This window comes from Corynebacterium sp. MSK195, assembly GCF_030228885.1.
Classification (GTDB): Bacteria; Actinomycetota; Actinomycetes; order Mycobacteriales; family Mycobacteriaceae; genus Corynebacterium.
In genome coordinates this window covers 114,490-155,902 of the sequence record NZ_JASPGT010000006.1, presented here as the reverse complement: position 1 = coordinate 155,902, position 41,413 = coordinate 114,490, and the positions used below count along the sequence as shown (strand labels likewise).

Here is a 41,413-nt window from a genome sequence, read left to right as displayed (position 1 = left end):
CGCGATGGTCGCCTTCATGCACACCGGCACAAGACTTACCGCGGGCTACAGATACACCACGTTAGGGGACGCAACCAGAGAAAATACGCTGCCGATATTCTTTTCGCTCCAATTATCTGCCTCCATGGAAGAATTCCAGTGCACTGGAACGGGGTCAGGAATATCGGACCAGTGGGAAGCGACGATGATGGCACCGGCCGCGATACACAACAGCGAGGCGAGCATTGTTATCCACGGAAAAGTCGGCGTGGGGGTGCCTTCGAATTCGGGTGTGCCATTGGCGTTGGTGGACACACGAGCAGCGATGGTGGTTTCAACCTCGTCGAACCAATCGCCGGCCTTTTTCGCGGCGATGATGCGGCGGCGTTGAGAGATGTAGGCCCACAAGCCGCCGAGCGTAACCAAGAGGGACGGTACGGCGGCGAGGAGAGGCAATTTCCAGGCAAAGAGGGACAGAATTGTTGCCGCGATGCCGCAGCCCCAAGTACGGACCTTGTATCCAGCAAGGGCGGAGGTAACTGCACTATCGGAAAGGTAGGCCTTTGGCACGCGCACACCGAGCGGTGTGCCGGGCGAGGCAAGGGAGGGCGTTTGGGCCATAATCCAAGTAATTGCGAGAGTTGTGACGGCCATTAAGAGGGCGAAAATCATGACGATACTTCCAAGTGTTTAAGGGTGGAGCTGAGGCGGGCGTGGAGCTCATCTGGGCTAAAGCCTTGGGCACGAGCGAGCGCGACTACGCGGCCTAATTGCTCAGCTAGTTGTCTTTCTTGAGCCTCGGTGTGAGCGCCGGGTCTGACGATGGAGCCGGAGCGGCCGGCGGTTTCTACGAGGCCGTCAGAAACCAAGAGGTCGTACGCCTTCTTCACGGTGGCCGGGTTGATGCCTATGTCTTTGGCGACGCGGCGGACGGGGTCTAGCTTGTCACCATCAGAGAGCTGGCCGCGAGCTATGGCAAGTACTAATTCATCGTGAATTTGTTGGAAGACAGGGACATCCGAATCGGGGTTGAGGCTAATAAACATCTGTCACCTCCAATCTTGTTTCTGTATTACTTATAGTAACACACACTGTATTATGTGAAGTAATACAGAATAATGCCAAAAAGAAATCCCCAGGTATGTGCATGTAATGCAGTGACGTACCTGGGGAAGTGCAGGGTGACTAGATGAAGAGGACCACAGCTATGGCCGCAATGCCGTAGCCACCGCGCAGGAAGTAACCGAAGACTTCGGGGGAGAATGAAGCGCCGAAGCCACCGGTGTCGATGATGTTCATGGTGGTCACTCGCGCGGGGCGGGAGCGCTTGAAGGAGGAATAGGTAAGTCCTAAACAGCACGCGGCGAGTACGAGTACAGGCAGCTTCCACACGGCGGCGATGAAGGCGGTACCGAGAACGGCGGCACTGGCTGTCGCGGCCAAGGGAAGTCCCCAGTCGGGCCAAGCACCGTCGATGATGCGGCCAAAGGATGCGGCGCGGCCGGTGGCGGCGCCGACGATGGTCCATGTGGCAGTGAATCCTATGAGCGCCAGGCTGCCGAGTTGTGGGACAAGGCCTAGAGTGAGGCCGATGACAGCTACCGCGCCGAGCGGGATGTACCAGCGGCGGTATAGACGCCGGAAAAAGAGGCGGCTGGGCGACGCCGTGCCGCGCGAGCTGGGGCGCAGGCGGGCCGACTGGGAGGCGATGGCATCGGCAGAAACCTCAGAATCCAAAAGCCCAAAAGAAGACGATCCGACGGCACGGGTGCGGCCCGCACGAAGAAGCGAGGCGAGATTAAAGGAACGCCAGCCGATCGCAATGCGCAGCAAGGGCAGGGCCATCGCCGCATAGAACGGAAGGTGCAGCGACGTGCACAGGGCTAGGCCGAGGAGACTTACGCCGGCGAGCTGGGCAATGGACAGCTTATCGACGCCTCGCATACGCCCCCGCGGCCTATCCACATAGACCCACCGACCCAGGGAAAGGCTGCGCAGCGGATAGAGCGCCTCGAGGAGAACGATGAGGGCGAGGGAGCCGAACGCAGCGCCGATGGTCGCAGTGGCGGGCAGGGACGCGGCGGTGCGCTGCGCGAGCGAGGGCAAAACCTCGGCGGCATTCTGCCAAGCGTAGACACTGACGCTCGCGATGAGCGCCGCGATGAAGGCGTAATAGATAGCTGAAGAGGCGTGGGATAAAAGCTTCATGAAATCTCCACCACTTCATCACAGGCATCGAAGATGGCCGGGGAGTGGGAGGCCAGCACTACGCAACGGCCCTCGTCGGCGAGGTGGCGCAGCTCCTCGGCCAAGAAGGCGGTCCAGGTGTGGTCAAGGTGGCGCTCGGGTTCGTCGATAAGCAGGGCCTTGGCCGGCTGATAGAGCTGGGCGGCGAGGTAGACGCGTTGGCGCTGACCAGAAGAAAGATCGCTGACTGCGGAGTTCCGGATGTTGTCGTCGATGGCCCAGAGCTCATGGACCTCGGCAAAGTCTACGCCGGAGCGGCGCGAAAGCAGGGTGAAGTGCTCGCCGACGGTGAGGTCGGGCAAGAAGACCGGGTCCGCGACTGCGATCACGGAGCCGGCCGCTTCTGCGCTGCCGGGTGCGGCACCGTCGAGGGAAACGGTCCCTTTTAGTGGGGTAATTTCGCCGCTTAAGGTCTGCAGCAGCGTAGATTTACCCGCACCATTGGGGCCCTTCAAGCCGTATACGCGCCCAGCGTCGAAGGTGCGACTCAGCTGCCCTAAAGCGGTGGAATGTCCATAAGTTGCATCTATTTTCAGCATCGTATCCAGGTTAGCAGGAGGGGGCCGGACCTAGGGGCGAGCTAGAAGCGGCGGAAGAACTTGCCGGGTGCGAGTTCCTCGAATCCGGGCAGGGCCGTGGCGGAAGAGATGCCGGGGGCAGTCTGCTCGGCCGCGAGGTCGATGGCGTTGGTGATAAGCAACTCGCGGGCGGTGGGGTCATCGCTGGAGACGATGAGCTCGGGAATGTCCTCGGGGTCGAAGGGGGTGAGCCAGGTGGCGTCGTCAAGCGGGTGCGCCGAGGGATCGCCCATGAAAGCTGGGCCCTTATCGGCGGCGGGGTAGTAGCGCAGGAGTGCGGCGCCGCGGGGAGCAACGGTGGGGTCCTCGTTGGCGGACATGGGCAGGGCGATGACCCCGCCGTCCACAATGGGGGACCAGTCCGCAATAGAAGAAGGGAAGAGGCCCGCAAGATAATCGCGGTCCTCTTCCTTGGCCAAGCGCACGCCGAGGGAAGAATTAGTCATTCTTCCAAGGCTAGCGGGGCAGGCTACTTGATTTCCAGCAGTACGCTGCCCTTGGTGGTAGAAGCGCCTGCTTCTACGGCCAAGCCGGTAACGGTGCCGGCCTTATGTGCCTTGACGGGGTTTTCCATTTTCATGGCCTCGAGCACGAGGAGGACCTCGCCCTCGGCAACCTCTTGGCCTTCTTCGACGTTGACCTTGATGACCGTGCCCTGCATTGGGGAGGTAACGGCGTCGCCGGATACGGCGGCCTTGGCGCCAGAGCCCTTACGCTTCTTCTTTTTGCGTGGGGTGCCGTTGGCGCCGAAGGAGGCAGGGAGGGCAACCTCGATGCGGCGGCCGTTGATTTCCACGGTGTGCACCTGGGAAGGCTCCGCCTCGGCGGCCTCTGCATCGGTGGACTCATCGTGGGCGGGCAGCTGGTTATCCCATTCCTCTTCGATCCACTTGGTGTAGACGCCGAAGTTGCCGTCTTCTGCAGCGAAGGCGGGGTCAGCAACGACAGCCTGGTCAAACGGGATAACGGTGGGCAGGCCCTCCACCGTGTACTCGGACAGGGCGCGGGCGGAGCGACGCAGCGCGGTCTCGCGGTCTGGGCCCCAGACGATGAGCTTGGCCAGCATGGAATCGAATTGGCCGCCAATGACGGAGCCCTGGACGACGCCGGAATCAACGCGCACGCCCGGACCCGCTGGCTCGGAGTACTTCACGATGGTGCCAGGGGCCGGCATGAAGTTTGCCGCGGCATCCTCGCCGTTGATGCGGAACTCGAAGGCATGGCCACGCGGGGTGGGGTCTTCCTTCAACGAGAGCTCGTGGCCCTCAGCAATACGGAACTGCTCGCGTACGAGATCGAGGCCGGTAGTTTCCTCGGAAACTGGGTGCTCCACCTGCAAGCGGGTATTGACCTCTAGGAAGGAAATGAGGCCATCGGCGCCCACCAGGTATTCCACGGTGCCTGCGCCGTAGTAGCCGGCCTCGCGGCAGATGCGCTTGGCGGATTCGTGGATGGAGGCGCGCTGCTCATCGGTGAGGAAAGGAGCTGGGGCTTCTTCGACCAGCTTTTGGAAGCGGCGCTGCAGGGAGCAATCGCGCGTGCCGACGACGACTACGTTGCCATGCTTATCCGCCAGCACCTGGGCTTCGACGTGGCGCGCCCGATCCAGGTAGCGCTCTACGAAGCACTCGCCGCGGCCGAAGGCGGAGGTTGCCTCACGGGTGGCAGATTCAAAGAGCTCCGGGATTTCCTCTGCGGAGTAGGCGACCTTCATGCCGCGGCCGCCGCCGCCAAAGGCAGCCTTAATGGCTACGGGCAGGCCGTATTCCATGGCGAAGGACTGCACTTCATCTGCGCCGGCTACCGGATCCTTGGTACCTGGGGCCATGGGGGCCTCGGCGCGCTCGGCGATGTGCCGCGCGGTGACCTTATCTCCCAAATCACGGATGGACTCGGGTGAGGGACCAATCCAGGTCAGGCCGGCGTCGATGACGGCCTGGGCAAAGTCGGCGTTTTCAGACAAGAAGCCATAGCCGGGGTGGATGGCATCGGCGCCGGACTTTTCTGCGGCGTCCAGAATCTTGTCAAAGACGAGGTAGGACTCGGCAGAAGTGGTGCCGCCGAGGGCAAAGGCTTCGTCGGCAAGCGAGGCAAAAGGTGCCTGGGCGTCTGGCTCGGCGTAGACGGCGACGGAGGCAATGCCAGCGTCGCGGGCCGCGCGGATCACGCGAACGGCGATCTCACCGCGGTTCGCCACGAGAACCTTAGAGATCTTTTTGGTTTCTACTGCCACGGCAGCAACCTCCTGAACACATTAGGTTGAATACGCAATCTATTCTTGCACACAAAAGCATGAGTTAATTTTCACGCACGCGAGTGGGGATATTTTTGAACAAAAATAAACCCACATCCATGCCGGATATGGGTTTATGTGGCGAAACCGAAAAAGTTAACGCTCAATCGGCATTTTCACCATATTGCCCCACTCAGACCACGAACCATCGTAGACCTGCGTCTTTGTGAATCCCAAAAGATGCGTCAACACAAACCAGGTGTGCGCGGCCTGCGCGCCCACGTGGGAGTAGAGGATCGTTGCAGATTCAGGCTCCAGCATGCCGTAGTTGACCTTGAGCTCCTCGGCCGAACGGAAGCAGGAGTTGGGATAGTTGGAACGGTCCCACTCGAGGTTAATGGCGCCCGGGATGTGGCCGTGGCGCATGGTGGTGCCGTAGGCGGAATCGCCATTGGGATCGTGCTCGGTAGCCTCGCCCGCAAACTCCTCTGGGGAGCGGGTATCCACGAGCGCTCCTTCGGACTCGCGCACTTGGTCTACGAAGGCACGCAGGACGGAATCATCGCGGCTTACCTCGGGGTATTCGGATACGGGGAAGTCCGGCACCATGAAGGAAGTATCGCGTTCTTCGGCCATCCAGGCATTGCGGCCACCATCGAGCAGGCGAACATCTTTGTGGCCAAAGAGGGTAAATACCCACAGGGCGTAGGCAGCCCACCAGTTGGACTTATCGCCATAAAGGACAATCGTATCGTCGGCATTAATGCCCTTGTCCCGCATCAAGGCAGTGAACTCTTTGCCATCGATGAAATCGCGAGTAAGTGGGCTCAATAGTTCCGTGCGGAAGTTGATGCGGGTGGCGGTGGGGATATGGCCAATGTCATAGAGGAGCGAGTCTTCATCGACCTCGATGACACGCAAGCCCTTGATACCTAGGCGTGCGGACAGCCACGGTGCAGACACGAGGCGCTCGGGGTGTGCGTATTCCTGAAATGGGGGATAGGGATCAACGTCAGCCACTGTCCGCCTGCCTTTCCTATAAGGGTTAGTATTTCGCTCCCACCACTTTAACCCGAATTTTCCCGTGGTGATCACTCGGGGATCATGCCTGTGGTGTGCGATACAGGGCTCGGCCGGGGAAATAGGGTCGCTGGCCGGCGGGGTTAGACAGAGGGGGCAGTTGGCCGCGCGGTGGAGAAAAAGCTGGGATAAACTCCGGATATGGTGCGACAACGTGCTATGAACACCACCTAAGAAGGGAACTGCTAGTGCACAAGGCAATCGTTGTATTTGAGGTAGAGGGCGGCTCCGATAAAGGCGCAGACGGTCACCGTAAGGACACCATGCCGATCGTCAACGCGATCAAGGAACAGGGCTGGGATGCGGAGGTTATCTACTTCCACCCAGACAACGCGGAAGAGATCTACGCCCAGGTTTCTGAAAACTTTGATGCTTATATCTCTCGCGTGAACCCAGGCAATATCCCCGGTGGCGAGAAGGGCTATTTCGAATTGCTCACCAGGTTGGCAGATGCCGGCCTGGTAGGTATGTCCACCCCGGCGGACATGATGGCCTACGGCGCCAAAGATGCACTGGTCAAGCTCAATGACACCCCGCTGGTACCGGAAGATACCGCCGCGTACTACGAGGTAGAAGAGCTGCATAACACTTTCCCCACCTCGCTGTCTTATGGTGAGCGGGTGCTCAAGCAAAACCGCGGTTCCACCGGTGAGGGCATCTGGCGCGTGCGTCTCGCGGATCAGGAGCTTGCCCAGTCCGTAGAACCGGGCACCGCGCTCCCGCTCGACACCGCCCTGAAGTGCACCGAAGCAGTAGACAATCAGACCCACGACTACAAGCTGGGCGCCTTCATGGACTTCTGTGACCAGTACATTGAGGGCGATAACGGCATGCTGGTGGACATGCGCTTTATGCCGCGCATTGTAGAGGGCGAAATCCGCATCCTGCTCGTGGGCAATGAGCCGGTATTTATCGTGCACAAGAAGCCAGCGGAAGGCGGCGATAACTTCTCCGCAACGCTCTTCTCCGGTGCCAAGTACACCTACGATAAGCCGGAATCGTGGCCGGAACTGCTGGAGATGTTTGAGAAGGCGCGCCCCGTTATCGCAGAGAAGCTCGGCGATACCAAGGATGTTCCGCTGATTTGGACTGCGGACTTCATGCTTGACGACGCCCCCGATGGCACCGACACCTACGTCCTCGGCGAGATCAACTGCTCCTGCGTTGGCTTCACTTCCGAGCTGGACATGGGCATCCAAGAAAAGGTTGCCGCCGAGGCGATTCGTCGCGTTCAGGACGCGAACGCCTAGCGCACGCTGTATCCTGCCAAGTGGCCCCACGGGTGACCGTGGGGCATTTTCCTACCATCCCCTAAAGCATTTTCTAAGGACCAGATTATGGCTGATAATGATTTCAACTCCGACGGGTTTCCGAAGGATTTTTCTCCGCGCGATTTTTCTGAGACCCCGCGTCACCACGCCGAGGACGCTGCGAAAAGCACCGAAGGCACCGGTGCCTCCGAGGTGAATGAGACCAAGGAATTCGGACCTACCGATGCCAAAGAGACGAAGTCTTTCGGCCACACCGATAAGCCTGGTGAGCCTGGAAAATCGAGTGACCTTTCTTCCCCGCAGCCGAGCGCGGAGGACAGCTCCTCTGACTTCTGGGCCTCCTCGAAGTCCTCCACCCCAAGCGAGGGTGCTGCCTCCCGCGCACATAATCCATTTACGGATTCGGCGTCGTCGGACGCTGCTGCGAACGGCAACCAATTCGGGTCTGCCCAGTCCGCTAGCGATCAGCCGGTTTTCGGCGGTTACACCCAACAGCAGGGCACGAGCCAGGGATTCGGACAGTTCCCCCAGGCTAGCGATGCTCCTGCCGATTCCGGCCAGACTCTCGGTGATAAGAAGAGCCAGATGAGTGACGCCCTCAAAGGCTTGGGCAAGAAAGACGGCCTATTGGGCGGTCTCTTTGAGTTCGAGTTCAAGCACTTCCTGACACTCACCCACGTGAAGGAAATCTACAAGGTTGCCATGATTCTTGGTGGCATCATGTGGATCCTTCACCTCCTCGGTGCCTTCTTGTTCGCCACCGGCATGGGCATTTATGGCATTCAGGAAGATTCCGCGTCCGCTATCTTCGGAAGCATCTTTGCGTTCATCTTCCTGGCGGTACTTTGCACTGTCATCTACTACGCAATCATGGTTGCCATCAGGCTATTCCTGGAAGCGATGGTGGCTAACGTGCGCATTGCACAAAACACCGGCGACATCCTGGACAAGATGGACTAGCACTGTAATGAGCCGCTTACTCAATTAAGCGAGCAACGACATGCGCCCCAGCGGGATTCCGCTGGGGCGCATTGTATTGTCGGCATAGGCGATTAAGTTCCGGCCTAAAAGTTAGTCGTAGGTGCCAAGCTGGTAGCTGGGAAGGTCAACCCACATCTTGTTAAATTCCTCGACTTCACCGGAGACCGGTTCGAGGGAATCGCCCTGTGCCTGCAAGCGCACGGTGTGGTGAGCGGTAATGCCCTCCGCGGTGGAGCGGCTGCGTTCTCCCCACGTGAAATCGACCTCGTTGTCTGAGACCGAGGTGACGCTCTCTACCTTGTCGAAGACGGACATGTCCTTGGCCGGAGCGCCATTGACGTAGAAGGCTATGCCATCAGCAATCGAGGCGCCGGTGCCTGCCGGGCCGTTCACATCGCCCATTGAGCCGCGGAAGATGATCCAGCTAATCGTGGCGCACGGATCATAGGAATTGTCGATATCGGCGATCCAGTAATTGAAATCACTGCCGTCATCGGCGGGCATGCGCCCGGGGGCCGTGCCAGAGGCGTAGACCTTGCGTGGGTCGTTGGGCAGCTCCATGCACTCGCTGTCCTTGCCCTTCTCCTGCTGCTGCGTGGTCGTTTCATCGCCCCCGTCGGTGGACTCAGACGGGGAGGGTGCTGCAGCGGAAGCCGTGTCGTTCCCGCCGGAGGATTCCTCCTCGGCAGGTGCTTGGCTGGAAAAGACCGGCTCTTGGGAGGAAGAAGAATCATCTTGAGCACCGCAGGCGCTCAGCGCGAGCGGCACGGAAGCGGTGAGCACTACGGCGGCGGAGAAGCGGCGTAGGCAGCGGGGTGTCACGGCAGGCATGCGGAAATTCCAGGATTAGTCGAGGAGGGTGGCGACGGAGTCTGGGTCGGCGTCGGAAAGCATCTGGCGAATGCGGTCGTATTCGTCGTCCTCGCCGATGGCCTTGGCTGCATGGCCAAGCGCGGCGATGGCGCGCAGGACTCCCTGGTTCGGCTCGTGAGAGAAGGGGACAGGGCCCCAACCCTTCCAACCATTGCCGCGCAGGCGGTCGAGGCTGCGGTGGTAGCCCGTGCGCGCGTAGGCGTAGGCGGTGATGAAAGCGGATGGCTCAGAGCCTTCCTGCTCCTTGAGCTCCTGCTCCGCTAGGAGCGCCCACAGCAGCGGGGAATCGGGGTGGGCAACAATGCCGGCGGCGAGATCCGAGGTGGACTCTGCGCCGGGATCGGCTGGCAGCTCAATGGGTTTTGGGGCAAGCATGTCTTTCATTTCCATGCCACCCCACTGTAGCGACGCCGGCGCGCTGCTACCAGAAATCGGAGACGTTCAGGTCAAAGGCGTAGAGCGCGCGGCGCACCACCGGTAGTGATAGTCCGATAACGGAGGAAGGATCGCCTTCGATGCGGTCAATGAACCAGCCGCCCATGGCTTCCAAGGTGAAGGCGCCGGCGCAGTGGAGAGGCTCGCCGGAGTGGGCATATGCTGCGATATCGGCCTCGCTGGCCTGGGCAAAGTGCACCGTGGTGGTAGATGTTTCCACATGGCGCTTATCGCCAAAGATGAGGCAGTGGCCGGTAAGCAGCTCGGCTGTGCGGCCGGCTTGCTGGTGCCAGCGCTTGATGGTGGCTTCCGCGGTATGGGGCTTGCCTTGTAGCTCGCCGTCGAGCAGCAGCATGGAATCGCCGCCGATGACGGGCTCGGTGGGGTATCGTTCGGCCACCTTTTCAGCCTTGGCGGTGGCGAGGGCCGCCACGATATCGGCCGGCGGTTGGCCTGCGAGCGAGGCTTCGAGGGAGCGCTCGTCAATATCGGCCGGCTCCAATACGGGCTCCACGCCCGCGCCGCGCAGGATAGACGCGCGCGAGGGCGATTGGGAGGCAAGGATAAGCCGCATTAGAAGTACCGCACGGTGTGGAATGCGGAGGGGTTGTAGACGCGCTGCGCGCCAAAGCGCTCGAAGCGCTCGGCCGGGTTGCCCCATTCATTGCGCTCTCCGGCAACGCCCGAGTGCTTGGCGCTCATCTGCGCCAATACGGTGCGCAGGGCCGCGAGCTCATCCTCGGTGGGATTGCCCTTGACTACCTTGATTTCCGGCGTAGACATTTCCCCTCCTAAACGGTTCCGTGCTTCTTCGGTACCTGGGCCACGGCCTTGCGCTCTAGCAGGCGCAGGCCTTCTACCAGGTAGTGGCGGGTTGCAGTTGGCTCGATAACATTATCGGCCAGCCCGCGCTCTGCTGCGGCATACGGGTGCAAGAAGAGCTCGTCCATCTCCTCTTCCTTGTCCTCCGAGCCATAGATGGCCAGGGAAGCTTGGGAGGCCTGGGTGACAGCAATTTCCGCGGTGGGCCATGCGTAGACCAGGTCCGCGCCGAGGTCCTTGGCGCCCATAAATACGTAGGCCGGGCCAATGGCCTTGCGGGTGATCACAGTAAGCTTGCCGACGCTCGCTTCAGCCTGCGCGTAGGCAAACTTCGACGCCCTGCGCAGCAGGCCGGCCTTTTCCTCCTCCGGGGTAGGCACAAAGCCTGGGGAGTCCACGAATTCCACGATGGGAGTATTGAAGGCATCGCAGGTACGCACGAAACGTGCGGCCTTCTCTGCGGCGGCGGAGTCCAAGGCGCCGGCCAGCGCCAGCGGCTGGTTGGCAACGATGCCGACGGCGCGGCCATCGATGTAGGCAAAACCGGTAACGATGTTTTGTGCCGCCTCGGCAGAAAGCTCGAAGAAGGAGCCTTCATCGACGACAGCCTTGATGACCCCGCACATGTCATAAGCCTGCGCGGCGGTATCCGGGATGACACTATTGAGATCAAAGTCCGCGACGCTACCGGCATCCACACGCGGCGCCGCGGCGCGGTTATTGGCGGGGAAGTAGGCCAAAACATCGCGCACGAGGGACAAAGCCTGCTTGTCGTCGCTGGCCACCAGGTGAGCGGTGCCAGACTCTGCGTGGGCTGCGGCGCCGCCGAAGGTCTCTGGCTCCGCGCCGGCCACGTGGCTGGCGGCCTGGTGGAGGGCGGTGCCTTGGGTAACTACGAGGACATCAGCAAACGTCGGCGCGAACGCCGCAATGCCGCTGGTATTGCCCGCGACAACGGAAATTTGCGGGATGAGGCCCGAAGCCTGGGAGACTCGCGCCATGAGGCGGGCGTATCCGGCCATGGTGACGATGCCCTCTTGCACACGCGGGCCGGTGGATTCATAGATGCCGATGATGGGCACACCGGTCTTGATGGCGAGGTCATATACCTTGGTGAGCTTTTCGGCATAAACCTCACCCATCGTGCCGTCGAAGATTTCGCCGTCCTGGCTAAAGACGCACACGCGGCGGCCGTCGATAGTGCCGTAGCCGGTGACCACGCCATCGGTATAGGGGCGGTCATGCTCACGACCAAAGTCGGTAGAGCGGTGACGGGCTAGCGCGTCCGTTTCCACGAAGGAGCCCTCATCGAGCAGCTGCGTCACGCGGGTGCGGGCGGCCGGCTCGCCTTCTCCCAGCGGCGCGCGGGACTCGGCGAGCTTGGTGTCCAGGTCCTCGATCTTGCCGGCGGTGGTTTTCAGGTCAGTCATAGGCCCCCACACTACTAGCGCACCCCGCTCAATGCGGAATGGAACGCTGCGGGGACGCGGAGTGGAAAACGATTGTGTGGTAAATGCCACTGCAACGTGGGCAGTGTATAGAATCTGGGGATTCCCTGGGTGGTACCAGGCCGAAGGGCCCTAATCTGGGGGTGGGTTCTTCTGTAAACATTTAACGGTGCTGGGCAGGTGAGCACCCATTATTGCACCTCAAGGTGGGTAAAGGTATTAGAAAGAATTTCATTCAACTGTTGATGTGGGCCCTGTAAGCCCTTATTATTACCTGAGTCTTCATGAATGTTTCCCCTAATTTTTAACGATCTATTAAGGACGGTCTTCTGGTGATTAAAAAGGGACTGCGTTTGCTCGCACCGCTCGCCGTAGCGGCTCTCTTCACGCCAGTGGCACACGCGGGAGATGTTCCCCCGATGCCGCAGGCATATCCCATTTCCAACCTCTACAAGAGCTGCAGTGCCGCCGGCGATAATGCAGAGCGTGAATGGCGCTTTGCGGAAACCGGCCGCCGCTACATGAGCGACGGCACCCTGCAGTTTAAAAACACCACCAACCAAGAAGTGCCCTACACCGCCGAGGTAGAAACTGGTACCAATCACAAGATTGAAGCCAATTCCAAGGCCAAGCTGCCTTCCGGTTGGGACACCACCGCTAAGTCCGATATCGGTCTGAAGATGACCAACGGCTGGCGCGATAAAGAAACCTTCGGCCCTGTGAAGCTGAAGCCAGGTGAGTCCTTCCGCGTCGAATACGGCGTCATTGAAAAGGACTTCATCTCCATGTTCGTAGGCTGCAACGATGACCGCCTGGAAAACATCCCAGGCTCCAACGTCATCCGCGGTAAGGGCCCGGCCGAGCGCTACGCCTTTGCCTACATCATCAAGGCGGACGGCTCCGTATCCGATCTGGCCATGGAAATTCCATCCCGTTCCCCGGGGGCAAACTCCAAGCCGATCGAGGGCAATTACACCTCTGTATCCGGCCCGAGCCTAGAAAAGATCGCCGATCCGAAGAAGGACGAGATCATGCAGCCTTCTGCAGATCTGCAGCGCGATCCCTCCTGGCCTAAGGAAGGCGATAAGTGTGAAGCCGGCGATACCTCCTGGTACCCGCTGGACATCACCGCGGTAAAACCGACCTACCGCAAGGCTGGTTACTCCACGGACTTCCTCAACTGGTCCAAGGGTGACTACGAGTTTGCACCGGTAACTGACTTCGTCGTTGGTGCCGAGCACGCCCCGTACACCAATTGGCAGGGCAACCGCGGCGATATTCCGAAGGGCTGGCTGGAGTCCGTCGGTGCCGTAAAGCGTGCCTACATGCCGGTCGGCACCGAGCTCAAGCACGTCGACCTCAAGCCAGGCGAGCGCGTGCGTGTGGAGTACGGCACCACCATGACCCGCATTAACTACCGCGAGATTCACTGCGGCAAGAGCGGAAACTACGACCTCACCTCTAACTACAAGCAGACCTCCGCCCCGAGCGGCTTCTGGGCAGAGGCCAAGATCACCGATAAGGCCGGCAATACCCGCACCGAGGACGTCACTCCAGACGAATTCCGCGACCTGCCGGTTCCTACCCAGACCATCTACTAAACACCACCCGCATCTACGCAAGGAGAAAATTCCATGTTCAAGTCCAAGATTGCTTCTACCACCGCGGCTCTTGCCGTTGCTTCCGGCCTCATCTTCGCTCCGGCCGCTAACGCCCTGCCGCAGCGTGACCTCGGCCCGGCTAACCCGACCACCATCGGTGAGCGTTGCTCCAACCCGGGCGACACCGGCCAGACCGTTGACATCAAGCGCACCTACTTCGATGGCTCCGCTGGTTCCTGGACCGTGTCCAACTACAACGATGAGCCGTTGCCAGTAACCCGTTCCATCACCGAGACCAAGACCAAGACCTGGAATGTGTCCGCAGGCGTTGACTTCAAGCTGATGGACCTCATCAACTTCACCTTCTCCTCCAGCTACACCGATAGCCAGTCCTACGAGGTTGGCGAGCAGGTTGGTCCGTACAACATTGCTCCGGGCAAGACCGCCGTCCTGCGCGCCGGCTGGGTTGTCTCTGACTTCGAGGGCCAGAAGACCGTGTGCGGCTCCGACCACAAGTGGCAGGCCAACGGCGGCTCCTTCACCGCCACCCTGCCGAAGGAGCGCCACATCGAGGTCTCCACTCGCGATAACAACGATTGGGGCTAAACGTGAGCAAGACGTCCATCGCTAGCGCCCTCGCGGCGCTGAGCCTGGTGGCCGCTCCTGTTGCCCACGCCGCTGATTTCGGTGGGGACTTTGAGCTGCCCCAGCGCTGGAACGACGACTATAAGCCGGGCACGCATTGCTCGACGCCAGGTGAAAACGGCACCTACGTCACCGCAAAGCGCCGCTGGTTCAAGCAGACCGACGCGACCAGCGTGGCTAATCGCAACGCCGAGGAAGTACCGGTCAAGCACACCGTCACCCAGGCCCGTACCCAGACCATCGAGGTCTCCGGATCCGTTGAGGGCACCGGCGAGCTGGCCAAGGTGCTGACCAAGACCTATGGCTTCAACTACGTCAGCGAGCAGCACTGGAAGCTAAACCAGGTGGTTGGCCCGTACACCTTGCCTGCGAACTCGCAGGGCAAGCTGGTGTGGGGCTTTACCATGCTCGACACTGACGGTCAGGACGTGCGCTGCAACTCTGACCAGCAGTGGGAAGCCCAGGGCAAGCCATACTCGGCTTCTGTGCCAGAAGCGCGCTACTCCGAGCTGCGCCTCGAAGACGCTCCTGAGTGGAACTAGGCCACCACAACTATTAAGCGCCCTCTCGGTCCATAAGGACCGACGGGGCGCTTTTCTCTGTGGGTTGCGCAGTGCGCCGGTAGGAGAGGAGGCTGCAGCTGCGCGCTAAGGCTTAGGCCGGCAGCCAGGCGTAGCCGTACGGTCCAAGCTCTACTGGGCCCAGATCGATGGACCGATCGCTGAAGTTGTGCAGGCACAGCAGATCGCCGCGCTGGTAGCCAAGGACGGCTTCCTCGCCCGTCTCGACCGGCTCGCACGGAGCGGTGCCGAGATCCGGATGGGCATGGCGCTCGGCAATCATGGAGCGGACGGTGTTGAGCAACGAGGTGGCGTCATCAAGCTGGGCGGCCACGGAGGTACCTCCCACAACCGGAAGGCGGGAAGGTGCGTTGGTACTGAAACCAGAGTGCTCGGAATCGTCCCATTGCATCGGGGTGCGCACCGCATAGCGGTCCGGGAGCGTGGTGTCATCGAGCATGCCGATCTCATCGCCGTAGTAGATAAACGGTGCGCCCGGCAGGGTCATCAGCAGCGAGAACATGAGCTCCACCTTGCGGCGATCGCCGTTCATCAGCGGCATCAGCCGACGGGCAATGCCCACATGGGCGCGCATTTCATCATCGGGGAGGAAAGCTTCATACATCAGCTCGCGCACGTCATCGTCCACCATCTCCAAGGTGAGCTCATCGTGGTTGCGCAGGAAGGTACCCCACTGGCAGCCATCCGGCAGGGCGGGCAGCTCATCGAGGATGGAGTAGACCGGGGTGGCGTCGGCAAGCGCCAATGCTTGGTACAACCGCGGCATAACCGGGAAGTTGAAGACCATGTGGAAGCGCTCGCCCTTGCCATAGAACTGCATGGTCTCGGCCGGAGGCTGATTGGCCTCCGCGATGAGCACCGCATCTGGGTAGTGGGTGTCCATGAAGGAGCGAATCTTCTCCACAAACTCGATGGTCTCCGGCAGGGACTCGCCACCTACACCATCGCGTTCAAAGAGATAAGCAATGGCATCAAGACGCAGGCCGTCCAACCCTTTGTCCATCCAGAAGGACAAGATCTTGAACACTTCCTCCTGCACGGCCGGGTTATCGTAGTTCAAATCCGGCTGGTGGGAGTAGAAGCGGTGGAAGTAGTACTGGCCGCGCTGGTCATCCCAGGTCCAATTGGATGTCTCCACGTCGGTGAAAATGACACGGATTTCGGGATAGCGCTCGGGGTCATCGCCCCAAACATAGAAATCACCATACGGGCCGGTGGGATCCGTGCGGGAGGCCTGGAACCACGGGTGGTCGGAGCTGGTGTGATTGAGTGCCAAATCCGTCATAATGCGCATGCCGCGGCGGTGCAGCTGCGCAATGAGCTCTTCAAAGTCCTCCATTGTGCCGTAATCCGGATGGATGGAGTAGTAGTCGGCGATGTCGTAGCCATCATCGCGCAAGGGGCTGGCATAAAACGGCGAGAGCCACAGGCAGTCCACGCCGAGCCACTGGAGGTAATCCAGCTTATCGATGACCCCGCGCAGCGTGCCTACACCCTTTTCTCCATCGGCCTTGAAGGATCCGACGAGGGCCTGGTAGAAGACGGCATTGTGGTACCAGCTCATGAAAGGTCCTTTCTTTTCGCCCGCCAGGTCAGATAGGTAAGGAGGCACAGGGCGCCGGCCACCAGACCGGGCCAGACGGCGGGGGAGTCGTGGAAGAGGTTGAGGACGGCCTGGATAACCGCGAGGACGCTAAAGAAACCGAGGAAACCCAGGGCGGTATCCCACAGCATGGCCCGGCGCATTAGGCCTTAACACCGCCCGCGGTCAGGCCGGCGACGATGCGGTGCTGGAAGATGAGCACCATGATGACCAATGGGATGGTCACCAACGCGCCGGCGGCCATGGTGGCGGCATAGGGGTACTCGAAGGCGGAGGGGCCGGAAAAGCGTGCAATGGCTACGGTCACCGGCTCGGTATCGGTGGTGGAAAGCTGCTTGGCCAGCATGAACTCATTCCACGTGGTGATAAAGGCGATGATCGCGGTGGTAAACAGCGCCGGCGCCGCAAGCGGCAGAAGTACGAGGCGGAAGGCCTGGGAGCGCGAGGCACCATCCACCCGGGCTGCTTCTTCCAGTTCCCAAGGCAGCTGGCGGAAGAAGCTCAGCAGCGTATAGACCGTCAGCGGAAGCGCGAAGGAAATATTGGGGATGATCATCGCGCGGTAGGTGCCAATCCATTCCAGGTTGCCAAAGAGCTGGAAGAGTGGGGTGACCAAGGCAATGGCTGGGAACATGGAGGCAGCCAGGATAATGCCGGTGACGATTCCCTTGCCCGGGAAGTCGTACCGGGAGAGCGCATAGGCGGTAAAGACGCCGATGAGCACGGCCACAGCGGTGGTAACCAGGGAAATAAGCAGCGAGTTACCGAGCGCGGCCAGGAAGTCATTTCCCTTATCGGTAGCCAAGGCATCGCGGAAATTATCCAGCGTGACGTGGGTGGGCCACGGAGTGGTATCGAAGGTAAAACGTTGATCCCGCAGCGCCGTCACCAGCATCCAGTAAAAGGGCGCCAGACCCCAGAACATGATGAAGACGATGCCGGCGTAGTGTCCGAATTTACGCATTATTTAGCTGCCTTCCTGCCGGAGACATCCGCGCCAAGGAAGCGGATGAGGATAAAGGCGACGACGAAAATGAGAAGGAAAATAAGGGTGGAGAGCGCGGAGGCGGAGTTGAAGTTTCCTTGGCGCATATCCTCTACCACCAGCTGGGAAATGGTCGCGGTGGGGGAGTTGGAGGAGCTAGAAATCATGATGACCGGTAGGTCATACATGCGCAGCGCATCCAGGGTACGGAAGAGCACAGCCACCATGAGCGCCGGGCGCACCAGCGGGAGCGTGATGCGGAAGAAGGCCTGAATACGGTTGGCGCCGTCCACGCGAGCGGCATCGTAGACGTCCTTCGGGATCATCTGCAGGCCGGCCAGGATGAGCAACGCCATGAATGGTGCTGTCTTCCATACATCCGCGATGATGACAGCCAGGCGAGCGTAGAACGGGTCCGTGGTCCAAGCAATGTTCGCACCAAGCAGCGAATTAACGATGCCATCGGGGGCGAACATGAACTGCCATAGCTTGGCCGTCACGGCCGTAGGAATGGCCCAGGGGATAAGTACCGCAGCGCGCACCAGGCCGCGGCCGCGGTACTCACCATTCATGATGAGAGCCATCAGCATGCCCAGGATGGTCTCCAGCAGCACGGTAACGATGGTGAAAAAGAGCGTGATCTTTACCGCCGGCCAAAAGTCCGTGGCTATAACGCCCGGCGGGCAGGTAGAAATCTGACCAGTGCCGGAAACACACCGGTTATTAATCCAGTACAGATAATTTTCCAGCCCGGCAAAGCCGCCTTCCTCAAAAAGCCCCGTTTGCGGGTTGAGCTGCCTATTGCCTTGGAAGGACAGGAAAATAGCGCGGATGATGGGGTAGCCGATAATGACGGCAAGCACGATGAGCGCCGGAGCAATTAGTCCGGCCACGCGCCCATAATTCTTGCGCTGGGGCTTCGGCGCGCTTGCCGACGCCCCCTTCGGCGCCCCCTTGGACGCAGTCGGCGAAGCTATAGCCACGCTGGACCGCCTTTCTGTTCAAGAAATGCAATGTATTGGCTAGATTCTATCCCCATTAGGGGAGTGAAAACCACAAAGGGTGAGGCAGCGGGGTGTCCGCCTACCTCACCCGGATTGGGCGTTTAGCCCTGGGAAGCCGATTCGATGGCCGCCTTCATATCGGCGGTGGCATCATCTACCGACTTGCCATCCGTCAATGCAGCGTAGGCATTGTCTTGGATGGCCTTGGAAATTGCCGAATAGAACGGGGAAACCGGGCGCGGTGCCGCGTTCTCCAGAGATTCCTTGAGTGCCGGCAGGTACGGGAACTCCTGCTGTAGCTGCGGGTCATCGTAGATGGAAGCCAAGACCGGCGGGAAGGACTGCTCCGCAAAGGACTTCTGGTTGTCCTCATTGATGATGAACTTCATGAAGTCGAGCGCGGTGCCCTTATTCTTGGAGTTGATATTGATGCCGTTGTTATAGCCGCCCAGCGTGGACACGCCTACGCCATCCTTGCCCAGCGGGGCCTGAACCTCGACGTCGACGCCGGCATCAACCGCGTTGGAGTACATATACGGCCAGTTCATGGCGAAGGCGGTCTTGCCTTCTGTAAAGGCCATATTGGTTTCTTCCTCGGTGGCGGCGGTGGAGTCCTTGGAAATGGTCTCCTCCTTGTAGGCATCTACCATGGCCTGCAGGCCGTCCTTGGCCTCCTTGGAATCAACGGTGACGTTGCCGTCCTTATCTAGGACAGAACCACCCCAGCCTTCCATAAAGTCGGCGGTGTTGAGTGCCAAGCCCTCGTACTGCTTGAACTGGGTGGTCAGGCAGTCCTTGCCCTTGTCCAGTGCCTTGCACGCGGACTTAAGGTCCGCGAACTTCTCCGGTGCCTTATCTGCGAGCTCGGTGTTGCGGAAAAGCAGCTGTCCGTTGGTGTTTTGCGGCAGCGCGTAGAGCACATCGTTATAGGTGGCAGACTCCACGGTGGCCGGCAAAAGCTCATCCGTATCGGTTTCAAAGTCACCATTGAGCGGCTGGAGCCACTGGTTGGCGGCGAACTCCGCGGTCCACACCACGTCGAGGGCCATGACATCGTAGTCATCGCTGCCCGCCTGCAGGGACTGCACCAAGGTTTCGCGCTGGGCGTCGGCTTCGCCGGCCAGCTCCTTGAGGGTGACCTTCTCGTCTGGGTGCTGCTCGTTCCACTTCTCGATGATGGGGGTCACCTTGTCCGTGTCATTTTTGCCCATGGCAAAAGTGATGGGGCCGCGCGCATCCGCGCCGCCCTCAGAAGAACCGCCCTCGGCGGAATCGGAAGAGGAAGAAGAGCAGCCGGCCAGTGCCAATACTGCGGTTGTCGCAACGGTGGTGCGAAGCAGGAATTTCTTCATGGAATTCACCTTTCGGAAAACTTTCGGTTCTTTAAACCTAAAATACGGACACCAAAAGGTGGATAATTTTGACCTATTTAACTCTAAACGGGGGTAGAAAAGGGGCTGTGGGTGGCGGGGACGCGTACCTGCGTCCCGGCTTTCTCCGCGGTTTAGGCTCCGCTAGAACTAGTCCTGCGCGATGCGGCGGCCCGTTTCCGGATCGAAGCGGTGCGCCTCGCGTGGGTTGAAGGTCAGCACGACCTCCTCGCCGCGCTGCGGCGGAGTACCTTCGGCCCGGGCGACTAGGCGCTTGTCACCCACGGTGACGTAGACATAAGACTCCGCGCCCAGCTCTTCCACGATGTCTACGACGCCCTGGAACCCCACTGGGCCCTTATTGATAAACATCTTTTCCGGGCGCACGCCCACGCGGGAACCGTTGTAATCAAAGATATTCATCGCCGGCGAGCCGATGAATCCGGCAACGAATTCGTTCGCGGGGGCGTCGTAAAGCTCCCGCGGCGGGGCTACCTGCTGCAGCTCGCCGTCCTTGAGCACCGCCACGCGGTCGCCCATGGTCATAGCCTCCACCTGGTCGTGGGTGACATACACCGTCGTCGTGCCCAGGCGCTGCTGGAGGCTGGCCAACTCCGCGCGGGTCTGTACGCGCAACTTGGCATCCAGGTTGGACAGCGGCTCATCCATAAGGAAGGCCTTCGGCTCGCGGACAATGGCCCGGCCCATGGCCACGCGCTGGCGCTGACCGCCGGACAAATCCTTGGGCTTACGCTTGAGATACTCGGTCAGGCCGAGCGTTTCCGCCGCCTCGTGCACCTTGGCTTTGATCTCGGATTTAGGAAGCTTTGCCAGCTTCAGGGCAAAGCCCATGTTTTCCTCCACCGTTAGGTGTGGGTAGAGGGCATAGTTCTGGAAGACCATGGCGATATCGCGATCGCCCGGTTCCAGGTTGGTCACGTCCTTGCCATCGATGGTGATGCGGCCGCTGGATGTAGGTTCCAGGCCCGCTAGCGCGCGTAGCGTTGTGGACTTGCCGCAGCCCGATGGGCCAACGAGGACTAGGAATTCGCCGTCCGCGATATCGAGGTCCAAGTCTCTTACCGTGGGCGCGCTCGCGCCGGGGTAGGTGATGTTGACCTTTTCAAAAGTGACCTTTGCCATGCGCAACACACTAGCACCATTGGCGGTCGGTATCCTTGAAGCTTATGACTGCACTTGATTTGGAACGCATTCGCACCGCGCTGGCGGACGATTTCACCACCATCGATTTCGTGGAAAAGACCGGCTCCACCAATACCGATTTGATGCAGGCCACCAACGTTGCGGATGGCACCGTGCTGCTTGCCGACGAACAACTTTCCGGCAAGGGCCGCCTCGGCCGCACTTGGACCGCGCCGGCCGGCTCCCAGGTCATTTTCTCCGTGCTCTTGCTGCCGGAATCCCTCGAGCACCTGGGCACCCTGCCGCTGGCCGCTGGCCTCGCGGTGACCGATTCGATCGAGGGCACCGTGCTGAAGTGGCCAAACGACGTGCATATCGACGGCAATAAGCTGTGCGGCATCCTTGCCGAGGCCGGCCCCGTTGGCCAAGCCTTCAAGGCCGCGCCGAAGACCGAGCTCACCAAGGTGGAGGTAGGCAAGGCTGAAGTCAATAAGGCAGAGGTTAATAAGGCCGAAGTAAATAAGGCTGAAGTCAACAAGGCCGTAGGCGGCGCCGCACCATCCGCGCGCGTCGTCGTGGGCATGGGCATCAATGTCACCCTGACTCGTGAGGACCTACCGATTGAAAAGGCCACCTCGCTCGCGCTCGAGGGCCGCGATACGGACCGCACCGAGCTGGCCATTACCGTGCTGAAGAACCTGCGCCGCCGCATCGTGCAATGGGAGAACCAAGATCCGCAGCTCCTGCTCGACTACCGTGCGGTCTGCTCCTCGCTCGGCCAGGAGGTGCGCCTAGAAACCCCGTCCGGCGATGTCACCGGGCACGTCGATGAAATCGGCGAGGACGGACGCATCATGGTCGCCGGCGAGTACTACTCCGCGGGCGATGTCACGCACCTGCGCCCACAGCAGTAAACCACCACAGTAGACACGCGAGGTAGCATCCATAGCTATGGGACTAATGAAGATGGGCCAAGGTGAGGTCAAACGCGCGGATGTCTCCGCGCCGTTTCGCGCGCTGATTTTCCCCTTCCTCGAGCTCATCCTCATCACCGGCCTGCTGTGGATTGCCATCGGCTGGTGCGATGTCCAAGCAGTAGACCCGATGCTGCGCAACGGCCTCGTCGCGGTATGGGCCCTGCTAGGAATCTGGCGCTTTGTCATTCCTCTTTTTAAGGCCCGCCGCAAGCGCTTCATCGTGACTAATAGGCGCGTCATCGCGCGCGAGGGCCGCAATATCGATTCGATTCCGCTGCAGGATATCCGCGGCGCCCGCAAGCGCCGGGGCGGGGTATCCCTAGCGATTAACGGCTGGGATCGGGCCATGTATTTTCCCAACGTGGCCAAGCCCAAGCGCGTGGCCGAGATTATTAATGATCGCCCTTGGTTTTAACCTCGGTGGTGTGCAGCTGGCTATCCAGATCCTCGGGGGAGAGGTTGGCTCGGCTGAATTCTTGCGTCAGCGGCAGGCGCAGCTCTAGATCGGAAGCGGGGCAGAGCTCAACCGTTGCCTTATCCACTACGTAGTCCAGCACGTGGCCACCGGAGGTGCGGGCGGCGTCGATAAAGTGCACGTGGCAGCCCGGTACCGAGATTCCCTTTTCATAGACGGGGGTGCGGAAGCCGCCGATAACGCCCTCGACGTCCTTAAAATGCAGCTCCTTATCGCCACCCACGGCCTCGGACATTGGCGGGTAGGGCTTTTCTTGCTTCACCACCGTGCGGGTGGTCACCTCCTTGAACGTGCCCACGATGCGTACCGCGTACATGTAGTTGGCGGAAGGCTCGAGCTTATCGATGAACGCGGAGAGCTGATCGCGGCGCAGGCCTGCGGGGGCGTCGGCAGTAATGCGCGGGACAAAGTTCGTGGCCACCGCGTAGGGGGTGCGCTGGTCTAGGTCTGCAATCTGCGCGGAGCCATCGCCACGCAGCTGGTAGCAGGTGCCATCCAAAATGATCATCTCTCCGTCGAGGCCATCAAAGGTGCCGAGGCCAAAATTGCCCTTACCAAGCAGTTCCGAAATGGTCATTTCGCCGTCATAAATGCCGTCCAGCAAAGCGGTCATGAGGGAATTTTGGAAGATGGTATGACGAGTGAACATAGTATCCAGGCTAGTATTGGGGGACGTGAGTGACTTAAAGCCTATTGTAACTGTTTGTGGCGACGGCCAGCTGGCTCGCATGATGCAGCCGGCCGCCGCGGAACTCGATATTCACCTGCGGATTCTGGCCAGCAAGCCGGACTCCTCCGCCGCGCAGGTCACCCCGGACGTGGTGCTGGGGGATTACACCTCCTTGGAGGAGCTGCGCGGCGTGGCAGAGGGCGCGGATGCCATTACCTTCGAGCATGAGCATGTGCCCAACGAGCACTCCGCCGCGCTTATCGACGCCGGATTTAACGTCCAGCCCCAGCCCACCGCCCTCATCTACGCGCAGGACAAGCTGAAGATGCGCGAAAAGCTCGCCGCGCTGGGCGCTCCCGTGCCGCGCTTTGCCGCCATCGACTCGGTGGCCGATGCCCGCGCCTTTTTCGACGCCGTCGATGGCCGAGTATGCCTCAAGGCCCGCCGCGGTGGTTATGACGGCAAAGGCGTATGGTTCCCCACCGCCGATAATTGCTTTGAGCTGGTCTCCGAGCTGCTCGAGGCCGGAACCCCGCTGATGGCAGAGGAAAAGGTGGACCTTACCCGCGAGCTTTCCATCTTGGTCGCCCGCCGTCCTTCCGGCGAGGCCAAGGTATGGCCGATTACCCAATCCCGCCAGGAAAACGGCATTTGCGCCGAGGCCATTGCCCCCGCCCCTGGCCTTACATCGGAACTTTCCCAGCGCGCGTCCGAGCTGGGCCTGTCCATCGCCGAGTCCCTCGGCGTGACCGGCGTGCTGGCCGTCGAACTCTTTGCTTTCGACGGCCCCGAAGGCGAGGATATCTCCGTCAACGAACTGGCCATGCGCCCGCATAACACCGGCCACTGGACCCAGGACGGCAGCGTGACCTCCCAATTTGAGCAGCACCTGCGCGCCGTGCTCGACCTCCCCTTGGGCGCAGTCGACGCGCTTGCCCCCGTCACCGTGATGGCCAATGTCTTGGGCGCCGACGAAGATCCCGCCATGCCTATGCCGGAGCGCGTCCGCAAAGTCATGGAGCGCTACCCGCAGGCCAAGATTCACCTTTACGGCAAGGACCACCGCCCTGGCCGCAAGATTGGCCACGTCAACGTCACTGGTGAAGATACCGACGAGACCCTTTCCATCGCCCGCCAGGCCGCGCACTTCCTCGTGCACGCCGAATGGGCTTAAATTCCTGCCTGTAGAAAGGACACTATGCAACCGCATGTAGGCATCATCATGGGCTCCGATTCCGATTGGCTCACCGTTGAACCCGCCGCTCAGGTCCTCGCGGACTTCGGCATCCCCTTCGAGGTCGGCGTGGTCAGTGCCCACCGCACCCCGGAAAAGATGCTGGCCTATGCCAAGGAAGCCCACACCCGCGGGTTGAAGGCGATTATCGCCTGCGCCGGCGGTGCCGCGCACCTTCCCGGCATGGTCGCTGCGGCCACGCCGCTGCCGGTCATCGGCATCCCGCGCGCATTGAAGGATCTCGATGGCCTCGACTCCCTTCTGTCCATCGTGCAGATGCCCAGTGGCGTGCCGGTAGCCACCGTCTCCATCGGCGGTGCGAAGAACGCCGGCCTGCTCGCCGCCCGCATCCTCGGCGCTGGCGACCCCGCCATCCAAGACAAGATGGTGGATTACCAGAAGCAGATGGCCGAGGAAGTAGAGCAGAAGGATAAGAACCTGCGCGACAAGCTGCTAGGGGAGTAGCTCTCCGGTCTAAGGCCAAACAAAACAAGCACGTTTTAGCCAAAACAACGTAGTTTTTCGGCAAAACGTGCTTGTTTTGTCTCCTAGTCTCTAGCGAAGTTCTCGTCGCCCCTTGCCAACATGCCAAACAAGCACGATTGGGCAAAATTCGCGGAGGAAAAGGGTAAAACGTGCTTGCTTTGCATCGTTGTAGCCTGCGGGGTGAGGAAGCGTGCTTTAAGCTTTCGGGCAGGGGAATAATGCTCAAAGGGGGAAGCATGGAAGAAGTACTGGTTTCAGGCTTAAGCAGGGGCGAGCTTAAAACTCATGTAGCGAATGGAAAGATAATCCGAATCGGCCGCGGGATCTATACGTGGCGGGAACCGACTCCCATGGAAGTAGCTCGCATCCTGCACAAGCGGTGGCCTGGAATCATGCTTGCAGGCAGCTCTGCGGTGCAGCTGTACTCCAAGAAGGAGATGACCTTTCCTCTGAAATTTGCCTACAAGCATGTCGTGAGTGGTTCGCAGTGGTTTGAAGTCGAGCGAACGCGGCAGAAAACGAGATTTACGTTTGAAGGTATCCCTGTGCAAAATCCCCTGCTAGCGGCTGCTGCGGTGGATGACGATCAAGCAGTAACGATGCTTGAAACGCGATATCAAAACAGGCGCGGTAAGCAAGCCTTAGAAAAAGACCTCGGATGTATCGCACGGGTACCAGCTCGGGTTCGGGAATTAGTGAACAAATCTGCGGTAGGTGCAGATAGCGAAGCAGAAAGGAAAGTAGTCCGCGCGCTTCAGCGGCGTGGGAAGAAGGTTCAGGTAAACCACCAGATAGGTCCCTATTTATGGGACATCGTTGTAGGGAAGGTCGCCGTTGAAATCGATGGCTATGACTTCCATAAGGCGGAGGATTTGGGGACTTTCGTTAAAGACCGCTGGAAGGGAAATGATGCGGCGCTAAGAGGGTATACCGTTCTTCGCTATTCAGGCAGCTGCGTTAAGCATCACTTGGTGGATGTGGTTCAACAGATTTCTGAGGCTCATGAGGGGCGAACGAATTTCGGCTCTCTTGCTCACGAATCCGTGTGGCGTTGGCATTGGCTTTTAGCCGGGTATGCAGCCGAGCCGATTTACGGCTAGCGCCTTTCAATTTCTTCCGTGACCTGCTCAAAAGAGAAGCGTTCGCCGGTATCGGCGGCGCGGGCTTGGCGGAGGGCTTCAGCATCTGCGGCGGCTTCGAGGCGGTCAAGGAATGCTAGTTCTTGAGGCGAAATGATAACTGCGGCTTCCTTACCGTTGCGGGTGACAACGGTGCGGGTGCCTGCGTAGTGGGCTTGGTCAATGACCTGGCCTAAGCGGGTGCGGAGTTCGGAAAGTGGCAAAGACAATGAAAGCTCCCAAAACATCAAAGTACTACTAGTACCAAGTTAGCAAAGAGTACAACTTTTTAAGAGGTCATGGACTACAACATCGCGTTTACGCGGCAGGCCAAGCGAGAGTTACAAAAAATCCATCAGGGAAACCGAAAGCAATATCAACGGACTAAGCGCGCGATCGGTGGACTGGCCCAAGACCCATATCCACCAGGATCTATCGCTTTGTCCGGCAGGAGTGGCCGAAGAATAAGGGTGGGAAATTACCGCGTGCTGTACTCCGTTGAGGAGCAAGAAGTGCTGGTGGAAGTGTTTACCGTAGGGGCACGCGGAAGCGTTTATAAGCGCTAGAAAGGCACGCCGGAGCGCAGGATGACATTGGCAAACGGCGTGGTGGAACCGGTGCGCACGACGAAGGAGGCGCGGGCGACCTCGCGCTTGAGGTCATCGTGGGAGACCTCGGTAAGCGGTACTGCGGGAAGCAGGGAGCGCACCTCGGGCGGGGTGGCATCGGCGATGGTGGCGGCTTCGACCACGACCTCCTCAAGGAGGGCGGACAGCGTATCGGCGAAGGTGGGGATGCCGAAGGTCAGCGTGAGGTCGATGACGGGCACATCGTGGGGGATGGGCAGGCCGCAATCGGCGATAACGAAGGTATCGGTGTGCCCGAGGCGGGCGACGGCGCTGGTGAGCGCGGGATTGAGCAGGCCGGATTTACGCATCGGTGACCTCCGGCAATGCGGATTCGGTGGTGGGGTAAGAAGGTTGTGCGCCGTTGCCGGTGGCGGCGAAGGCGCCGACGCGGGCGGCGAAAGTGGCGGCATCGACAAGCGAGGCACCGGTGAGCAGCTGGGCGCAGAAGGCACCCGCGAAGGCATCGCCGGCGCCGGTGGTATCCACGGCGGTTACGCGCGGGGTGGGGATATCCGTGCCGCCCTCCGGAGTGGCCACGTAGGCGCCGTGGGCGCCAAGGGTGAGAACGACAGAGCGGAAACCGGCCTCTACCAGGCGGTGGGCGAGCTCGCGCGGGGCGCCCTCTGCGGGTAGTCCGAGCTGGTCCAGGATGAGCCCTGCTTCATGTTCATTGGCCAGCAAAGGATCGGCTTGCAGGAGCGAGTCGCGGTCGACCTCGACCACGGGCGCGAGGTTAACCACCACTCGGCCTTGGGCCGCCTCGACCGCGGCCTGGAAACCGGAGGCGGGGATTTCGCCCTGGAGGAGGACTACATCGGCATCGGCGATGGTGGAGGCGCGGGAGGAGACAAAGGGGGCGTCGACAAGCGCGTTGGCACCGGGGGAGATGACGATGGTGTTCTCGCCATCGGCCGAGACGGTAATGACGGCGAGGCCCGTGTTGGTATCGGCCTGCTCCACGGCGCCCAGATCGATGCCGGAGGTGCGCATGTAGTGCATCGCAGGCTCGGCATAGGGATCGGAGCCGACCGCGCCCACGAAGGCCACGGTGGCGCCCAGTTGCGCGGCCGCGACAGCCTGGTTAGCGCCCTTGCCCCCGGCCAAAATGTCGCCGCCAGAGCCCAGCAGGGTCTCTCCCGGCTGTGGGTGGCGCTCGGCGTGCACGATGAGATCGGCATTGATGGAACCGACGACGGTTAGCTTGCTCATTGGAAATCCTCCACATTGTCGCGGGTGACGGTGATGACCTCGACGGGGACGTTCTTCTCCGCCGCGCCACCGTGCAGGAGCGCTGCGGCTTGTTCGATGGCGCGGGCACCGAGCTCTGCGGGCTGCTGGGCGATGGTAGCTTCTAGCTTGCCATCTTTGACCGCCTTGAGGCCATCGAAGGTGCCATCAAAAGCCACCACCTTGACCTCAGATCCAGCGCGCGAGCCCAACGCCTCGACCGCGCCGAGCGCCATTTCATCGTTCTCTGCAAAGATGGCCTTGATATCCGGGTTGGCCTGCAGCAGGTTGGTGGCGACGTTGAGGCCTTCCGTGCGGTCGAAATTCGCCGATTGCTTGCCGACGACCCGAATGTCCCCATACTTCGCAATCTGCTCTTCAAAGCCCTTGCCGCGCTCGCGCGAGGCCGAAGTACCGGCGGTGCCCTGCAGGATGAGGATATCGCCCTTCTCCCCAATGGATTCGGCGAGCTTATCCGCCGCCTGCGCGCCGCCGGCGACGTTATCGGAGGCCACCATGGAATCCAGCTCTACGCCGTTGACATCGCGGTCCACGCCGATGACGGGTACCCCGTCATTTTTGATGCCGCGCACGGCTGGGGCAACGGCATCGGAATCGGTGGGGTTGACCACGACGACCTTGGCGCCCATGGAAGTGGCATTGCCCAGCTGATTGACTTGCTGGGCGGGGTCATCGGAAGCGTCTTGGATGTCTAGCGGAACGCCGAGTTCCTTGGCCTTATCTTGTGCGCCGTGGCGCAGCTCGACGAAGAAGGGATTGGTCTGCGTGGAGAGCGCAAGAGTGATGCGGTTGCGGTCTTCTTCCGAGCGATTGCAGGAGGCAAGGCCCAGTGCGAGGGCGGGTACGAGGAGGGCGGCGATGAGCTTTTTCATAGCGGGTGCTCCTTAATTGGCCGTCTTATTGCGAATGACGTCGAAGCCGACGGCCAGCGCGATGACCAGGCCGATAACGATTTGCTGCCAGAAGGAGGAGACGTTGAGCAGGTTCAAGCCATTGCGGATGACCGCTAGCAAGATCGCGCCGACCAGCGTGCCGGTGGCCTTGCCTTGGCCACCGGAGAGCGAGGCACCACCGATGACGACGGCCGCAATAGCATCGAGCTCATAGCCGGTGCCGGCCTGTGGCTGTGCGGATTCGAGGCGGCCGGCCATGACCATGCCGGCCCAGGCGGCGAAGAAACCGGAGAGTGCGAAGACAGCGATCTGAATACGCTTGACCGGCAGGCCCGAGAGGCGGGCGGCCTCCAGATTGCCGCCGATGGCGTACATGGAACGGCCGAGCACCGTGCGCTCCAGAATGAACCAACAGATGAGCCCGGCGATGACCATCATGATGATGGGCACGGGGAAGCCGGCGATATCGCCGCCAAAGGCATTGACGGACGGGGCAGTCTCAATTGGCGAGCCTTGGGAGATGACCAGGGTGAGGCCGCGGGCGATGGACATCATGGCCAGCGTCGCGATGAAGGAAGGGATCTTGCCCCACGCGGTGGCCATTCCGCAGATGGCGCCGGCCAGCGCGCCCACGAAAAGGCCCAAGAGCAGAGTGAGCCAGCCAGGCAGTCCCGCGGTGGAGAACATATAGGCAGAGACCATGGCGCCGAGCGCGGCGACCGAGCCCACCGAGAGGTCGATGCCGGCGGTGACAATGACAAAGGTCATGCCGAAGGCCAAGATGGCCACCGTCGCGGCTTGGATGCCGATATTGAGCAGGTTCGCCACGGTAAGGAAATACGGCGTAGCGATAAACAGCGCGATGCACAGGGCAATGAGGCCGACGAGCGCGCCATTATTCATCGCCCAGTTAACTACTCGATTCTTGGTCATGCTTCATCCTTGGGGTTAGTGCCGGCAGGCGCGGCAGCAGAGGCAGAGGTAGAAGAGGTCACATTGGATACGGCAAAGGCCATGACCTCGTCCTGGGTGGAGTCCTTAGGTAGCTGGCCGGCGAGTTGGCCGCCGGACATGACGAGGATGCGGTCGGACATGCCGAGCACCTCAGGCAGATCGGAGGAGGCCATGAGCACGGCGCCGCCGGCAGCGGTGACTTCATTGATGATGTTGTAAATCTCCACCTTGGCGCCGACGTCGACGCCGCGGGTGGGCTCATCGAGGAGGAGGACCTTGGAACCGGCCAGTACCCAGCGGCCAAAGACAGCCTTTTGTTGGTTGCCACCGGATAGGTTCCGGATGGGCTGGGAGAGATCAGCCATGCGGATGCGCAGTTTCTCCGCTACGTCACCGGCGCGGCGGCGTTGGCCGCTGCGGTCTGCAAGCCCCGCCTTAGCGGTGGGGTAGAGGGTGGCGAATCCGAGGTTATCGCCCACGGAGGCATCTAGAACTAGCGCTTGGGATTTGCGGTCTTCGGGGATATGGCCCACGCCGGCGCGGATGGCAGCACGAATATCGCCGCTGCGCAGTTGCGTGCCGCCGACGCGGATGGTGCCGGAATCGTACGGATCGGCGCCCGCGATGGCGCGAATGATTTCGGTGCGGCCGGCTCCTACGAGCCCGGCAAGGCCGACGACTTCGCCGGCATGGACGGTGAAGGTGACGTCGTGAAAGGCTCCTGCGGAAGTCAGCTCGGAGACCTCCAGCAGGGCCTCACCGCGCTCAGGAGGAACCTCGCGCGGGTATTGATTGTCAATCTCGCGGCCGACCATGAGGCGCACCAGCTCGTCTTCGTCCGTATTGGCTGGGACCTCGGCGATGAAAGAGCCATCGCGCAGCACGCTGATGGTCTCTGCAATGCGCGCTAGCTCCTCCAGGTGGTGGCTGATAAAGATCATGGCCACGCCTTTGGCCTTGAGTTCTTCGAGCACGGCAAAGAGCGCATCAACCTCCTTGCCGGTGAGCGCGGCAGTGGGCTCATCCAGGATGAGGATGCGCGCGTTCATGGACAGGGCTTTGGCGATTTCCACGAGCTGCTGTTTGGCCACACCCAGTTCACCCACCGGCATGTCTAGGTCCACGTCCAAGCCGATAAGGTGCAGTGCCGCTTGTGCCTGCGCCCTGAGGTGCTTGCGATTGACCAACCCGAAGCGGCGTGGGGTGCGCCCAAGCATGATGTTCTCGGCCACCGACATGGTGGGCACAAGGTTGAGCTCTTGGTGAATGGTGGCGATGCCCAGTGCCTCAGAGGCCTTGGTATCTGGGATTTTCACCTCTGTGCCATCTACCAGGATGCGGCCGGAATCTGGTTCGTGCACGCCGGCAATCATCTTGATGAGGGTGGACTTGCCGGCGCCGTTTTCACCCAGCAAGGCCTGGACCTGGCCGCGGCGGACGGTGAGGTCTACACCCTTAATGACCTCAACCGGGCCGAAGGATTTGGTGACACTGTCCAGGCGCAAAACGCAATCACTCATGGCGTGGCTCCATCGAGTTGGTGGGCGGTGGACATGCGCGGGATGTAGCGGGTTTCTAGCACCTCACCTTCCGGTTGGTGCTTATCATTGATGGCCGCGATGAGCTTGGCCGTGGCAGTCTCGCCCATTCTGGCCACATTTTGGTCCACCACTGAGATAGGGGAGGGTTGGAAGCGCAGGTAGATGAAGTCATCAAAGCCGACGAGCGCGATTTCTTCTCCGATGCGCTTGCCCGCATTATGGCAGGCCTCCAGCGCGCCGGCCGTCATCATGGAATCGCCGGCAATGAGCGCGGTGACGCCTTCTTGCAGGAGTGTGAGAGCTCCTTTATAGCCCTCGCGGTGGCGGTAGCTGCCGTGGTGGATATGGGTAGGCATACCGCGGGTGGCGGTCTTGAATGCTTGGAGGCGTTGGCGGCCGGTGGAGGTTTCCTGCGGCCCGGAAAGGTAGCCGATGTGCGTGTGCCCCTTCTCCTTGAGCTGTTCCACGGCTTGTTTCATACCCGAGTGGGGGTCTGATAGCACTGCTGGAATCTGACCCAGGGTGCGGTCAATGAGCACGAGCGGGCGGTAAGCGCGCGCCTGCTCCAGTGCTTCTTCGGCGCCTTCGAGCGGTACCGCGATAATGCCGTCTACCTGGCGTTCCATCAGGGCATCGAGGGCCCTGACTAGCCGCTGCGGATCCTCGCCGCAACTGGTAATCATCGTGGCGAGTCCCTGCTTATCGGCGGCTTCTTCAATGGCTGCGGCCATTGCGGCGAAGTAAGCATTGTCTAGGCTGGGGATGACCAAGCCGATGGCGTTAGATCGGGAGCTGCGCAAAGCTCGTGCTTGGGCATTGGGCCTATAGTTGAGCTTGATGGCCGTGTCCTTGACGCGTTGGCGCGTGGACTCCGAGATGGCCGGGTTGCCCGAGAGCGAACGGGACGCGGTGGAAATGGATACTCCAGCAGCAGCGGCCACGTCCTTGAGAGTGGTTCCGGCCATGCTGTCCTCCTTGGCTTAGGCGTGTGGGCCGGCTTCTGGCCCTCCTGGGTGCAATCGATTGCATATTTGAGTTAAAGGTACGGCCATTTCCATCTTCCTGTCAAGAGTCGGCGAGTCTATGCTGGTATCCATGTCTGACCCGCTCCTTGTTTTGGGCTCCCGCGTAACCCACGGCTATCCCGGCGCCATGCTGCGCTCGCGCCTAGACAAGGCGCTGGCGCTCTATAGCGGTCAGCAGATTATTGTCTCCGGCCGTGGTGAAGCGGGACCTATGGCTACATACCTCAGTGAGCGCGGCGTGCCGGCCGAGCGGGTAGTGGTGGAGCCGGAAGCCACGAGCACTAATGAGAATCTAGAAAATGCCCACCGCTTGGCCCCGGATGCCGTATTGCACGTGGTGACCAATGATTTTCATATCCTGCGCACGGCGCTGTGGGCCTGGCACCTTGGCATTGTCGTGCGACTGCATCCCGCGCGCACCCCGTGGCGGTTGATGCCGCGCAATTACCTGCGCGAAGTCCTAGCCACACCACACTCCGCGGCGCGGATAGTGTGGCGACGGATGCAGGGATAGCGCTCCTGCCTCGGTGTGACGGACCGCTGTCCACAGGCGCCTCCAACCCCGAAAGAGGTTAACAGGCGGTTAACTCTAGGGTTGTGAGCAGCTGAAATAGGCGGTATTCGCGGGTAGTTATGCAAACGATTGACCAGCGCTTTGCCGTACTCCTAGGCTAAATCCAACGAAAGTTATAGCCAGAAAGGTCTTTGTTATGACCAGTGGAGGAGCGGCTGGCCCTGACGCTGACTACCCCAGCGTCGCACTTGCCCATGGCGATTATGCGGCCGAGATTGGTCTATTCGGCGGTGCACTCAAGGCGCTGACTTATCGCGGCGCGCCCTTGGTAGAAAGCTACGAAGGCAAGCCGCCGCTGATGGCAGGAGTGGTGCTGGCGCCGTGGCCAAATCGCACCGAAGATGGCTGGTTTGAATGGCAGGGGACAGCCCACCAGTTAGGCATCACGGAGCCGGAGCGCAATAACGCCATCCATGGATTCGCGGTGGATTGGTGGCGCATCAAGGAATGCTCGGACGACCGGGTGGCTCTTACCTTTGATATTGAGCCGCGTCAGGGCTGGCCGTGGGCGATTCAACTAGAGGCCGTCTACGCCCTCGATGAGCAAGGATTGCGCCACCAGCTGACCGCACGCACCACGGAGCCCGGCGAGGTTCCCTTCGCCTATGGGCTGCACCTCTACCTCTCCCCACAGGGAGCAGGGGCGGAGGGGGCGGTGCTCAGCGTGGACGTCGGCAAGCGCTACTTGCTAGGCGCCCGCAACCTGCCCACGGGAAAGACAGAGCAGGTGCGCATCGCTAATCAGCCCATCGCCGAGGTGGACTGGGACGATTGCTTCCACGGCGAAGGCCCGCTGACGGCCGTGTATTCGGCCGGTGGAAAGGGCGTGCGCTTGGAGATGGGCGAAGGCCTGAACTGGGTGCAGATGTTTACCCCGGCCGATTTCCCGCGGGCGGGCGGCCCCGGCAAGGCATTAGCCGTGGAGCCCATGAGCGCGCCGCCGAATGCGCTGCGCAGCGGGGAAGACCTCGTGCGCCTGAGTGCTCAGAACCCGCAGAGATTCACGCTGCGCCTTGCAGCAGAGAACAATAACTAGAAAGGTCAGCCATGGAGACTGCTGAATCCGTATTGAGGCTCGATGCCTCCTGGGTGGACTACTTCTTGGTAGCCATCTACTTCCTCTTCGTGCTAGGCATCGGCTGGGCCGCCAAGGCCCGAGTGTCTAGCTCCATCGACTTCTTCCTCTCCGGCCGGGGATTGCCCGCCTGGGTGACCGGCCTAGCCTTCGTCTCGGCCAACCTGGGTGCGGTGGAGATCATCGGTATGTCCGCTAATGGCGTGGAGTATGGCTTCCAAACCATGCACTACTTCTGGATCGGCGCCATCCCGGCCATGGTCTTTTTGGGCATTGTGATGATGCCGTTCTACTACGGTTCCAAAGTGCGCTCGGTGCCGGAATTTATGCGCAAGCGTTTTGGCAATGCCGCACACCTGGTCAATGCGATTTCCTTCGCCGTGGCCCAGCTACTTATCGCCGGCGTGAACCTGTACTTGCTGGCCACCATCGTGGAGGCCCTGCTGGGCTGGCAGATGTGGGTATCGCTCCTCGTGGCCGGACTCATCGTGCTGTCCTATATCACCCTGGGTGGCCTTTCGGCCGCCATTTATAACGAGGTCCTCCAGTTCTTCGTCATCATCGCCGCCCTCGCTCCGCTGACCATCATTGGTTTGAACCGCGTTGGTGGTTGGAATGGGCTGAAGGACGCGGTGGCTCAGGATTCGCACTTCCACACGTGGCCGGGCACGGACATCTCCGGTTTTGAGAACCCAGTGTGGTCCGTCATCGGCATTGTGCTGGGCCTCGGCTTTGTGCTTTCCTTCGGTTACTGGACCACCAACTTCGTCGAGGTGCAGCGCGCCATGGCTTCCGATTCCATTTCGGCCGCCCGCAAGACCCCGATCATCGGTGCCTTCCCCAAGATGTTCGTGCCCTTCCTCGTGGTCATTCCGGGCATGGTTGCCTCCGTATCCGTGGCTGATTTGATGGAGGAGCGTGCGGAGCCGAATGACGCCATCTTGCTGCTCATGCGCGACCTTTTGCCCAATGGCCTGCTGGGCGTGGCGATCGCCGGCCTGCTGGCTTCCTTCATGGCCGGCATGGCCGCGAATATCTCGGCCTTTAATACCGTCATCTCCTATGACATCTGGCAGACCTATGTGGTCAAGGACCGCGAGGATGATTACTACCTAAAGTTCGGCCGCATCGCCACGATTATCGCCACCGCTATTGCCATCTTTACCGCGCTGCTCGCGCAGAACTTTGGCAATATCATGGACTACCTGCAAACCCTGTTTGGCTTCTTCAATGCGCCGCTGTTTGCCACCTTCATTCTGGGCATGTTCTGGAAGCGCATGACCCCGCACGCCGGCTGGTCCGGTCTTGTGGCCGGTACCGCTTCCGCCATTGCCTTCTGGTACCTCGCGTCCTTCACAGACCTCATCAACCTGCCGGGCCAAGGCACGGCCTTTGTGGCGGCCGGCGTGGCCTTCGTGGTGGATATCCTGGTATCCATCGTGGTCACCCTGTTCACACAGCCTAAGCCGGATAGCGAGCTGGTCGGCTTCGTTTCCTCCGTAACCCCCAAGGACCACTTTGAGGACTACACCGAAAAGTCCTTGCCGTGGTACCAGCAGACCGTCCCGCTGGGCATCATTTGCCTGGTGATGGCCGTAGCCCTCAACGTCATCTTCGCCTAAGGAGCCCAACATGTCTGAGAAAAAGCGCGCGGGCGCATTCGACCTGCGCAACGTCATCGCCGCACTCCTCGGCCTCTACGGCCTGATTTTGCTCGGCTGCTATTTCTTCCTTGACCCAGGCATCAACCCGGATACCGGGCAGGCGAAGAACGCTAGCGATAACCTATGGGCAAGCCTTGCTTTGCTGGCCGTGGCCGCCGCCTTTGTGCTGTGGGCACGCCTGAAGCCCATCACCATCCCAGGAGAAAACTAATGGTTGAGATTACCTCTGCCACGCTTGCCGACGGCCGCGAGATCCTCTACTTCGACGACCAGCCCCACCCCGACCGCGTGCTTGTCGACGCCCGCGACATCCCCACCGTCGCCCCCGCTTCCGAAATGCGCCGGGATCCCCTAACAGGGGACTGGGTGGCCTTTGCCGCCCACCGCATGAACCGCACCTTCTTGCCACCGGCCAACGAAAACCCGTTGGCGCCCACGCGCGAAGGCCAGCTGCCCACGGAGATCCCCAGCCCCAGCTATGACGTGGTGGTCTTTGAAAACCGCTTCCCGTCCTTTGCCACCACCGCGGACATCGAGCACCCAGAGGAGGATAACCTGCTCGGCATGGTGCCGCGCCTTCCCGCCCGCGCCCGCTGCGAGGTGGTCTGCTTTACCGAGGACCCAGCCCTATCCTTCAAGGACCTGCCGGAATCGCGCATCCGCACCGTCATCGAGGCCTGGGCTCACCGCACCGCCGCGCTATCCCAGATCGACGGCGTGGAGCAGGTATTCCCCTTTGAAAACCGCGGCGAGGAAATCGGCGTGACCCTCCAACACCCGCACGGCCAGATCTACTCTTATCCGTTCCTTTCGCCGCGCCTGCGCTCCATCGTGGAATCCGCCCGCGCCTATGACGGCGATCTCTTCCAGGATCTCCTCGATCGCGAGCGCGCCGCCGGCACCCGCATCATCGCCGAAACCGATCACTTCACCGTCTTCGTTCCCGCCGCCGCCAAATGGCCGCTGGAAGCTATGGTCCTGCCCAACGAGGAAGTACCCGATTTCGCCGCGCTTACCGACGCCCAACGTGCCGACCTCGCACCCCTGCTCAAGAAGCTGTACTCCGCCGTGGACCGCTTCTTCGATGGCGTGGAGAAGACCCCGTATATCGCCGGCTGGACCCAGGCACCGGTGGACCCGGACCTGCGCCCCGGCATCCGCATGCACCTGCAGCTCTTTTCACTTATGCGATCGCCTGGCCGCATGAAGTACCTCGCCGGTTCCGAGTCCTCGCAGGCCGTGTGGATCAATGACACCACCCCGGAGCGTATCGCCGCCCGCTTTAAGGAGATCTGGGATGCTTAACTGGATTGACACCCGCAGCGATGCGGAGCTTGCCGCCGCAGCCCGCGACCTCTTCGCCGCTGCCTTCCCGGACGCGTCCGAGCCCGCCGGCGTGTGGGCTGCTCCCGGCCGCGTCAACCTCATCGGCGAGCACATCGATTACGCCGGCGGCGCCTCCATCCCCTTTGCGCTGGAACAAAACACCGCCGTCGCCGTCGCGCCCCGCACCGATGGCCTTGTCCGGATAGCCTCCGAGTTCGACGGCAGCGTTGCCCAGGCCAGCCTCCCACTCTCCGAAGTCCGCCCCGGCCACCCTTCCGACTGGTCCGGCTACGTCGCCGGCACCATTTGGGCCGCCACTGCGGCGGATGTCCTGACCTGCACCGGCCTCGATATTGCCATTGTCTCCGATGTCCCCGTCGGCTCTGGCCTGTCCAGCTCCGCCGCCCTTGAGTGCTCCGTGGCAGTGGCCGCCTACGAGCTCTGCCACGGCAACGCCCCCGATGACGCCGCCCGCGCGCAGCTAGCCCAGGCTTGCATCCGCGCCGAGAACGAAGTGGTTGGCGCCTCTACCGGCGGCTTGGACCAGAATGCCAGCCTGTTCGGCCAGCGCGGCAAGGCGCTATTCCTGGACTTTTCCACCGGCGCCGTCGAGCGCGTGCCGTTTAATATCGAGGCCCAGGACATGGTGCTGCTCATCGCGGACACCAATGCGCCGCACACGCTTTCCGACGGCCAATACGCCTCCCGCCGCGGCATCATCGACGCCGTCCAGGCTGCCGCCGGCCGCTTCATCCGCGAAATCCCAGATGCCGTCGCCTTCGCCGCGACCGTCAACCCCCAGGAGGCTGAACTCTACCGCCGCCGCGTGCGACACGTGGTGGACGAAACCGACCGCACCCTGGCCGCCGCCACCGCGCTTACCTCGTCCGACTCGGCAGAGTTCCGCCGCCTCATGCGCGAAAGCCACATTTCCCTGCGCGACCTGTACGAGGTCACGACCCCCGAGCTTGACTCCGCCTTCTCAGCGGCCGGCGAACTCGGCGCCCGCATGACTGGTGGCGGCTTCGGCGGCGCGGTCATCGCGCTCATCCCGCGCTCGGACGTCGAGTCCACCGCCCAGGCCATTTATGATGCCGCAGCATCCCGCAGCTTCCCAGAACCTACCTTCTTGGTGGCCCGCCCGGGAGATGGCGCCCGCCGACTCGCCTAACTCCGCGGGCCGGCTGGCTCAGTCGCGCCTCCTCCCAGCGCGCCCATTGTCGTTAGGTCCATACTGAGCCTATTGTCGTTAGGTCCATACTGATCAGGCTGATCTGAAGGCTGGGCCGCCTCAGATCGGCCCTAACTCTCTCAATTCGGCCTGATCAGATCAGTCCTAAGCCCTAAGCGTTCGGATCACAACGCCGAGAGAGCTTTCTGAATCCCGTCGCGCAGCGTCTCGCGAGACTGTTTCATCGGATGCGCAATCGCGCGCAACCCCATGTACGCAATCTGGTCGGCCGCCCGATTCAGCGGATCCCCCGCATGCCCGAGCACGCGCCGGATATCGACCTCGCATTGACCTTGGATATCACCCCAAGCTTGCTGGAATCGGGACCGCGCACCCGAAGACACCCCTCGCCACGTGCGCCCCGGCCGCGATGCTTTAGAGCCGCGCTTATGCACAATCTGCTCGACCGCCTCCAAAGCGGCTACGGAATCGGACTCAATGACGGCCTTGCGCGCACCCACCTTGAGCAGGTATTTCAGTGCGAGAGTCAGTGCTTCGAGCTCAAGCTCATCCGTGCTCGCCTTGGTTTCTCGAGTCCGTAACCGGTAGTCGCCGTTGCCCGCAACGAAGCACATCGACCCCTTGAATACGGTATCCGAGGAAGCATCGGTAGCTATGCGCACCACGTCGCCCTTGGGCCATGAGGAGGCGCGCGAGAAGTTCGGCCACCAGTGTGCTTTCGGCGTCTCTACTTGTGCCGCTTGCTTCTTTTTCGGCGCCTCACCCATCTTGCGCGCCTTGCGAGCGGTCAGGCCGGCTTGTTTTCTGCGCACGGAGCTCGCGCTTTTCGACGCCCTATTTTCTCCCGCAAAGCTTCCCGTCACCGTGAAACCGTCAGCCGTGAGTGCCGCTCGCAACGCATTCTGCCTGCGACCAGTGACAATCCATACCCGCCCGTTGAGTCCCCTGAGCGCGCGTTTGACCTCGCGCACGGCGATATCGACGATATCGCCCTTCTTCGTTTGGCCGCGGCGCACAAAACGCGTCTGCTTGGTATTGACTGCGATGACCCAGCCTTCGATGGTGCCGTTGGGGGCGGAATCCCAACGCTCGTCCCAGAGCGCGACCGCAACATGGATTGGTGCCGAGACCATGTCCGAGGTGATCTTGCGGGTGCCGTAGGTGCGCGATTGCGTACCGGTTAGTTCTGAGAGCTCGATGGGTTCCATTATCTCTAGTAAAGCACGGTTAACCGCGCTGCTGAACCATCCCCCACACCGCCAACCTGAACTGCTTCCCCTTAGGTCGAATGTGATCGAGCCGATCTGAGCACAACCCGCCCTCAATTCAGCCTCAACGCCCTCAATTCGGCCCGATCACCTTGGACCTAACGTTCCGCCCCTCACTCAAGGTCCTCGGAAGTTCACCTTCCTGAGCCTCATGACACGTGCCCCGCCCCGCCAGCCGCGAAGATGAAACCATGATTACAGATCACTTCATCAACCTTCGTTACGCCGGAGCCGAAAGCCCGCACCATTTAGCCCTCCAGCGCGGTGAGCTCACCCAGATAGCGCCCTGGGTCGCCGTTCCTACGGCCACCTGGAGGCAATGGGTGCGCCATAAACAACAATTCGCCAAAGTAGTCGCTGCCGGGTGGAGCACTCACCGCGCCGTCCTCATCAGCAAATCGGCCGCGCGGCTGTGGGGAATGTGGGTAATTTCCGGGGAAGGGGAGGAGGTGGAGTTAGCGGTGCCTTCGGGAAGCGTTCCCCCTCGCAGGCTTACCGCGAACGACTATCGGTACCGTCGGGTAAAGTCCCTCCAGGAATCCACGGTGTCAATAGCGGGTGTGCGTGCCACGAATCCCGCCCGCACCTGTCTCGAAATCGCCCGGCTACACGGATTCCCAGATGGCCTGGTAGCTACCGATTCTGTCCTCAGGCAACATGACGTCACCACATATGACTTGCACGAAGAACTAGCAAAGATGCGGCGCACGAGGGGACAAGCAGCCATGCGTAAGGTTATCGAGCACGCGTATGGCGGATCGGAATCGCCCTATGAGTCCTATCTGCGAGCACTCATTATTGAGCGGTTCCCGCAGGTGAAAATTGAGCCGCAGAAACCGCTGCTCGGGAAATATCGGGCGGATCTCTGTCTCGATGGTTGGCTGGTGCTTGAGGTCGATGGCGATGCCAAGTATGACGGTACCTATGGCGAGGCGCCCTCCCACGTGGTAAAGCAGCAGATAAAGAGGCAGCGAGCGCTAGAAAACCGCGGATACGTGGTGCTGCGCTATGGTTCCAGCGAGGTGAAAGCGTCGGACGAGGCATTGCGGATAATCGCTAGCCACCTGGGAAAACGCGGCAGGAAAGTAGCCTAGATCACCCCCGCGTCACCCCACAACGCATAAAAGTTGTTGAACAAAAGGCAAAGCAACCTTTAAGATGATGCGCATCACAAATTAATGCGACCTGCATCACGAAAGGTGAAATCTAGTGAGTGCTGAGACATCACACGCCACTCCGGCGCAGGCGGGGGATAAGACCCCGCCCAAGGGCCTCGGCGCCATGGCTGGTGCCATGTTCCTTATGGCCACCTCCGCCATCGGTCCGGGATTTTTGACCCAGACCTCGGTCTTTACCGTGCAGATGGGCGCGTCCTTCGCATTTGCGATCATGCTGTCCATCCTCGTTGACATCGCCATCCAGCTCAATGTGTGGCGAGTTCTCTGCGTGACCGGCATGCGCGCCAACACTTTGGGTAATACCGTGCTCCCCGGCCTGGGCTGGGTGCTTGCCGTATTCGTGTTTATCGGTGGCGCGGTCTTTAATATCGGCAATATCGCCGGTTCTGGACTGGGCATTAACGCGATGCTGGGCATCGACTCGCGCATCGGCGGCGTCATTGCCGCGGCCATCGCGATCTTCATCTTCCTCTCCAAGAAGGCGGGCATGGCGCTTGACCGCCTCGTCGCGGTCCTCGGCGCGGTCATGATCCTGCTGATGCTCTACGTTGCGGTGGTCAGCCAGCCACCGGTGGGGGAGGCGCTCAAGAATACCGTCGCGCCGGGCGAGATCGACTTCTTCGTCATCACCACCATCATCGGCGGCACCGTGGGCGGCTATATCACCTTTGCCGGCGCGCACCGCCTCATCGATTCCGGCCACACCGGCGTGGAAAACGTCAAGAACATTACCTATACCTCGGTAAGCGGCATCGTGGTCACCGGCATCATGCGCATGCTCCTCTTCTTGGCGGTTCTCGGTGTGGTGGCCACCGGCGTGGCGCTCTCGGATGACAACACCGCGGCGGATGCCTTCTACAATGCCGCCGGTGAGTTTGGCTTGCGCGCCTTCGGCGTGGTCCTCTTCGCGGCCGGTTTGTCCTCGGTAATCGGCGCCGCCTATACTTCGGTATCCTTTGTGACTTCCCAGGATACCTCGACGCGCACCCGCAATATCCTCACCATCA

At 60.9% G+C, this 41,413-nt stretch carries 46 protein-coding genes (1 of these 46 cut by a window edge); 19 read left to right on the top strand and 27 right to left on the bottom strand.

Annotated features, from left to right (window positions below):
* Positions 1-45 precede the first annotated feature (45 nt).
* From QP909_RS07850 to QP909_RS07820, 7 genes are all read right to left on the bottom strand, one after another.
* Entirely contained in the window at positions 46-633 is a 588-nt protein-coding gene (locus QP909_RS07850; protein ID WP_284766808.1) for a DUF1648 domain-containing protein, read from the bottom strand.
* 14 nt (positions 634-647) lie between these two features.
* Complete coding sequence (locus tag QP909_RS07845) at positions 648-1,025, bottom strand: GntR family transcriptional regulator (protein ID WP_284766807.1); 378 nt, start codon at positions 1,023-1,025, stop codon at positions 648-650.
* 139 nt (positions 1,026-1,164) lie between these two features.
* On the bottom strand, positions 1,165-2,187 hold the full coding sequence (locus tag QP909_RS07840; RefSeq protein ID WP_284766806.1) for an ABC transporter permease: 1,023 nt from the start codon (positions 2,185-2,187) through the stop codon (positions 1,165-1,167).
* Entirely contained in the window at positions 2,184-2,765 is a 582-nt protein-coding gene (locus QP909_RS07835) for an ABC transporter ATP-binding protein (protein ID WP_284766805.1), read from the bottom strand. The genes QP909_RS07840 and QP909_RS07835 overlap by 4 nt, the downstream gene beginning before the upstream one ends.
* A gap of 41 nt (positions 2,766-2,806) precedes the next feature.
* Entirely contained in the window at positions 2,807-3,250 is a 444-nt protein-coding gene (locus QP909_RS07830; RefSeq protein WP_284766804.1) for a hypothetical protein, read from the bottom strand.
* Between the two features lie 23 nt (positions 3,251-3,273).
* Positions 3,274-5,037 carry an acetyl/propionyl/methylcrotonyl-CoA carboxylase subunit alpha gene (locus QP909_RS07825; protein WP_284766803.1) on the bottom strand — a complete coding sequence of 588 codons (1,764 nt, stop codon included), beginning with the start codon at positions 5,035-5,037 and terminating at the stop codon, positions 3,274-3,276.
* A gap of 156 nt (positions 5,038-5,193) precedes the next feature.
* Complete coding sequence (locus QP909_RS07820) at positions 5,194-6,057, bottom strand: sulfurtransferase (protein WP_005322559.1); 864 nt, start codon at positions 6,055-6,057, stop codon at positions 5,194-5,196.
* A gap of 248 nt (positions 6,058-6,305) precedes the next feature.
* Here QP909_RS07820 and QP909_RS07815 point away from each other — a divergent pair, with 248 nt between their 5' ends.
* Together QP909_RS07815 and QP909_RS07810 are read left to right on the top strand one after the other, a co-directional pair.
* A complete protein-coding gene (locus QP909_RS07815) occupies positions 6,306-7,367 on the top strand; it encodes a Cj0069 family protein (protein WP_284766802.1) in 1,062 nt (353 codons plus the stop codon).
* A gap of 87 nt (positions 7,368-7,454) precedes the next feature.
* The gene (locus QP909_RS07810; protein ID WP_284766801.1) at positions 7,455-8,348 is read left to right on the top strand and encodes a DUF4282 domain-containing protein; all 894 of its coding nucleotides are present in this window, start codon (positions 7,455-7,457) and stop codon (positions 8,346-8,348) included.
* 111 nt (positions 8,349-8,459) lie between these two features.
* Here QP909_RS07810 and QP909_RS07805 read toward each other — a convergent pair whose 3' ends face one another.
* From QP909_RS07805 to QP909_RS07785, 5 genes are read right to left on the bottom strand one after another with little or no spacing between them, the layout of a single operon-like run.
* Entirely contained in the window at positions 8,460-9,200 is a 741-nt protein-coding gene (locus QP909_RS07805) for a hypothetical protein (RefSeq protein WP_284766800.1), read from the bottom strand.
* A 15-nt stretch (positions 9,201-9,215) separates the two neighbouring features.
* Complete coding sequence (locus QP909_RS07800) at positions 9,216-9,632, bottom strand: DUF3151 domain-containing protein (RefSeq protein WP_239193357.1); 417 nt, start codon at positions 9,630-9,632, stop codon at positions 9,216-9,218.
* Positions 9,633-9,663: 31 nt separating this feature from the next.
* Positions 9,664-10,251, bottom strand: a complete 588-nt coding sequence (locus QP909_RS07795) for a Maf family protein (RefSeq protein WP_284766799.1) — start codon at positions 10,249-10,251, stop codon at positions 9,664-9,666.
* Positions 10,251-10,460: an acyl-CoA carboxylase subunit epsilon gene (locus QP909_RS07790; protein ID WP_239280347.1), complete on the bottom strand. Its 210-nt coding sequence runs from the start codon at positions 10,458-10,460 to the stop codon at positions 10,251-10,253. The genes QP909_RS07795 and QP909_RS07790 overlap by 1 nt, the downstream gene beginning before the upstream one ends.
* An 8-nt stretch (positions 10,461-10,468) precedes the next feature.
* The gene (locus QP909_RS07785; protein ID WP_284766797.1) at positions 10,469-11,929 is read right to left on the bottom strand and encodes an acyl-CoA carboxylase subunit beta; all 1,461 of its coding nucleotides are present in this window, start codon (positions 11,927-11,929) and stop codon (positions 10,469-10,471) included.
* Positions 11,930-12,279: 350 nt separating this feature from the next.
* Between QP909_RS07785 and QP909_RS07780 the strand changes: the two genes are divergently transcribed.
* Genes QP909_RS07780 through QP909_RS07770 form a run of 3 tightly spaced genes read left to right on the top strand, consistent with a single transcriptional unit; the run spans position 12,280 to position 14,735 of the window.
* A complete protein-coding gene (locus QP909_RS07780) occupies positions 12,280-13,548 on the top strand; it encodes a hypothetical protein (protein ID WP_284766796.1) in 1,269 nt (422 codons plus the stop codon).
* A 33-nt stretch (positions 13,549-13,581) separates the two neighbouring features.
* Positions 13,582-14,154 (top strand): hypothetical protein, encoded by a 573-nt coding sequence (locus tag QP909_RS07775; RefSeq protein ID WP_284766794.1) that lies wholly within the window; start codon positions 13,582-13,584, stop codon positions 14,152-14,154.
* 2 nt (positions 14,155-14,156) lie between these two features.
* Positions 14,157-14,735, top strand: a complete 579-nt coding sequence (locus tag QP909_RS07770; RefSeq protein ID WP_005326721.1) for a hypothetical protein — start codon at positions 14,157-14,159, stop codon at positions 14,733-14,735.
* Positions 14,736-14,847: 112 nt separating this feature from the next.
* On the opposite strand, the gene treS is transcribed toward QP909_RS07770, so the two are convergent.
* The 6 genes from treS to QP909_RS07740 form a co-directional block, all read right to left on the bottom strand.
* Positions 14,848-16,338: a maltose alpha-D-glucosyltransferase gene (treS, locus tag QP909_RS07765; protein ID WP_284766793.1), complete on the bottom strand. Its 1,491-nt coding sequence runs from the start codon at positions 16,336-16,338 to the stop codon at positions 14,848-14,850.
* A complete protein-coding gene (locus QP909_RS07760) occupies positions 16,335-16,520 on the bottom strand; it encodes a hypothetical protein (protein ID WP_284766792.1) in 186 nt (61 codons plus the stop codon). The genes treS and QP909_RS07760 overlap by 4 nt, the downstream gene beginning before the upstream one ends.
* Positions 16,520-17,341 (bottom strand): carbohydrate ABC transporter permease, encoded by an 822-nt coding sequence (locus QP909_RS07755; protein ID WP_086587903.1) that lies wholly within the window; start codon positions 17,339-17,341, stop codon positions 16,520-16,522. Before QP909_RS07755 ends, QP909_RS07760 begins: the two co-directional genes overlap by 1 nt.
* Entirely contained in the window at positions 17,341-18,345 is a 1,005-nt protein-coding gene (locus QP909_RS07750) for a carbohydrate ABC transporter permease (RefSeq protein ID WP_434736460.1), read from the bottom strand. Before QP909_RS07750 ends, QP909_RS07755 begins: the two co-directional genes overlap by 1 nt.
* Positions 18,346-18,467: 122 nt before the next feature.
* The gene (locus QP909_RS07745) at positions 18,468-19,718 is read right to left on the bottom strand and encodes an ABC transporter substrate-binding protein (protein ID WP_284766791.1); all 1,251 of its coding nucleotides are present in this window, start codon (positions 19,716-19,718) and stop codon (positions 18,468-18,470) included.
* Positions 19,719-19,886: 168 nt separating this feature from the next.
* The gene (locus tag QP909_RS07740) at positions 19,887-20,879 is read right to left on the bottom strand and encodes an ABC transporter ATP-binding protein (RefSeq protein WP_284766790.1); all 993 of its coding nucleotides are present in this window, start codon (positions 20,877-20,879) and stop codon (positions 19,887-19,889) included.
* 44 nt (positions 20,880-20,923) lie between these two features.
* Here QP909_RS07740 and QP909_RS07735 point away from each other — a divergent pair, with 44 nt between their 5' ends.
* Together QP909_RS07735 and QP909_RS07730 are read left to right on the top strand one after the other, a co-directional pair.
* Positions 20,924-21,793, top strand: a complete 870-nt coding sequence (locus tag QP909_RS07735; protein ID WP_284766789.1) for a biotin--[acetyl-CoA-carboxylase] ligase — start codon at positions 20,924-20,926, stop codon at positions 21,791-21,793.
* A gap of 37 nt (positions 21,794-21,830) precedes the next feature.
* The gene (locus QP909_RS07730) at positions 21,831-22,271 is read left to right on the top strand and encodes a hypothetical protein (protein ID WP_238801233.1); all 441 of its coding nucleotides are present in this window, start codon (positions 21,831-21,833) and stop codon (positions 22,269-22,271) included.
* Here the strand turns inward: QP909_RS07730 and budA are convergent.
* Complete coding sequence (budA, locus tag QP909_RS07725) at positions 22,249-22,980, bottom strand: acetolactate decarboxylase (protein WP_204610019.1); 732 nt, start codon at positions 22,978-22,980, stop codon at positions 22,249-22,251. The two genes, QP909_RS07730 and budA, sit on opposite strands and share 23 nt — an antisense overlap.
* A 79-nt stretch (positions 22,981-23,059) precedes the next feature.
* Between budA and QP909_RS07720 the strand changes: the two genes are divergently transcribed.
* The 3 genes from QP909_RS07720 to QP909_RS07710 all read left to right on the top strand — a co-directional run bounded on the left by QP909_RS07720 (position 23,060) and on the right by QP909_RS07710 (position 25,821).
* Positions 23,060-24,175, top strand: coding sequence for a 5-(carboxyamino)imidazole ribonucleotide synthase (locus QP909_RS07720; RefSeq protein ID WP_284766816.1), 1,116 nt, complete (start codon positions 23,060-23,062; stop codon positions 24,173-24,175).
* 24 nt (positions 24,176-24,199) lie between these two features.
* On the top strand, positions 24,200-24,700 hold the full coding sequence (gene purE, locus QP909_RS07715) for a 5-(carboxyamino)imidazole ribonucleotide mutase (RefSeq protein ID WP_284766788.1): 501 nt from the start codon (positions 24,200-24,202) through the stop codon (positions 24,698-24,700).
* Positions 24,701-24,957: 257 nt separating this feature from the next.
* Complete coding sequence (locus QP909_RS07710; protein WP_284766787.1) at positions 24,958-25,821, top strand: type IV toxin-antitoxin system AbiEi family antitoxin domain-containing protein; 864 nt, start codon at positions 24,958-24,960, stop codon at positions 25,819-25,821.
* On the opposite strand, the gene QP909_RS07705 is transcribed toward QP909_RS07710, so the two are convergent.
* Positions 25,818-26,069 (bottom strand): type II toxin-antitoxin system Phd/YefM family antitoxin, encoded by a 252-nt coding sequence (locus QP909_RS07705; RefSeq protein WP_284766786.1) that lies wholly within the window; start codon positions 26,067-26,069, stop codon positions 25,818-25,820. The genes QP909_RS07710 and QP909_RS07705 overlap by 4 nt on opposite strands.
* A gap of 69 nt (positions 26,070-26,138) precedes the next feature.
* Between QP909_RS07705 and QP909_RS07700 the strand changes: the two genes are divergently transcribed.
* On the top strand, positions 26,139-26,405 hold the full coding sequence (locus tag QP909_RS07700; protein ID WP_284766785.1) for a type II toxin-antitoxin system RelE family toxin: 267 nt from the start codon (positions 26,139-26,141) through the stop codon (positions 26,403-26,405).
* On the opposite strand, the gene rbsD is transcribed toward QP909_RS07700, so the two are convergent.
* Genes rbsD through QP909_RS07670 form a run of 6 tightly spaced genes read right to left on the bottom strand, consistent with a single transcriptional unit; the run spans position 26,402 to position 32,069 of the window.
* Positions 26,402-26,776: a D-ribose pyranase gene (rbsD, locus tag QP909_RS07695; RefSeq protein WP_284766784.1), complete on the bottom strand. Its 375-nt coding sequence runs from the start codon at positions 26,774-26,776 to the stop codon at positions 26,402-26,404. The two genes, QP909_RS07700 and rbsD, sit on opposite strands and share 4 nt — an antisense overlap.
* A complete protein-coding gene (locus QP909_RS07690) occupies positions 26,769-27,677 on the bottom strand; it encodes a ribokinase (RefSeq protein WP_284766783.1) in 909 nt (302 codons plus the stop codon). Before QP909_RS07690 ends, rbsD begins: the two co-directional genes overlap by 8 nt.
* Positions 27,674-28,588 carry a substrate-binding domain-containing protein gene (locus QP909_RS07685; protein WP_284766782.1) on the bottom strand — a complete coding sequence of 305 codons (915 nt, stop codon included), beginning with the start codon at positions 28,586-28,588 and terminating at the stop codon, positions 27,674-27,676. The genes QP909_RS07690 and QP909_RS07685 overlap by 4 nt, the downstream gene beginning before the upstream one ends.
* 12 nt (positions 28,589-28,600) lie before the next feature.
* A complete protein-coding gene (locus QP909_RS07680) occupies positions 28,601-29,542 on the bottom strand; it encodes an ABC transporter permease (protein ID WP_239234986.1) in 942 nt (313 codons plus the stop codon).
* Positions 29,539-31,083 (bottom strand): sugar ABC transporter ATP-binding protein, encoded by a 1,545-nt coding sequence (locus QP909_RS07675; RefSeq protein ID WP_284766781.1) that lies wholly within the window; start codon positions 31,081-31,083, stop codon positions 29,539-29,541. Before QP909_RS07675 ends, QP909_RS07680 begins: the two co-directional genes overlap by 4 nt.
* Positions 31,080-32,069 (bottom strand): LacI family DNA-binding transcriptional regulator, encoded by a 990-nt coding sequence (locus QP909_RS07670; RefSeq protein WP_284766780.1) that lies wholly within the window; start codon positions 32,067-32,069, stop codon positions 31,080-31,082. Before QP909_RS07670 ends, QP909_RS07675 begins: the two co-directional genes overlap by 4 nt.
* A 130-nt stretch (positions 32,070-32,199) precedes the next feature.
* Here QP909_RS07670 and QP909_RS07665 point away from each other — a divergent pair, with 130 nt between their 5' ends.
* From QP909_RS07665 to galK, 6 genes are all read left to right on the top strand, one after another.
* Complete coding sequence (locus tag QP909_RS07665) at positions 32,200-32,643, top strand: YdcF family protein (protein WP_284766779.1); 444 nt, start codon at positions 32,200-32,202, stop codon at positions 32,641-32,643.
* Between the two features lie 196 nt (positions 32,644-32,839).
* Entirely contained in the window at positions 32,840-33,739 is a 900-nt protein-coding gene (locus QP909_RS07660) for an aldose epimerase family protein (RefSeq protein ID WP_284766778.1), read from the top strand.
* Positions 33,740-33,750: 11 nt separating this feature from the next.
* Complete coding sequence (locus tag QP909_RS07655) at positions 33,751-35,400, top strand: sodium:solute symporter family protein (protein ID WP_284766777.1); 1,650 nt, start codon at positions 33,751-33,753, stop codon at positions 35,398-35,400.
* Between the two features lie 10 nt (positions 35,401-35,410).
* Positions 35,411-35,653 carry a hypothetical protein gene (locus QP909_RS07650; protein ID WP_005322508.1) on the top strand — a complete coding sequence of 81 codons (243 nt, stop codon included), beginning with the start codon at positions 35,411-35,413 and terminating at the stop codon, positions 35,651-35,653.
* Complete coding sequence (galT, locus tag QP909_RS07645; protein WP_284766776.1) at positions 35,653-36,747, top strand: galactose-1-phosphate uridylyltransferase; 1,095 nt, start codon at positions 35,653-35,655, stop codon at positions 36,745-36,747. The genes QP909_RS07650 and galT overlap by 1 nt, the downstream gene beginning before the upstream one ends.
* Entirely contained in the window at positions 36,740-37,939 is a 1,200-nt protein-coding gene (gene galK / locus QP909_RS07640) for a galactokinase (RefSeq protein ID WP_284766775.1), read from the top strand. Before galT ends, galK begins: the two co-directional genes overlap by 8 nt.
* 185 nt (positions 37,940-38,124) lie before the next feature.
* On the opposite strand, the gene QP909_RS07635 is transcribed toward galK, so the two are convergent.
* Positions 38,125-39,168 carry an RNase H family protein gene (locus QP909_RS07635; protein WP_284766774.1) on the bottom strand — a complete coding sequence of 348 codons (1,044 nt, stop codon included), beginning with the start codon at positions 39,166-39,168 and terminating at the stop codon, positions 38,125-38,127.
* 251 nt (positions 39,169-39,419) lie between these two features.
* Here QP909_RS07635 and QP909_RS07630 point away from each other — a divergent pair, with 251 nt between their 5' ends.
* Positions 39,420-40,322 carry a DUF559 domain-containing protein gene (locus QP909_RS07630; RefSeq protein ID WP_284766773.1) on the top strand — a complete coding sequence of 301 codons (903 nt, stop codon included), beginning with the start codon at positions 39,420-39,422 and terminating at the stop codon, positions 40,320-40,322.
* A 187-nt stretch (positions 40,323-40,509) separates the two neighbouring features.
* Positions 40,510-41,413 carry the 5' portion of an NRAMP family divalent metal transporter gene (locus tag QP909_RS07625; protein ID WP_156794305.1) on the top strand. 260 nt of this gene lie beyond the right edge of the window, so only the first 904 of its 1,164 coding nucleotides appear in the window; it begins with the start codon at positions 40,510-40,512; the stop codon falls past the right edge of the window.

Coding starts and splice junctions, on each gene's coding strand:
- QP909_RS07850 (WP_284766808.1), bottom strand. CDS start 633: ATGGCCGTCACAACTCTCGCAATTACTTGGATTATGGCCCAAACGCCC.
- QP909_RS07845 (WP_284766807.1), bottom strand. CDS start 1,025: ATGTTTATTAGCCTCAACCCCGATTCGGATGTCCCTGTCTTCCAACAA.
- QP909_RS07840 (WP_284766806.1), bottom strand. CDS start 2,187: ATGAAGCTTTTATCCCACGCCTCTTCAGCTATCTATTACGCCTTCATC.
- QP909_RS07835 (WP_284766805.1), bottom strand. CDS start 2,765: ATGCTGAAAATAGATGCAACTTATGGACATTCCACCGCTTTAGGGCAG.
- QP909_RS07830 (WP_284766804.1), bottom strand. CDS start 3,250: ATGACTAATTCTTCCCTCGGCGTGCGCTTGGCCAAGGAAGAGGACCGC.
- QP909_RS07810 (WP_284766801.1), top strand. CDS start 7,455: ATGGCTGATAATGATTTCAACTCCGACGGGTTTCCGAAGGATTTTTCT.
- QP909_RS07805 (WP_284766800.1), bottom strand. CDS start 9,200: ATGCCTGCCGTGACACCCCGCTGCCTACGCCGCTTCTCCGCCGCCGTA.
- QP909_RS07800 (WP_239193357.1), bottom strand. CDS start 9,632: ATGGAAATGAAAGACATGCTTGCCCCAAAACCCATTGAGCTGCCAGCC.
- QP909_RS07795 (WP_284766799.1), bottom strand. CDS start 10,251: ATGCGGCTTATCCTTGCCTCCCAATCGCCCTCGCGCGCGTCTATCCTG.
- QP909_RS07790 (WP_239280347.1), bottom strand. CDS start 10,460: ATGTCTACGCCGGAAATCAAGGTAGTCAAGGGCAATCCCACCGAGGAT.
- QP909_RS07785 (WP_284766797.1), bottom strand. CDS start 11,929: ATGACTGACCTGAAAACCACCGCCGGCAAGATCGAGGACCTGGACACC.
- QP909_RS07775 (WP_284766794.1), top strand. CDS start 13,582: ATGTTCAAGTCCAAGATTGCTTCTACCACCGCGGCTCTTGCCGTTGCT.
- treS (WP_284766793.1), bottom strand. CDS start 16,338: ATGAGCTGGTACCACAATGCCGTCTTCTACCAGGCCCTCGTCGGATCC.
- QP909_RS07760 (WP_284766792.1), bottom strand. CDS start 16,520: ATGCGCCGGGCCATGCTGTGGGATACCGCCCTGGGTTTCCTCGGTTTC.
- QP909_RS07755 (WP_086587903.1), bottom strand. CDS start 17,341: ATGCGTAAATTCGGACACTACGCCGGCATCGTCTTCATCATGTTCTGG.
- QP909_RS07745 (WP_284766791.1), bottom strand. CDS start 19,718: ATGAAGAAATTCCTGCTTCGCACCACCGTTGCGACAACCGCAGTATTG.
- QP909_RS07740 (WP_284766790.1), bottom strand. CDS start 20,879: ATGGCAAAGGTCACTTTTGAAAAGGTCAACATCACCTACCCCGGCGCG.
- QP909_RS07735 (WP_284766789.1), top strand. CDS start 20,924: ATGACTGCACTTGATTTGGAACGCATTCGCACCGCGCTGGCGGACGAT.
- QP909_RS07730 (WP_238801233.1), top strand. CDS start 21,831: ATGGGACTAATGAAGATGGGCCAAGGTGAGGTCAAACGCGCGGATGTC.
- budA (WP_204610019.1), bottom strand. CDS start 22,980: ATGTTCACTCGTCATACCATCTTCCAAAATTCCCTCATGACCGCTTTG.
- QP909_RS07720 (WP_284766816.1), top strand. CDS start 23,060: ATGATGCAGCCGGCCGCCGCGGAACTCGATATTCACCTGCGGATTCTG.
- purE (WP_284766788.1), top strand. CDS start 24,200: ATGCAACCGCATGTAGGCATCATCATGGGCTCCGATTCCGATTGGCTC.
- QP909_RS07710 (WP_284766787.1), top strand. CDS start 24,958: ATGGAAGAAGTACTGGTTTCAGGCTTAAGCAGGGGCGAGCTTAAAACT.
- QP909_RS07700 (WP_284766785.1), top strand. CDS start 26,139: ATGGACTACAACATCGCGTTTACGCGGCAGGCCAAGCGAGAGTTACAA.
- rbsD (WP_284766784.1), bottom strand. CDS start 26,776: ATGCGTAAATCCGGCCTGCTCAATCCCGCGCTCACCAGCGCCGTCGCC.
- QP909_RS07690 (WP_284766783.1), bottom strand. CDS start 27,677: ATGAGCAAGCTAACCGTCGTCGGTTCCATCAATGCCGATCTCATCGTG.
- QP909_RS07685 (WP_284766782.1), bottom strand. CDS start 28,588: ATGAAAAAGCTCATCGCCGCCCTCCTCGTACCCGCCCTCGCACTGGGC.
- QP909_RS07680 (WP_239234986.1), bottom strand. CDS start 29,542: ATGACCAAGAATCGAGTAGTTAACTGGGCGATGAATAATGGCGCGCTC.
- QP909_RS07675 (WP_284766781.1), bottom strand. CDS start 31,083: ATGAGTGATTGCGTTTTGCGCCTGGACAGTGTCACCAAATCCTTCGGC.
- QP909_RS07670 (WP_284766780.1), bottom strand. CDS start 32,069: ATGGCCGGAACCACTCTCAAGGACGTGGCCGCTGCTGCTGGAGTATCC.
- QP909_RS07665 (WP_284766779.1), top strand. CDS start 32,200: ATGTCTGACCCGCTCCTTGTTTTGGGCTCCCGCGTAACCCACGGCTAT.
- QP909_RS07660 (WP_284766778.1), top strand. CDS start 32,840: ATGACCAGTGGAGGAGCGGCTGGCCCTGACGCTGACTACCCCAGCGTC.
- QP909_RS07655 (WP_284766777.1), top strand. CDS start 33,751: ATGGAGACTGCTGAATCCGTATTGAGGCTCGATGCCTCCTGGGTGGAC.
- QP909_RS07650 (WP_005322508.1), top strand. CDS start 35,411: ATGTCTGAGAAAAAGCGCGCGGGCGCATTCGACCTGCGCAACGTCATC.
- galT (WP_284766776.1), top strand. CDS start 35,653: ATGGTTGAGATTACCTCTGCCACGCTTGCCGACGGCCGCGAGATCCTC.
- galK (WP_284766775.1), top strand. CDS start 36,740: ATGCTTAACTGGATTGACACCCGCAGCGATGCGGAGCTTGCCGCCGCA.
- QP909_RS07635 (WP_284766774.1), bottom strand. CDS start 39,168: ATGGAACCCATCGAGCTCTCAGAACTAACCGGTACGCAATCGCGCACC.
- QP909_RS07630 (WP_284766773.1), top strand. CDS start 39,420: ATGATTACAGATCACTTCATCAACCTTCGTTACGCCGGAGCCGAAAGC.